We start from the raw sequence: 42629 nt of genomic DNA on the forward strand, positions 1-42629 counted from the left end.
CGCGCGACGGCACTCCGGCCGCGGAGTACCAGGCCATGATCGACTGGTTCCCGGCGAGCTGAGCGTACGACGCGGGCCGTCGCCGCAGCGCCGCGCCGGACGGTCCGGCGCCGCGGCGGGCTCTCATGACACCCGGTCAGCCACGGGCGGGGCGGTGGACTGGTGCACGACGCGGGAGAAGTGGCCCCAGGCGCTGAGTGCATCACGTGCGAAGTTCTCCTCGGATATCTCGGCTGACATGCTGTCCTGAAGCTCCTTGGCCAGCTGCTCGATCGTCAGATGGCCGGTGTGTATCCGCTCGACCGCATCCACCAGCGCGTTGATGGTGGGTGTGAAGCGGTGCTCAGCAGGAAAGAACCTGCGCGCTTCGACCGTTTCGGCGTCGGTCATCAGGGTGCAGACCCCGGAGAGCGCCGCCTCCAACGGGGTGATGCCCAGGGTTTCGTACCGTGAGGGGCAGACGAAGATGCCGTTCTTCCGCACCTGGCGGAACAGCGCGTGCAGTTGCGGCTTGGCGAGTTTCCCGACGGCCAGAAATTCCGCGCGGTGTCTGCCCGGAACCCGCGCCCGCAGCCCTTCCCGCATGGTGTGGTCGTCGTGGTCGTCGCCGACGACCAGAATGCGCAGCGGGATTCCCCGGTCGCGCGCCTGCACACCGGCGTCCACGAGGAGTTCGACGTTCTTGAAGTAGTCCAGTCGCGCCACCGCGGTGAACAACAACAGCTCGGCATCGTCGATGAATTCCTGCAACTGCGGGTCCTGGAGCAGCTCGGTCGCCTCCAGCAGCGGGATGGGCGGCCGCACCGCACGGATACGTGTTTCATCGACACCCCGTCCGACCAGGACTCTTCGCTGCAGGTGCGAGTGTTGCAGGACGAACATGCGGTCGCTGGTGCGCACCTTGTCCAGCCCCAGCTCCTGGTATTTCAGCAGGTGCAGTGCCTTGGTGGCGCTGCCGAAGGCCCGTTCGGTGGCGGGCGCGGTAAAGGTGCCGATGAAGTCGTAGACGAACGGCCCGTGGTGGGTCACGCAGCAGGCGAATTCCTCCGGGTGGAAGCCCAGGAGGGCATCGGTCTGGTAGTAGAGCATCGCCGGGCTGTCCACATTGTGCTCGGCCAGCAGGTGCTCGGCCGCTTCGGCGATGGCGCGGCTCACCGCACCCTCGGGCATGTCGAAGTGGAAGCGGAGGATCGCGCACAGGACGCCGGACCGGCGTTCGAAGTGCACTCGGGGCGCGGCCAGTTCCTCGTCGCGCTTGTAGAGGATGCCCCCTGCGGACAGTCCGGCCCGTTGCAGGCACCGCACTATGGAACGGGCGAACGAGGTCGCGCCGACATGTGCCGGAACGTGCTCGCTGTCAGGGAAGTATCGCTCGTTGACGACGATTATTCCGGCCAACTGTGGATCACGAGGAGTCACTGTCTCATACTCCGGATTCAGCGCTGCGGACGGTGGTCCTCTGCGGCCTCGGAATTGCGTATCACGCGTACGTTCTCCGTCAGGCCGACGTCGAAGCCGCGCTCCCGTTCGAGCCGGAGCATCTCGGCCGGCCGGAAGGCGAGGATGTAGGCACGGCGCACGGAGTCCGTGGCGTTGCCTCGGGAGTAGTGCGGCGTGGTGCCGGAGTGTGCGACACCCTGGCCGGCCGCGAGCGGTACGGGGGTCGCGCCGGGTTCGTCCTCGGCGCCATCGCACTGGATGTTCTTGCCGTCACTGGTCGGATAGTGCCTGCGCAGTGGCTGTTTGTGGGAGCCCTGGACATACCACATGCAGCCGTTGTCGAGGACGGCGTCGTCCAGCGCCACCCAGATCGAGACGGCGCGTGTATCGGGCAGGTCGATCCAGTAGGCCGCGTCCTGGTGCCACGGTGTCGGCACGTGGGTGTGCGCGGCCTTGTGAATCAGCATGTCGAAGTCGAGAACGGCGTCGTCACCGATCAGCGTCTTGGCCATGTCGAGCGCTCGGGCGTGCAACGGCATGTCCAGCAGCGGCTTGTGCAGGGCGGACGGCCACATGATCTGGGTGATGTTCTCCTGCGCCTCGTTCCGGCGCGGTACATGTGACCCGAGGTCGGAGCGCTTGTCACCGCTCTCGATCTCCCCGCTCAGAAAGCGGCCGTAGATGTCCCGGTAAGTGTCGACCTCCGACGGTGAGAGAAGACGACCCGTTTCGACAAACCCGTCCATGTCGAACTTCTGGGACAGCGTGAGGTCAGCGTGCGTTGCCATGAGAACCCTTTCCGTATGGCGTAGTCCTACGAACTCGGTCATGCGAAGGGAGTACCGGCCGACGACGGGAAGTTGCACACGCGAAGGTGCGCGTTGACTCCGCAGGGCGGACGGGCCAGGGCAGACCGCGGCACCCGGCGCCACATGAGTGACGGCCACGGGGGACGAGGTCCGGCGGCCAGGCCGTGACAAGAGCGCCGCTTCCGTCGCTGCACATCGGCGCGCAGTTGCGGGCATGCCAACTGAACGCCTGCAAGCGAGACGTCAGAGATCAGCGTGGATGATGACAGGAAGTCGGCATCCAGCAGGGGAAACAGGTCCGGTCGGACGCAGGCGGCGACGGCGGTTCCGCCCCGATGGGGCATGCGCACGGCACATCCGGCGCAACTTCTCCCAGGGCCACAACGATTCGTTCCGCGACGCCACTCGGCACCTGTAACACTACATATCCCCCCACTGGCCTTGACCACGCCGGCGATGCCACATGTTCATGGCTTTGCGTCCGCATCCGTGCTCCTGACTTACAGGAACCTAGCGATCACAGCGAGTCGACGTCAAGAGGTCCAGACCAAATTCCCTTCGACGCAGCGTGGAACACCACGGCTCCCCGGCCCGGAACACATGGGGCCGCCCGGCTCGGAGGGGGGTTCGGGCCACACCGCGCGGCATGCTCCGGCGCCTTGAGATGCCCTACTCTGGGCTCGGCGCAGCCGTGACCCCAGGCTCTCTGCGGGCCGGGGGCCGGGCGGCGCACAGCCGCCACCGCTGGTGTGCGGCACGTCCGTGGTGTCGTACAGCGAAGCGAGTGGCGTGAACGAACAAGAATACGCGGACGTGCGAGGCGGGCCAGGCGACGCCGTGCGCCTCGTCGTGCGGACGCTCGTCTACGTCGTCCTCGGCGGCCTCGCGTTCACCGCGATCGTCACGGTCGCAAGCGTGCTCGGGCCGATGCTCGCGCTCGACTTCTACACCCCGCCCGTCGCCGCCTGGTGGACGGTCTTCACGGCCGTCACCGTCCAGGGCGTCCCGTTCCTGCTGCTCGGCACGCTCGTCTCCGCGGCCATCGGCGCCTTTGTGCCCGCGCGCGTCTTCAGCCGCCTGCTGCCGCGCAACCCGGCGCTCGCCGTCCCCGTCGCGGGCGCGGCCGGCGTCGTCCTGCCGGGTTGCGAGTGCGCGTCCGTGCCGGTGGCCGGCAGTCTGATGCGGCGGGGGGTGGCCCCCGCCGCCGCGCTCGCCTTCCTGCTCTCCGCGCCCGCCATCAACCCGGTGGTCCTGGTCGCCACGTCGATCGCGTTCCCCGGGCAACCGTTGATGGTGGCCGCCCGGCTCGTGGCCTCTCTCGCTACGGCCGTGGTGATGGGCTGGCTGTGGGCACGCTTCGGTCGCCAAGAGTGGTTGCACCTGCCGAAGCCGCGTACGACCGAACCCGGATCATCCGGCGCGGCTGCCTTCATGAGGGGGCTGCAGCACGACTTCCTGCATGCCGGAGGGTTCCTCGTGCTCGGCTCGGCGGCCGCTGCGAGTTTCAACATCGCGGTGCCGCGCTCGGTCCTCGACCTCTTCACGGGATCGGCCTGGGTGTCCGTCCTGCTGCTGGCGCTGCTCGCCGTGGTGCTGTGCGTGTGCAGTGAGGCCGACGCATTCGTGGCCGCCTCGCTCAGCGGGTTCTCCCCCACCGCACGGCTGGCTTTCATGGTCGTCGGACCGATGGTCGACCTGAAGCTGATGGCGCTTCAGGCGGGCACGTTCGGCCGGGCCTTCGCCGTCCGGTTCTCGACGGTGACCTGGGTGATCGCACTCGCGAGCAGTGTGCTCGTGGGGTGGTGGCTGCTGTGAGGCGGTACGGGCCGGCCGTGCTGTTGCTGCTGGTGGGTGCCGCGGTGCTGAGGATCTCCCTGTTCAGCGTCCTGTATCTGCGGTACGTGCAGCCCGGGCTGCGGCCGTATCTGATCGCGTCCGGGGCGCTGCTGGCACTGCTGGGGGTGGTCGCGGGAGTGAGAGCCGCACGGGAGGTCCCGGACGACGACCCGCACGACCATGTGACCGATCACGCCCATACGTCCGGCCCTCGCCTCGCCTGGCTGCTCGCCCTCCCCGCCACCGCCCTGCTGCTTTTCCCGCCGCCCGCTCTCGGCTCCTACAGCGCGGCCCGGGAGGACGCCCAGCGCGCGGCGCAGGGCGTCGGCACCTTCCCGGCGCTGCCCGCCGTGGATCCGGTGGCCCTCAGCGTGGCCGAGTTCAGCTCCCGCGCCATCTACGACAGGGAGCACTCTCTGACGGGCCGTACGGTCCGGTTGACCGGCTTCGTCAGCCGCGGGGACGACGCCGCCTGGTACGTCACCCGGCTGCTGGTGTCGTGCTGCGCGGCCGACGCGACCACGAGCAAGGTGCGGGTCCGCGGCGCGGGCGCCCCGGCGACAGACACGTGGGTGACGGTCACGGGCACCTGGCACCCCAAGGGCCGGCTGGGCTCGCCGGCGGCCTGGCCCCCGGAGCTGGACGCGATGACGGTCAAACAGGTCGACGAACCGTCCGACCCGTATGAAAAACGCTGACCGGCCGACCGAGCGGACGCGACAGTGTCGGCCCGCTGCCTTCGGGCGGCCGGGGGCCCTGTGGCCGTGCCCGTGATCGCAGTCGCGATACCGACCGATCACGGCGATCCTGGCAGGGAGGCGTGGCCCGCTCAGTGTGACCACGGTGCGTCGCCGGCCGCGCTGCCGCGCAAGGAGGCGATGGCCATGGCAACGATACCCAGCAGGACACAGCGAGGTCAGAGCGCCACAGCAGTCAGCGGCGCCTCCTTGGCCGCCGGGGCCATGATGACGCTCAGCGGGGCGCTCAGCATCCTCATGGGCGTATCCGGCGTCGCGCAGGACACCCTGTTCGCCACCTCGGCCGGGTACACCTACTGGTTCGACCTGACCACCTGGGGCGTGATCCACCTCGTCATCGGTGTGGTGCTCCTCGTAGCCGGCCTGGGGGTCCTGGCGGACAAGAGCTGGGGGCGCGGGGTCGGCGCAGCGATGGCGGCGACAAGCCTGATCACCCAGTTCATGCTCGTGCCGCATTATCCGGCGTGGGCGATCCCCATGATGACACTTGATCTCCTGATCCTGTTTGCACTGACGAGGTTCCTTGTCGAAACCAGCGGTGCGGCGCCGTAGACGACGTCATGGACACTCGCATCCTTGCAGGTTCACGGTGCCTTTCTGCTGCCGGGGCGTCAGGTCACCCAACTCCCCTGAACACCCCGGGGTCAATGAAACATTCAGGCTGCACTCGTCCGGGTCGGAGACGATCAACTCCCCGATTCGGAGGTGCGTGTGACCACGCGAAGATCGACCGGCCGTGTGGCCCCCGTCCTGTCCATCGTGGTGGCTGTGTTCGTCGGCCTGATATCCCCGGTGGCAGCGGACGACCGAGGGGTCAGCGAGGATTTCGTCCTCACCCTCAAGGCCACCGACCTTGGCATAGATCCCGACGTCATGCGGGACATCGTGCCGGAGATACAGCAGGACATCGAGGAGCACGGCGGACTGGGCAACGCCCTCAAGGCGGCCCTCAAAGAAGAAGTGAGCAGCGCAGTCGTCGACACCTCGAAGTGGTCGGACTTCGACGGCTCCGTGGCGATGACCTCTGACGACGCCGGGCTGGCCTTCACCATCCAGGCGGGGGAGGTCACCACGACCAGTTGGTGGTCGGGGATCGCCGCCGGGCTGATCGGCTGGACCTCGGGGTACGGGCTCAGGATGCTGTGCATCGGCGCCATGACGGCCACCGGGGTGGGCGCCGCGACCGTTCCGGTGATCTGCACCCCCTCCAGGGTGTCGTCACCGGCATAGTGACGCCGCTCGTGGCGCACGCGTTCAACGGAACCCTGGGTACCCCCAAGGCAACCAGGGACATCATCATCGGCGGGGTGCTCGGGCTGTCGGGTGGCTTCCTGTGGGAGAAGTACCTCAGCCCGTGGGCGAAGGCCAATCTCGCCCTGCACATCAAGGATCTCGGTACCTGGATCAGGGGCAGGGTGCCCTGGATCAACAGATGGCTCGGTGCCCCGGCCGCCGAGGGGACCGATGCGATCGGCCACCAGCTTGAGGATCTGACGGACCTGCTCGACGAGGCGATGAGGGACTGGGGCGGGCTGCGCCCCTCGTCGGTGCGCCTGCTGCCGGTGGGCGACTCGATCACGTACGGCGACGGGTCGACCGAAGCCTGGCTCAACAAGAGCGTGGCCGGGGACCTGCGCGAGGGCTGGAAGTCGATCGGGAAGATCGCGACGGGCACCGGCACGGGCGGTGCGGCCGTGCAGTTCGCCGACGCCGACACCGACCGTGACGCCGACTACTTCGTGATCGGCTCGGCCGGCACCGCGACCTGGTGGCAGAACGACGACGTCGCCACCCGCACGGACAACGAGAACGGCTTCAAGAAAGGTGGGCGTCTACGGCGACCACAAGCTCGACGCCTCGAACAACGCGCGGAGCGTGACCTTCGCGGACCTCGACGGTGACGGCGACGACGACTATCTCCTCGTCGGCCCCAAGGGCGAGGTCGAGGCCTGGCGCAACGACTACCTCGTCGTGGACCACACCGACGGCCGCGCGCGGGGCTGGCGCAACGACGGCCCCTTCACCAAGGGCATCACCGCCTGGACCGGCCTCGGCGTCATCGCCCAGGGGCCCGCGGGAGCCGGTGAGAGTGAAGTGCAGTTCGCCGGCATCGACGGTGACGGCGACGACGACTACCTCGTCGTCGACCCCACGGCGGGCGTCAGGCATCGCTGCCTCAGGATGCCTGACGCCCGCTCAGTCATGGATGTTCCGCATGCCGTCCGTTCCGTTCTTACCCGGTCACCGGGCGGCGACGGCCTCGGTGGCCTGGGCGTCGTCGTCCGCGGCGGGGGCGTCGTTCCTCGGCCCGCGCAGGGCGATGTACACGAACAGGGCGCCCATGACGGCAACACCGGCCCACATGGCCTGCTGCCATCCGTCGACGAAGGACTGCTGGGCGGCGTGGATGAGGTCATGCGCATGCGAGCCGGTGCCGCCCGCGACCTCGACGGCGTTGGCGATGCCTTCGCGGGCGGTGTCCGCGGGCCCCTGGGGGATGCCGTGCAGTCGGTCGTCGATGGCGTTGCGGTATCCGGCGGACAGCAGCGCACCGAGCAGGGCGACGCCGAGGGCGGTGCCGAACTCGCGGGTGACGTCGTTCAGCGCGGAGGCGACGCCCTGCTGCTCACGCGGCAGTGAGCCGGTGATGGCCTCGGTGGAAGGCGTCATGGACAGGCCCATGCCGACGCCCATGGCGAGCATGCCGGGCAGGATGGTCGGATAGCCGCCGTCGACGGAGACGAACAAGGCCATGAGGGCCAGTCCGGCGCCGGCCAGCGCGATGCCCACGGCCATGGTCGAGCGGGATCCGACGCCCGCGGCCAGCTTGGGGGCCAGGCCGGAGGTCATCATCATCATGACGGCCATGGGCATCAGTGCCACCGTGGACAGCAGGCCCGACCAGCCGAGCACAGCCTGGAAGAACGGGAAGAGGACCACGGCGATGCCCGCCTGGACACCGAAGACCACCAGCAGCGTGATCGAGCCGCCGGCCAGGCCCCGCTCCCGGAACAGCCGCACGTCCAGCAGCGCGGCGTCGCGGCGGTGCAGTTCCCAGGCCACGAAGCCGAGAGCGGCGACGAGGCCGACGGCGAGGCCGATCAGCGTCGCGGGTGCCGTCCAGCCGCGCTCGGGGCCCTCCTGCAGGACGAAGATGAGGCCTACCACGGCGACGGTGGAGACCAGCGCGCCGACGGTGTCGAAACTGTGCGCGGAGTGCTCGCGGGAGTTGGGAACCGACTTCAGGGTCATGGCCAGGGCGACGACGACCAGGGCGACGGGCAGGACGAACAGCCAGCGCCAGTCGGCGACATCGACCAGGAGCGCGGAGAGGAACATGCCCAGGATGCCGCCGCCCCCGGCGACGCCGGTCCACACGCCGATCCCCTTGCCGCGCTGTTCCTCGGGAAAGGTGGAGGTGATGACGGCGAGGGTGATCGGCATGATCATCGCTGCGCCGACACCGCAGGCCACGCGCGCGGCCAGCATGACCTCGGCGGTCGGGGCCAGGCCGGCCGCGACGCTTGCGGCGCCGAAGACGACCAGTCCGGCGATCAGCATGGGCTTGCGGCCCAGCCGGTCACCGATGGCGCCGAGCGGCAGCAGCAGCGCGGCCAGAGCCAGGGTGTAGATGTTGATGATCCACAGGATGGTGCCCTGCGATGCGCCGAACTCGACGGCCATGTGGGTCTGGGCGACGTTCAGCCCGGACACCGACGCGATGACGGCCATCAGCGCGACGGAGACGGCGATCAGGATCGAGTTCAGCTGACGCGTATCCGGTACGCCGCCGCTTGCCTGTGCGGATGCCTCCGGTGCGGGCTGGTTCGTACTCATGACTTCCTCTCAAAAAGGGCATGCTGAGCCGGCGCCGGAACAGGACCGGTCGCCGAAGCAGTGGTGTGGGGCCCGACCACCGTGCACCGCCGAGTGCGGTCGCCCGGCGGTGTCCGGGCGTCAGTCGATGGTGATCTCGCCCTGCGCGGCCACCAGCGCCGCGTCGGTGTCCGCGGTGGCCGGCGGGGCATTGATGTGGGAGCCCACCAGGGCTCAGGCCGCGGCGGAGGCGCCGACCTGGCCGTGAGGTCGGTGGCGTTGCCGGCCGCCCACACGCCCGCCGCCTCTGTCTCGCACCTTTCCTTGTGCCTGGGCCCCAGACGCTCCGGAGCGGTTGCACACGAAGCTAACCCCGTTTTGCATGTGGGGCATACAGTGTTGCCCATGACGCAAGAAGACGGCGGTCTTGACGGCCTCGTACGCAAACGGATCCGCGCACTGCGGGTCGCACAGGGCTGGTCCCTGGACGAGCTGGCCACCCGCGCCAACCTCAGCCAGTCGTCATTGAGCCGCATCGAGAACGGCCGGCGCCGCCTTGCGCTGGATCAGCTCGTCACCCTCGCCCGCGCCCTGGACACCACCCTCGACCAGCTCGTCGAGACCGCCGCCGACGATGTCGTCACGAGTCCGATGATCGACGCCGCCCACAGGAGCATGCGCTGGCCCATCAAGGGCGACCCCGGCATGACCGTCATGCGCCGGCGCATGACCGAACCGCCGCCCGACAACCCCGCTCGCATGCGCGCCCACCCCGGCCGCGAGTGGCTCGTCGTCCTGTCCGGCACCGCGATCCTCATGCTCGGCCACCGCCGCTTCCGCGTCGAGACCAACCAGGCCGCCGAGTTCCCCACGATGATGCCGCACGCCATCGGCACCGAAGGCGGTCCGTGCGAGATCCTGGGCATCTTCGACCGCGACGCCCGCCGCGGCCACCAGCGTGAGGGCGGCGAAAGTGACACCCAAGGCGCCGGCGAGTGATGTCGCGGGCCACGCCAGGGCCTTCGGGAACGGGGTGGCTTGCGTGTCCGGCAGTACAGAAGCGCAATGTCTTGCGTGAACCGAAAGCGGCCGTGCCGCACGCGCATGACCGCCCTAGTGTGACGGCATGACCCAAGCGCACCAGCACACACCCCACCGCGGCGCTCAGCACGGCCACCCCCAGGATCACGGCGCCGGCGGCCAGGCGGAGATCCTCGACCTGGACGCCGAGGTGCTTGCCGAACACCTGGCCTCCATCACCGCTTGGCTCCCGCTGAAGAGCGCCCCGCGCCACATCGTGGATCTGGGCTGCGGTACGGGGGCGGGCACCTTCGCACTGCTGGACCGCTTCCCCGATGCGCACGTCACCGCGGTCGACACGGCGGCCGGACACCTCCAGCACCTGCGTGAGAAGGCATGCGCCCGCGGCATGGCGGAGCGCGTGCGCACCGTACAGGCCGACCTCGACGACACCGCCTGGCCCGGCCTGGGCCTTCCTGGCCTGGTGTGGGCCTCGGCCTCGTTGCATCACATGGCCCACCCCGACCGCGCCCTGCGCAAGGTCCACGAGACGCTCGCGCCCGGCGGTCTGTTCGCCCTCGTCGAGCTGGCCGGCCTCCCCCGCTTCCTGCCCGAAAGCGCGCCCGAGGACCGCCCCGGCCTGGAAGAGCGGTGCCACGCCGCGACCGACCGCTTCCACGCCGAGCACGTGTCCCATCGCCGCGCCGACTGGGGGCCGATGCTGACCGCCGCCGGGTTCACGGTCGAGGGCGAACGCACCGTCGCCGTGCATATCGAGGGCTCCCGCAGCGAAGCAATCGGCCGCTACGCGCTCGGCATCCTGCGGCGCATACGCGGCACCGCCGCCGGAATGCTCTGCGCCGAGGACCTCGCCGCGCTCGACCGGCTCCTCGACACCGACGGCCCGCACAGCATCCTGCGCCGCGACGACCTGGCAGTACGCACCGAACGCACCGTCTGGGCCGCACGCCGCACCTGATTCCCAGCCCGCCCAGTCGCCCACCGGGCAGCCCCGACACCCGACGTCCTGCCTTGGACGGCATGGTCACAGGGCGGCTCGGCCGTGTCTCCGGTAGCCGCGGAAGGAGATGTCGGAGCGGGAGACGCCGCGTTCGCCGACGAGGTGCCGGCGAACGCCGGTGGCCAGCGCGGCCTCCCCCGCCACCCAGGTGTAGAAGGACCCTTGCGGGAGCCGGGCGTTCTTCACGGCCCGCAGAGCGAGCGAGCCCGGCTTCGTCGAGGCGTTGGCGTCGCTGCCGCGGGGCAGCCAGTGGATGGTGGTCGCCGGTGGCGCGGTGACACCGCGGCGGACATCGTCATCGGCGGGCACTTCAAGGAAGACCTCGGCGGGCAGCGAGTCGGCGGAGTCCTCCCTGCGATAGGCGGCTTGCTGCCGCGAAGCAGAGCGTTGCGCGTGACGACGGCAGGGTGCGCGGTCGCCGCCCTCTGCACGGCGACCACGGCTCCGGCGGTGGCGGACAGCTCCGCGAACGCCGTCAAGCCCACGATCGTCCTGGTACACGGCGCCTTCGCGGACGGCTCCAGCTGGAACGGGGTGATCGAGCGGCTGAAGCGCCGCGGTTACCCCGTGATGGCCCCGGCCAACCCGCTGCGCGGCCTGTACAGCGATTCCGCGTACATCGCCTCCGTCCTGAAGACGATCAAGGGGCCGATCGTGCTGGCCGGGCACTCCTACGGCGGTGCCGTCATCAGTACCGGCGCGGCGGGAAACCCCGAGGTCAAGTCCCTGGTGTACATCAACGCGCTGATGCCCGACATCGGTGAGAGCGGTATGTCGCTGTCCGCCCGCTTCCCCAGCGCCCTGGGCACCGCCACGGACTCCGTGCCGTACGGACCACCGGCACCAGCGGCACCGACCTGTATCTCAAGCGGGACAAGGTGCATCCGGTCTTCGCCAACTGCCTGCCGGAGAGCCAGGCGAACCTGTTGGGCGTCACCCAGCGCCCGGCCGCCTCGACCGCGTTCTCCGAGACGGCCAAGGCCGCGGCATGGAAGGAGATCCCGTCCTGGGCGCTGGTCGGACGGCAGGACATGACCATCAGCCCCCAGCAGGAGCGCTTCGAGGCCGAACGGGCCCACTCCCACACGCAGGAGATCGACTCCTGCCATGTGTCCCTCATCGCCCACCCCGACGCAGTGGCCGACCTGATCCTCCAGGGCGCCGCCGCGGCCGCGGGCGCCGCCGCCCCGCGGCTGGCGACCACCGGCACCGGCGGGCCCGATGAGCAGGCCATCGTGCTCGGCGGGATCGCCGCCGCCTTCCTCACCGTCGGCACAGCACTGCTGCTTCCCGGCCGGCGCCCGCGGCGCACCACGCGCTGACGAACCCGACCGACGACGGCCGCGCGTGCGCGCGCCGCGCGGGCCGCCGGTCGCATACCGCCCGCGCATACGCCGGCCTGGACGTGGTGTTCACCATGCGGCTCCGGCACGGACGCCGGCGGAGCAAGTGAGCTGCTCGACACGTGAAGCAGCAGCGTCGAGGGGCGCGTCCTGGGCGACGAGGCGGCGGCATTCGAGCTGGGCGCGCGGCCAATTGACGGTGACCGCCGCTGTCAGCCGGCGCTGTCCGTCGCCATAGAGCACGGCGTGTCGGTGCCGTTGAGCCGCATGAACCGGACCGATCTGCGCCGCATGAGCGACCTGCTGCGCCAGATGGTGGAAGAGGCCGCGGAAGTGCTGCACCGACAGGAAAAGCGCACTGCCCCTGACCGATCTGAACGCGGGATACGCCGCGTGCAAGTCCTGGCGGAATCCTGCCCGCGGTCGACAAGTACCCCTGTTTCTTTCTGCTGCGCGCGAGGGTCGAGACGTCCGCCGGCGCGCTCAGGTCCGCCGGGGTGGGCGCCCTGAACGCCGGGGCCGAGTGATGTTGAACACGTTCCGGCCGGCCGCCCCGGCCCTGGAGACCCCGGCCGCTGCGGTCCGGACCTGTCAACGCACCCGGCGATCAAGGAAACTGACGGGACGTCGGAGGAACCGCGCCCCATGACACCGGCACGGGTGAGCCGCCCGAGTGGACCCGCGGCTCCTGACCACGGGTATCTTCTCGCACATGAAAACCATTCCCATGCGGGGATTGTTGGGCGCATGCCTGCTGCTCCCCGGCCTCGCCGCCTGCGGCGCAAGCGGAACAGCCGCCTCGGGACCCTCGGGTGCGGCACGGCCGTCCGACGTGGTCACGACCAGCTGCGGCCTGGAGACGAAGGTGTCCACTCCCCCGGAGCGGGCGATCTCCCTGGAGCAGAACGCGACGGAGATCATGCTCAGCCTGGGACTGGCCGACCGGATGGCCGGCACCTCCTACCAGACGGATCCCGTACTCCCCTCACTGGCCGCGGAGTACAAGAAGGTTCCGGTGCTCGCCGAGCAGTACCCCCACCACGAGGCCGTCCTCGCCGAAGAGCCGGACTTCCTCTACTCCACGCTCTCCTCGGCATACGCCGACGAGGCGGCGGGCCCCCGCGCCGGCTGGAAGAAGCTAGGCGTGCCGGCCCACCTCTCCGCCCACGACTGCGAGAACCCCGAACTGACGCCGGACGAAGTGCGTTTCGACGCCGTCTTCAACGAGATCAAGGACATCGCCGCAGTCTTCGGTGTCGAGCAGCGCGGGGAGAAGACCGTCAAGGAGCTGCGGGTCCGGCTCGACCGGGCGGTGCGCGAGGCACCGAAGGACACCGGCGCGAAGCTGATGTGGTACTACTCCGGCACCACCACGCCCTACATCGCCGGACACGGCGGGCTCCCCTCGACGGTCAGCGAGCTGGTCGGGGTGGACAACGCCTTCGACGACATCCGCCAGAAGTGGCCGGCGGGCAACTGGGAGCAGATCGCCGAGCGCAACCCTGACGTCATCGTCCTGGCGGATCTGACCCGCGGAGGGGACGGGGACAGCGCCGAGGCGAAGAAGCGGTTCCTCCGCGCCAACCCCGTCGCCTCACGGCTCGACGCCGTGCGCAACAACCGCTTCATCGTGGTTCCCGGTTCGGCCATGGACCCCTCCATCCGCAGCGTCAGCCTGGCGGAGGCGCTCAGCAAGGGACTGACCGCGCTCTACGGCTGACGCCCCACCCCCCGTTCGAAGGACACCCGCATGACCGACACCACCACTCTGCCCCCGCGCGTTCTCCTGGAGCGCTGGGACGCCCAGCAAGCCGCCTACGTCGCCCACCGGGAGCTGCGCTTCCAGTCGATGCTGGACGTACTGCGCCTGCACCTGCCCGAGTCGTGCCACGTGCTCGACCTCGCCTGTGGCCCCGGCTCCCTGGCCGACCGCGTCCTGCGGGCCTTCCCCCGGGCGCGGGTCACGGCCGTCGACTACGACCCCGTGCTGCTACGGCTGGCCGGTGATGTGCTCGCGGAGTACGGCGACCGGGCCACCGTCGTGGACACCGACCTCGTACGCGCCGACTGGGCCGAGCCGCTGGCCGCAGAGAGGATCGACGCCGTCGTCTCCTCGACAGCCCTGCACTGGCTCTCCCCCTCCCAACTGCTGCGTGTCTACACCGCACTTGCCGACCTGCTGCCGCCCGGTGCGGTCTTCCTCAACGCCGACCACCTGCGCTACGGGCCCGGGAACGCGACCCTGCGTGCCCTGTCCGAGCGGCACGACGCTGAGGTGCAGCGCGCGGCGTTCGCCGCCGGTGCCGACACCTGGGACGCCTGGTTCGAACTCGCGGTGGCCCAGCCGGGGATGACCCCGCTGGCCGCCGAACGCGAGCAGCGGTTCGCGGACCGCCCGCCGCAGCCGGCGGCGCCGCTCCACTTCCATCTGTCGGCTCTGCGCACCGCAGGCTTCGCCGAGGCAGGGACGGTCTGGCAGTACCTCGACGACTACGTGGTCTTCGCCCGCCGATGACAACCGCCACCACGAGGGCGGGCGGCCGACGGGGCATGCTCTCCCGGAGCACGCTCGTCCTCGTCTGCTGCGGCGCTCTGCTGCCCCTGTCGGTGCTCGTCGCCGTCGGTACGGGCAGCGCCGACATACCGCCGCTGGACGTAGCCCGCACCATAGGCGCCCATCTGGGAGCGCCATGGGAGGCGCTGCCGCCGCTGCGCGACAGCATCGTGTGGAACCTGAGGCTGCCGCGCGTCCTGCTGGCCGCGCTGGTGGGGGCGGGACTCGCGGTGTGCGGCACGGTCCTCCAGGCCGTGACCCGCAACCCGCTGGCCGACCCCTACCTCCTCGGTGTGTCGGCCGGAGCGTCCACCGGAGCGGTTCTGGTCCTGGTGCTCGGCTTCGGCACTCTCGGTCTGCCCGCCGGAGCCTTCGCCGGCGCGATGGCGGCCTTCGGCTGTGTCCTGCTCCTGCTCGGCCGCTCGCTCGGCTCGGCCACGCGGGTGGTGCTGTCGGGCGTCGTCGCGTCGCAGTTGTTCAGCGCGCTGACCAGCCTCGTCGTCGTCCGCTCCGGCGACGCCGAACGCACCAGGGCGGTGACCTTCTGGCTGCTCGGCTCGCTCGCCGCGGCCGACTGGACCTCGGTGGGCGTGTGCACCGCCACCACGGCGGCCGGTCTGCTGGTCTGTCTGCTGTACGCCCGTGATCTCGACGCACTCGCCTTCGGCCGGGAGACCGCCGCGACCCTGGGCCTCTCACCGCACCGCACCGAGATGGTGCTGTACGGCACGACGGCCGTCGTCACCGGCGCACTCGTCGCGGCGAGCGGCGCCATCGGCTTCGTCGGCCTGCTGGTCCCGCACGCGGCACGGATGCTCACCCGTGCGCCCCACCGGGTACTGCTGCCGTCCTCGGCCCTGCTCGGCGCGGTCTTCCTGATCTGGGCGGACACGGCCGCCCGCAGCGCGTTCGGCGCCCAGGAGATGCCGGTCGGCGTGCTCACCGCGCTCATCGGCGTTCCGGCCTTCGCGGCGCTGCTGCGCAGGCGAAGGGCCGCGCCGTGAGGGCCCCCGCAACCACGCTCGCGGCTCGCTCGCTGGAGTGGACGGCGAGCGGCCGCGCGATCGTCGACGGCGTCACCTTCGCCGTGCCGCCGGGGTGCTTCACCGCTCTGATCGGGCCGAACGGCTCGGGCAAGTCCACCGTGCTGCGCCTCCTCGCCGGCCTGCGCCGCCCCTCGTCCGGGCACGCCCTGCTGGACGGTTTTGACGTCACGGCGCTGAAAAGGCGCGACGTCGCCCGCCGACTGGCCTTCGTCACCCAGGAGACCGCCTCCGACCTCGACACGACCGCCTTGGAGGTCGTCATGCTGGGCCGGGCCCCGCACAGCGGACGCTCGGCCACGACCGAGGAGGACGTCCGGGCGGTCGCACAGGCCATGGCGGCGATGGATGTGACGGCGCTCGCCGACCGGCCCTGGGCCGGCCTGTCCGGCGGCGAACGGCAACGGGTGAACATCGCACGGGCGTTGGCCCAGCGGACTCCCGCCCTGCTGCTCGACGAACCCACCAACCACCTGGACATCAGCCACCGGCTGGACCTCATGGAGATGCTCTCGCGCACCGACGCCACGGTCGTCGCGGCGCTCCACGAACTCGATCTGGCCGCCCGCTACTGCGACCATCTGGTGCTCCTCGACGCCGGCCGGGTGGTCGCGGCCGGCCCTCCCACCGCGGTGCTCACCCCGCGCCTCCTGAAACAGGTCTACCGGGTCCACGCCACCGTGAGCCAGGGGCCCGACGGCAGGCCGGACATCCGTCTGGCCCCGCTGCCCCGGCGGTGAACGCCACCAGCCCGGCGTACTGGCCACGGCCGCCACCCGCGGACGGGTCGGCCGGTAGGCCGGGTACGCCAATGCTCCGGCGTACGCGGATCGCCCGGCGCGCCGTGCCGGCTCCGGGACGCCCTCAAGCCGTGCCGTAACCTGACGTGCCCTCACTTCCGGTTTGCTGAGCGGCGGTTACCGGCGGCGCGGGGATCGCCCTCCCGGTTCCCACCGTTCGCGAGGGGCCGGGCCGCGTAGCTGATGCGGATGACACCGTCGGTGTGCCGTTCGGTGGTCGCGCGGACGCCGAAGACGTCGGCTAGGAGGCCCGGGGTGAGCACGTCCAGGACCGGCCCCGCCGCGGCCACGGCTCCGTCACGCAGGACGACCAGACGGTCGCAGAGGCGGGCGGCGAGGTCGAGGTCGTGCAGGACGGCGAGGGTGGTGACGCCGGTGGCACGGATCAGGTCCAGGAGTTCGAACCGGGCCCGGATGTCGAGGTGGTTGGTGAGTTCGTCCAGGACGAGGAGCCGGGGGTTCTGGGCCAGTGCGCGTGCCAGCAGGACGCGTTGACGTTCGCCGCCGGACAGGGAGGCGTAGCCGCGGTCGGCGAAGGGCCGTACCCCGCAGCGGTCGATGGCGTCGGAGACGGCCTCGTGATCCTCGGATCCGTCGCGGCCGAGCAGACCGTGGTGAGGAGCGCGGCCGAGGGCCACGATCTCGGTGACGGTCAGGCCGGTGGTGTTGCCGCCGGCGTCCTGGAGGACGGCCGCGGTACGGCGGGCCGCGACGCGGGGGGACAGTTCCCACACGTCGTCCTCGCCCACCCTGACGGCACCGTCCGCCGGGCGCAATGAGCGGTAGACGGCGCGCAGCAGGGTGGATTTGCCGCTGCCGTTGGGCCCGACGAGGCCGACGATGTGGCCTTCACGGGCCTCAAGGCTCACGTCGCGGAGAATCAGGTTGCGGTCCAGGGTGATCCGGAGCCGGTCGACGATGAGTTTCATGCTTCAGTCCAGGCCCTTGTTGCGGCGCAGCAGCCACAGGAAGAAGGGGGCGCCGAGGAGGGCGGTGAGAATGCCAAGCGGCAGTTCGTCGGGGCGGTTGAGGGTGCGGGAGAGCAGGTCCACGAGGACCAGGTAGACGGCGCCCAACAGGGCGGTCAGGGGCAGCAGCCGACGGTGGTCGGCGCCGATGGTGAGCCGCACCAGGTGCGGGATCATCAGGCCGACGAAGCCGATGCTGCCGGCGACGGCGATGACCGTCCCGGTCAGCAGCGCGCTGAGGACCAGCAGGACGGCCCGCAACCGGTTGACGTCGACACCGAGCGCGGTCGCCGATTCGTCACCGGCCAGCAGCACATTGAGGCGACGGCCGAACAAGGACAGCAGCGTGGTGGTGACGAGTACCACGACGGTGACCGTGGGGAGTTGGTCCCACTGGGCGCCCGCGACGCTGCCCAGCATCCAGAACATGACCGTCCGCAGTTCGGTGGAGGTCGCCTGGAGTTGGACGAAGCTGGTCGCCGAGAGGAAGACATAGCCGACGGCGACGCCCGCAAGCACCAGCCGGGTCGGGGCCAGCCGCCCCCGGCGCTGTCCGAGTGTGAAGACCAGCGCGCCGGCGGCCACGGCGCCGGCGAAGGCCGCCGCCGACACCCCGAGCCCGGCGAGTGCCACTCCGCCGCCGAGCGTGATGACGAGGACCGCGCCGAGCGTGGCTCCGTAGGAGAAGCCCAGCACGATGGGGTCGGCCAGCGGGTTGGACACCACGGTCTGCAGCACCGCGCCGGACACGGCCAGGCCCGCGCCCACCAGGGCCGCCAGAACGACCCGCGGAGTACGGAAGTTCCAGACGATCTGGTCGAGGGCGGGGTCGGAGGGTGCCGCCCCGGCGCCGGTGACGTGGTGCAGGACGATGCTCCACACGTCACCGACGGGCACGCTGACGGCACCGATACTGATCGCCACGATCATGGTGGCAGGCAACGCGACGAGCAGGAAGGTGAGCGCCGGCGGAAGCGTGAGCCGGCTCAGACGGCGCCCGGGTGCAGCACTTCGGTGATCTTCTCCACGGCCAGGTCGTTGCTGGGGCCCGGGTACATCAAGTCGGACGGCGTCATGTACGTGTGGTTCTCGGTGGCCGGCCACTGGGGGAACTCCTTGAGCAGTTTCTTGGCGTAGGCCGCCGGGTCGGGGCCGTTGAAGGCGATGACGACGAGGGCGTCGACGTCGGTGGCGGCCGGCTTCTCCTTGCGGCGGCGACCGGCCGGTTCATCGGTATGCGGGCTCCTTGCGTCAGGGATGTGCTCGTGGCCTGAAGGGCTCTGTTGCAGTAGTCGGGGCGAAGTGGCCGCGAGTTCCCGGCACTTGCGGACTATCCGCGGGCACCCCGGACCGGTGCCCGTGCCGTCGGCCGGGGGCGGGCAGCAGGTCCCGGGTCACACAGTGGTCCAGGTGGTGGAAGACCAGGTCGCGGTCGACGGGCGGGCAGGTGATGCCGCTGTCTTCCAGGCCGACGCGGACGTGGTCGGCGCGGACGTGCCCGAGGCGCAGGTCGGTCGCGGCGGCCTGTTCGGCGGCGTCGAAGAAGGCGAGCGTCGTCGCGGCAGCGTCGGCCGAGCGGGGCAGCAGCTCCCGCCGCGCCCGTCGCCCCGCCCAGGCCGCGGTCAGCTCTTCCTTGATCGCTGGATGGGCGGCCTCGAACCCCTCGACGACGGGGCCAGTTCGGGACGGCCGTGGGGGTCGTGCCAGGGAGTCGGGGACAGCCCCGGCAAGATCCATCTGGCTTCCTTCTGCAGAGGGTGACGCGGCTCCCCTCCCCCGGGCTCCAGCATCCGTTCCACACGCCTGAGGGAGTCCGCGCCATGCTCGCCTCTGATCGCCGCTCCGTGTCGGTGTCGCAGTAGTAGTCGGGCGCGGAAGCCAGTGAGTTCGCTCGGCGATCCGTCAGGTCTTCGGATCCCCGCCGGGTTCCCGGTGGCGCGGCCCCTTCTGAGGAGCGCGCCACCGGGACCGTCGGCGCCGGTGTCCCGGCGCGGGGAGGCGCCCGGGTCAGGCCGCCTGGGCGCTCTGCGCGTCGGCTTCCTGGAGCAGCCGTCCGAGGGTGGCACGGGCGCGGGAGACCCGGGAGCGGACCGTGCCGACGGGACAGCCGACGTGGCCTGCCGTCTCCTCGTACGACAGCCCGACCACCTGGGTCAGCACGAACGCCTCACGGCGTTGTTCGGGCAGCGTCTCCAGGAGGTCGAGCAGGGCCACGCCGTCGTCGAAGCCCGGCAGGCCGCACGGCTGGGTGCGTTCCACCACCGTCTGCCAGTCGGTGGCGTCCGCGATCCGGGGCCGGACCGCGGCGCGGCGCAGGCTGTCGGCGACCGTGCGACGGGCGATCGACAGCAGCCAGGTACGCGCCGAGGCGCGGCCTTCGTAGCGGTGCAGGCTGCCGAACGCCCGCGCGAAGGTGTCTTGGGCGAGGTCGTGGGCGGTCTGGGGATCGCCGCTGAGACGGGCGACGTAGCGCAGCACGTCGCCGTGCAGGGCACGGACGAAGTGGTCGGCCGCGTCGGGGTCTCCGCCACGGGCGGCCAGCGCCCAGGCGGTCGCCGACGCGTCGGCGGCGGCACGATCCGCCCGGGGAACGGGCAGGACAGAAATCATCAGTGATGTCCTTCTCGGGTCTTCCGGGGCCCGGCCCGCACGGGGGCATGGCTCACCGGCACATGGGGTGCGGCCGTACGCGAGAGGTACGGCGATGCCCGGGGCCGTCAGAAACGTTCTGCTCGCCTCGGCGCGTGGCCAGGCCGAGGCGAGGAGCCTGCTGGAAGACCTGCGCGCGAGCGCCCGCAGGACGTACGGCGGAGCGGGCCCCGGTGGATCCGGCTGTCTCAGCTGACAGCGGCACCCGCGGGCGGCCCCCGGAAGGTGAGGGAACAGCACAGAAGCAGAAGCACCGAAGCCGGACAGGCGGCATCGCGGCACCTGTGCACGGACGGGCGAAGGAACGGCGTGGGCAGAGCCAGCAGCAGCCGCAGGGGCGCCGCCAGCCAGGCTGCCGCCGCCCGCAGGACACGGAAGACGGCCCGCTCGCCGTAGGCCAGCCACAGCCCGCACAGGGCTGCGGCCAGGAGGTGCGCGGCGAACATGCCGGCCGAGGCGGCACCGTTCATGCCGGCCATGTCGTGCCCGTGCCCGATGCCGGCCATGCCATGGCCCATGTGCGCGGTGGACCCCAGGTCCGTCCCGGCCATGGAGCCCATGTCCATGGACCCCATGGAGCCCATGTCCATGGCGCTCATACGGGTCGAGCCGCCGGCGCGGGGCATGGCGGCGGGGGCCTGCACGGGTGCGGACGCGAGGCTCTGCGCCAGGGAGAAGGTCTCGTGGAGCACTGCCTGCGCGGCGGTCACGACCGCGACGATCACCGTGCGTCCGCGCTCCCGGCCGGCCAGCAGCCAGCCGGCCGCGCCGGTCCCGGCCGCACCCGCGGCCATGGCCCACCAGGGGACGGCGGTTGCCGACATGGTGGCGTGACCGAGGGCGGCGAGCAGCACGCAGGCGGCGGCGAACACGCCGGCCCGCGCTGCGCGGCACCACCCTCGGACAGTCATAGCCCGCCCATCCTCGCACCCGGCGTCCGGTCGTCGTCAGGGGATACGTATGAGCCCCCGCCTTGCCACTCACCGACCGGGACGTGACTCAACTCACCCCGGACACAGGGGAACTCGGGGACCGCGGGGAACGACTACGGCACCGGACCGAACCCGGCCGCCCCACAACGGCCAGGACCTTCACGGCTGAACTCCGGACCCGGGACTCCGGGACCCGGCACTCCGGCGGACGGCAGCGGGATGCGCTCGGCGCTGACGTGGATGCGCGCCGGGCTGCCGCCCGCCACAGGGGGGAGGACGGACACCGTTGCCGGACACCGCCACACCCGCACCCGACGCCGGGGAGCCCGGCTTGAGCGTGTAAGCCTGCGGGCACGGCTGCGGTCCGGCGCCCGAGGCAGGCGACCATGTGCAGGTGCCGCCGGTGCCGGGCGAGGTGAACAGCGGGTCACCCCACACCGCGCCCGACTCCAGCCCCGCCGCCGCCCACGCGGCGAAGTCGCTGTAGGTCGTGCCGCCCCAGCGCCATCCGGCGGAGGACGAGGGTGTCGGTGTCGGCGAGGGAGCCGAGCAGCGCGCGGCGTGAGATCTCGGACTGCTGCGGGTCGATGTCGACGCAGGCGCCGATGGCGGGGTGCGCGAACTGGACGGGACGGTGGATGCAGTCGCCGGTGATCAGCGCCGTCTCCCCCTGGCCGGTGAGTTCGACGGCGACATGGCCGCGGGTGTGGCCGGGCGTGGGGAGCAGGCGCAGGCCCGGGACGACAGCGACGCCTTCGGCGGGGACGTCGATGAGGTCGAGGTGAGGATCACCAGGTCGACCGAGTCCGGGGGGAATCCGGCGGAGCCCAGGCGCTGAAGGCAGTCGGTGTTCAGCTTGTGCCAGGCGGGGTCGGCCCGCTCCGTGCCGTTGCCGATACCGGTGTCCACGACAACGCGCAGCCCGCCGACGGTGAACGCGAAGCTGTGGCCGTCGATGCGCAGGATGCCCTTGTCGTCGGCGAAGCGGGGGCGCAGCCAGTCCTGTCCTGCGACGAGAGCGGGGGTGGCGCCGGGCAGCAGCCACCGTCCGGTGGCGGGTGGCAGGAGGGCCTCGTCGATGGGTCGAGCGCCTGCGGCCCGGGACCGCCCCCGGGGACCACGGTGCCCTGCCGTCCGACCTGACGGCCTGGGCCGAGCAGTTCCTCCACGAGATGGCCTCCCCCGCCGGCCGCGCACATCCGCGACGCCCTGCTCGGCGACCCGGACGGCGGCAACGCCGGCCAGTGTTCCGCGTACGCCCGCCGGCTCGTGACTGGGGTGCTCGGCCCGACCGGCAGGTGACCCGGGAGCAGCTGCGCATCGGCGGAGGTCAGGAACGCGCTGTCACCGTGGGGCCCGGCGGAGGTGTCACTTCGATTCCAGTCGTCCCAGCGGGTGGGAGTCACCGCTGAGGGCCGCCTGCGCCGCTTCCCAGTCGGTGTGGTCGGTGCCGGTGACGTGGCGCAGGTAGGCGAGGGTGACCTGCCGGACCAGGGCGACGCGCTCGGGGTTCTCGTCGGTGGTTTCCGCTGCCTCGTAGCCGGAGATGCCGCCGAGGGAGTGCTGGCCGCCGTAGACCGTCAAAAGGCTCTTGCTGCCGCGGCTGAGGGTGTACGGATCGGTCGTCCAGGACGGCCCCCGGGTGGAGAGCGGGAGTTCGTCCTTGTCGCCGGCGACGACGAGTCCGGGTGCGCTGATGTGGGAGAAGTCCTGGTCGCGCAGCCAGGGAGCGTTCTTGAGGGCGAAAGGTGTCAGTTCGTCGCCGCCCTTGCCTGCGGTGGCCAGCTGGATGCTGGCCATGACCCGGGGGTCGGACATGTCCTGCGCGACGCCGGTCTGCGGGTCCCCGACGCGCAGACCCACGAGGATGCCCGCGGTCTGGCCGCCGAAGGAGTGTCCGGCCGCGACGGTGCGACTGTGGTCCACCCGGCCGGCCAGGCCGGGCACGGACGCCTCCAGCGTGTCGAGTTCGTCGAGGATGCGCTTCATGTCCTGCACGCGGTAGCGCCACATGTGGGGCTTGCGGGGATCGTCCGCATCCAGGTGCAGCCTCTTGGAGTCGAGGTGGGTGGCCTGGATGACCACGAAGCCGTGGGAGGCCCAGTGGTCGACCAGCGGTGCGTAGCCGTCCAGGTTCGAGCCAAAGCCGTGCGCGAACAGCACGATCGGCAGATCGGTGCCGGCGACCGGTGCGGAGATGCGTACGTTCAGGTCCTCGCCGCGCTGCGGTGCGGGCAGTACGACCGGCTTGACCGACACGATCGGGGTGGGCTCGGGGCCGCCGAGGTCGCTCGCCCTGTAGGTGGTCATGTGTGTGCTTCTTTCAGGTGTGGCGGGCATGCCGTGCACCAGGAGACGAACCGGGAGGAAGTTCCCCGGAGAGGCGCACGTCCGTTACGCTAAAACCTCACGTTGACGTGAGAGGCAAGGCGTAGGGCGTACGTCATCAGGGAGAGCACATGCGCATCGGGGAACTCGCCGCCCGGACCGGTGTCAGTGTCCGGGCCCTGCGCTACTACGAGGAGCAGGACCTGCTCGTCGCCGAGCGCAGCACCAGCGGCCAGCGCCACTACCCCAAGAGCGCGATCGACCAGGTCCAGCTGATCCAGCAGCTGTACGCCGCCGGGCTGTCCAGCAGGACAATCGTGGAGCTCATGCCGTGCGTCATCGACGGCCGGGCCACTCCCGCCCTGCTCAAGCGGTTGGCGGCGGAGCGCGAGCAGGCCGACCGGCGCATCAGCGATCTCACCCGTACCCGGGACCGGCTCGACTCGATCATCACCGCCGCCACCGGCAGCATGCTCACCGGCGTCTCCTGCCGGCAGGAGACCACCGCCTAGGAACACCGGGTGGCCGGGGCAGTGGCCGCAGCGTGGGGCCCGGCCGGCGCGCCGGGCCCACGCCGGTGGTCGGTGTCAGTCGTCGCCGTTGAGCATGGCCGCGGTCAGGACGTTGCCGCCGACACCCCAGCCGCCGTCGACGACCTCGTCGATGAGCACGACGGTGGTGGGACGGGCACGCTCACCGTAGATCTCCGCGTCCTGCGTTCGCGGCGTGAACGCATCCGCCCGGCCGACGTCGGGCTGCCGACCGGGCCCCGGCGCCGGGTTCCCGGGCTGCGCCGCGACGAGGTCGCCCAGCTCGCCGGGGCATCGGTGGACTACTACAACGAGCTGGAACGCGGAGCGGGGTCCCAGCCGTCCGAGCAAATGATCGCCGCGCTGGCGAGGGCGCTGCGCCTGAGCGCCGACGAACGCGACTATCTCTACCATCTGGCGGACCGCCCGGTGCCCGTACAGGGTGGCGCGGCCTCGCACGTGCACCCCGGCATGCTCGATCTCCTCGATCGTCTGACATCGACACCGGCACAGATCATCACCGACCTGCACGTCACTCTCGTACAGAACCCGGTCGCGGTGGCCCTGCTCGGGGACCAATCCGGTTTCCGCGGGGCTCGGGCCGGCTTCGTCCACCGGTGGTTCACGGAGCCCGACGCCCGACGTCTGTACCCCGAAGCCGATCGCGAAGCCCAGTCCCGTGCCTTTGTCGCGGATCTGCGGGCTGCCGCCGCGCGCAGGAACGCGAAGGACACCGAAGCCACCTCGATGATTCAGTCGCTGCTCGGCGCCTCCTCCGAATTTCGCCACGCTGTGGGCCGACCACGACGTGGCGTTCCGACGGGACGACCGCAAGCGCCTCAGCCACCCCACGCTCGGTCTGATCGAGGTCAACTGCCTCACTCTGTTCAGGGAGGACGGCCGCCAGCGCCTGCTGTGGTTCACCCCCGCAGCCGGTACGGACGGTTCCGGCCTGCTCGACCTGCTCGCGGTCATCGGCACTCAAGAGATCCCCATGCGTCATGCCCAGGAAAGGTGACGCTCTTTATGGGTGACCCTATTCACCGATGAATGAGCGGGTAAGTGAACATACGAATACGTTTCTCGCGTCGGTTTCTTCCGATCGTGCGGTGGGTGCTCGCGGTCGCGGTCATCGCCGTCGGGGCGTCGTTGACGCCTCCGGTGCAGGCGGCAGCGGCGCATGCGGCCGAGCCGACCGGGTGCGAGACGGTCGACGAGCTCTCCGGATATCTCCCCCTGTACGAGCTGAACGTGCCCCGGGCGGCGTACTGGCGGGGCGGTGCCGGTGTTCCCTACGCGGTGAACAGGTCCGTCGGACCGGACAACAAGCCGAGCACCTCGTACCTGGACCGGGTCGCGTACTGCCTCGACACGGTGACGGCAGCGGGCGGCCATGAATGGGCCTACGCCTCGTTCGACGCCTTCACCAACAACCCCCGCCTGCTGGGCGTACCGAGCACCACGATCGCTCGGCGGGTCACCGGCCTGACGACGTGGGGCAGCAATGTGAAACACGTCGAGCGGGCGGAGGGCGGGTACATCGAGTTCTGGCCCGGCACCTACCGCGCGACCGCCTCGCCGTCCGTTCCGTCCGGTGGCAGCTCCGCCTACGACTTCTCCGACACACCGAGCGGTGCCGGTACCGGATACGGGTCGATGCAGGTGCACAACACCGCCGCCCGGGAGACGGTGCTGGCGCTCAACGGATGGAGCCACAGCCGCGGCCGGTACCTGGACGTCGGCACGGGCAACCAGAAGACCGGTCAGCCGGACTGGACCTTCTCCCAGTCGGGCCGGAGGCTGTCCTCGGCCACACTGAAGGTGTACGTCAAACCGGCCACGCCGAACGCGACCCGGTGCGAGCAGACGGTGGGCGAGCTGGCCGACTACCAGCTGCTGTACGACGCGGAGGTCCCCCGGACCGCGGCGGCCTGGGCCCATGGTGTGCCGTACGCGGTGGACAATTCGGCGTCGCTCCGGACCCCGTTCTCCCGTGTCGCCTACTGCCTTGACGGCATGTACGGCACCACACCGGCTTGGTCCTACGCGTCCATGAACGCCTGGACGCAGGATCCGAAGGCACTGGGCGTGCCGATGTCCGCGACGGTCCGGCGCACGGTCGCCGAGCTGACCGTACGGGGGTCCCATGTGCGTCCGTCGGACCACAGCGCCGGTTACCTGGAGCTGTGGCCGAACCGGTACGGCCGGGAACTGCCGCCCAGCGCACCGCCGGGTGGCAGCGCCACCGCCTGGGACATCGTCGACAATCCCCGTCCGGCCACCGGGCAGATTCCGGGTACGGGCGGCTACGGATCGTTCCAGGTCCACGACCTGACGCACCGGCAGACCGTGCTCGCGGTCAACGGCTGGGCGCACACACCGCAGACACGTGTGTCCGCGGGTGTCGGTACCGCGCCCGTCGGCCAGCCGGACTGGACCTTCGCCGAGAACGCGGGCAGGTGGACGGCACCGCATCTGCGGGTGTACGTGAAACCGGCCGGTGTGGACATCGTCACCGGGCCGACGAACGCCCAGCTGTACCCCCGGGACCGGGCCACGAACACGGCGACGGTCACGGTACGGAGCCATGTCACCGACCCGGACGTCACCGCCCTGCACATGAACGTCTACCGTGCGGGCGCGCTCGTCTCCACGCAGCAGGTGCCGGCCGAGGAATGGTGCACGATGAGCGCCCCGATCACCGCGGAGCGAGCCTCCTACACGGTCGAGGTGTGGGCGCAGCGGCCGTCGGGCACCACGCTCGTCCGCCGCGCCACCGACGTCGTCGCCGGCGACGTGTACGTCATCCAGGGCCAGTCCAACGCGGTGGCCGCGGGCGCCGGACACGCCGGCACCGCCAGCTCGATGGACCACTCGCCCTGGGTGCGGACCTTCGGGTACGACAGCCCGGATCCGGTGCGTTCCGTCCTCGACCGGAACTGGTACCGGGCCACCGGAGAGGGCTTCGAGGGGTCCCACACCTCGGTACGCGGCGCGATCGGTCAGCTCGGGATGCGGCTGGGGCAGGACCTGGCCGACCGGACCGGTGTTCCGGTCGCGATCCTCAACGGCGCGGACGGCGGGAAGCCGTCGACCTTCTTCCAGCGCTCCGACGGCAGGCCCAACGACCCGGCCACGAACTACGGCCGGCTGCTCGGCAGGCTGGTCGACGGCGGCCTGGCCGGTGCGGTGCGGGCTGTCATCTGGTACCAGGGCGAGTCGGACAACGGCCTGAACGGCAAACCGACGGCGGCGCAGCACAACGCGAACGTGCGGTCCCTCCTCGCCGACTGGCGGACCGACTTCACCGGCCTCGAACACGTCTACGTCGTCCAGATCCGCAAGCACTGCGGGGCGGTTCGCAACGCCGCCGTCCAGGAGGTGCAGCGCCGGCTCGCCGCTGTCGCCGGCACGTCGGTGATGACGACCATGGGGCTGGACGGCCACGACGGCTGCCACTACACCTACCGGTCCGGCTACCGTCAGCTCGCCGACTGGTTGAGCCTGGCGATCCGCCGCGACCTCCACGGCGTCCGGCCGGCCACGCCGGCGGACCCGCCGAACCCGCTGCGTGCGGTCTGGGAGGACCCGGCGCACAGCAGGATCCGGATCGACCTCACGGACGCCACGCAGACGCTTCGCTGCGACGCCGGAAGCAAGGCCGACTTCATCCTGAACGGCACGACCGTGAAGGTGGCGGGCGTCAGCTGCGGTACCGGCCGGGTGAGCCTCGCCCTGACGGGCCGGGTCACCGGTCCGGTGAGCCTCACCTACACCGGCCACCCCGGCCGGGCCACCGACTCGGCGACGCCGGCCACCGCGTGGCTCGTCAACGCTTCGGGGATGGGCCTGCTGGCGTTCGACCGGCTCCCGGTCGGCTGACCCGTCCACCGCTCGGGTGGCCGTCTGCCCTCAGGCATGACGACAGACGGCCACCGACTCGGTGTGCGTGCCCCGACCGAGACTCCCGCTCGACGTGTGACTCTCAGGGTCGGAATGCGAACAGTCCGTCACCGGCGCGGCCCGGGGGCACGTGAGGGGCCCTGGACATGTCGGAGGAAGGCTTGGGTTCTGTCATTGACGGGATCGGAGATGGTCTCCTCGGCGGGGCCGACTTCGACGATGGTTCCCTGGTCCATGAACGCGACCCTGTCGCCGACTTCGCGGGCGAACCGCATCTCGTGGGTGACGACCACCATCGTCATGCCCGCCTGGGCCACCTCCCTCATGACCGACAGCACTTCGCCCACCAGTTCGGGATCCAGCGCGCTCGTCGGTTCGTCGAAGAGCATCACCTTGGGGTCCATGGCGAGCGAGCGGGCGATCGCAACGCGTTGCTGCTGTCCTCCGGACAGTTGTCGCGGCAGCGAGTCCTCGTGCCGGGACATGCCGACCAACTGGAGCGCGGCGCGGGCTCTTGCGACCGACTCCGGTTCGGGCCTGCGCAGGACCGTTCGCTGCCCGATGGTGACGTTCTCCAGGGCGGTCAGGTGCTGGAAGAGGTTGAAGTGTTGGAAGACCATACCGACCTGACGGCGGAAGAGCGCGATGTCCCGCTCCGACGCCTCATGCAATCGCCCGTCCTTGACGACGCAGCCGACGTAGGTGCCGTCGACCTTGATGTACCCGCTGTCCGGCCGCTCCAGTAGGTTCACGCACCGAAGGAGCGTGCTCTTCCCCGATCCGGAAGGGCCGATCAGACACAGCACCTCACCACGGGCGACGTCCAGGTCGATCCCCTTGAGGACTTCGGTCTTACTGAAGGACTTGCGTACCGACCGCATTTCGATCAGCGAAGAAGACTCCGGCATCATGCGCTCCCTTCGGCGTCCGCCCCGCCCCGGGTGGACTCGGGACGCCACTTCGTGCGGCTCCGGCTCTTGTCGAAGGTGAACTTCCGCTCCAGAAGGTGTTGTCCCAGGGAGGCGGCCATCACGAGGATGAGGTACCAGACCGTGGCGACCATGAGCAGCGGGACGACGGCGAAGTTCGCGCCGTAGATCTGTTGCGTGCGTGTGAGCAGGTCGCCGCCGCCGATCACGGCGACGAGAGCGCTTGCCTTGAGCAGGCTGATGAGTTGGTTGCCGATCGGGGGGATGATGACCCGAGTCGCCTGTGGGACGACGATGGCACGCAGGGCCGTCGTGCGCCGCATACCCAGGCTGAGGGCGGCTTCCACCTGACCGTGAGAGACGGATACCAGCCCAGCCCGCATGATCTCCGCGGCGAAGGCGGCTTCATGCAGTGAGAGTCCGATGACCGCGGCGGTGAAACCGCTGACGAGCGCGTTCGTGTCCCAGCTCCATGCGAAGACCGATATCCGCGGGACGAAGAGCGCGAAGTTGAAAGAGACGAGGAGCAACACGATCAGGGGCAGCCCCCGGAAGAATCCGACATAGGCTCGGGCGACGAGTCGCAGCACGGGATTGCCTGCCTCGTTCATCAGAGCCACGACCATGCCGACGACCACCGCGATCGCTTCGGCCAGCACGGTCAACTCGACCGTGACAGCGAGGCCCTCCAGTATGGGGCGCGAGAAGAAGTACCTTCTGAAGACCGGCCATTGGAGCTGATCGTTGGCCATAGAGCCTTTCAGCGCCAGAACGATCAATGCGATGAGGACCGCTCCCGTCACCCAGTGGCCGGGGTGGCGGCGGGGCAGCGGGGGCGCATGCGGATCGTCCACTTCGGTGCGGCCGTCCTGCGCGGTTTTCCCCGTCGTCCCCGCTGCGGCTGGACGATGGTCGGATGAGGGAGGCATGGTCATGGCCGACCGCCTACTTCCCGCACGCGCCGCACAACTGCGGCAGCTCTAGGGGCTTGGTCGAAGCGAGGTTGATCCCGGGCGTGTCCAAAGCGATGTCGTCCAGACTCCAGGATTTCATGATCTTGCTGTAGGAGCCGTCCTCGACCATGGCCACCAGGGCGCTGCGGAGTGCCTCCGCGAGTTCGGTGTCACCCTTCTTCACGACGATGCCGACGTACGTCCTCGCCATGAGGGGGCTCGTGAAGACGGAGAAGGCGTTGCCGCTGACCTTCCTCTGCCATTCCCCGGTCGCAAGGTCCGTGAAGGCGAGGTCGATTCGGCCGGAGCGAAGGGCGGTGTTCTGGTCCGCGGCCGTGGGGAAGTTGGTGACGGTCAGTGGTTGTCTGCCGGATTTCGCGCAGTTCTTCGAGTACCGGGCCGCGTCGCCGACGAACTCGGTGCCCGTCTGTACGCCGGCCTTGAGGCCGCACAGGCTCAGTGGGTTCTCGGTGACTGCACCGGGGTTGGAGCTGGTCGTCATGACGCCCTTGACGGCGTAGGCGTAGTCGACGAACATCACCTGCTTCTCGCGTTCCTCGTTGTCGGTGATGCACTCCATGGCGGCCGAGAACCGGCCGGCCTGGACCCCCGGGAGAAGACCGTCGAAGGCGAGGGACCGCTGCTTGATCTCGATCCCGAGCCGGTCGGCCATCGCCATCAGGATGTCGTGGTTGAAGCCGTCGATCTTGTTCTGGTCGTTCATGTAATCGCACGGCGGGTACGAGGCGTCGGTCGCGACGGTCATCGTTCCTGCGTCACGGATGCTCGCCGGCAGCTTCGCGTGAAGCCCCGGGTCGGCGGAGGCGTTCGCGTCCGCGGTGTCGTCCGATGTCCCGCAGCCGCCGGCCGTGAGGAGACAGGCGGTGGCAAGGGCGAGACACCCGAGGAAGTGACGGCTTCTGATCATGGCTCTTCTCTCGTCGGGGTCCGGCGGCGTTGCGCGGCCGGGCCGATGTGACGTCGACGGACGGGTTCGGCTCCACTGTGGCGCTGGTCGGTCAGCGTGGCTTGCACATTTTGTAAACAGATTTTCAGATTGTAAATTCATGAATCCCGTTGATACAGAGGTGGTGCTGACACGTATCCGGGGCAGCACCACCACCGCGTCACGCGAGGGCGACGCCCGCGTCGCGTACCGCGGCAGCGACCGCGTCGCCGCGGACGAGTCCGACGACGGCATCGATCTCGGGCGCGAGATAGCGATCAGGCCCCGGCCCGTCGACGACCCGTCGTACGGCATCCCGCACCGCCTTGAGCACGGGCGACGGGGCGAGCGGGGCCCGCATGTCCTGGGCCCGTGTCGCGACGAGGAGTTCGACGGCGAGCACCCGTGTCAGGGCGTCCAGCGAGCGCAGGAGTTTCCGCCCCGCGTTCCACCCCATGGAGACGTGATCTTCCTGCATGGCACTCGTGGGGATCGAGTCGACCGACGCGGGGGAGGCGAGGCGCTTCATCTCCGAGACGAGGGATGCCTGGGTGTACTGCGCGATCATCAGCCCCGAGTCCACTCCCGGGTCCTCGGCGAGGAAGGCGTTGAGACCACCGCTGCGGGCCGGATCGAGCATGCGGTCGGTGCGCCGCTCGCTGATACCGGCCAGGTCCGCCACCGCGACGGCCAGGAAATCGAGGACGTAGCCGAGCGGTGCGCCGTGGAAGTTGCCGTTGGACTCGACCCGCCCGTCCCCGGTCACGACGGGGTTGTCGATCGCCGAGCGCAGCTCCCGTCCGGCGACCGACATGGCGTGGTCCAGTGTGTCGCGCACGGCGCCGTGCACCTGAGGAGCGCACCGCAACGAGTAGGCGTCCTGGACACGTGTCGAGCGGTCCGACCAGTGACTCGCAACGATCGGGGAGTCCGCGAGCATCGCGAACAGGTTGGCCGCCGACACTCTCTGCCCAGGATGCGGGCGCAGTTCCTGCAGGTCCGGGGCGAAGACGCTTCCGGTGCCGCCCAGAGCCTCGACGCTGACCGCGGCCGCCACGTCCGCCAGTTTCAGGAGGCGCGCCAGGTCCTCTCCGGCGAGGCAGAGCGTCGCGAGCATCCCGTCCGTTCCGTTGATGAGGGCCAAGCCCTCCTTCTCGGCGAGTTCGAGTGGCTCAAGTCCATGCTGCGCCAACGCATCCGCGGCCGCGCAAAGACGCCCGTCGGGCAGCCGAACCCGGCCCTCGCCCATCAGTGCAAGGGCGCAGTGCGCGAGGGGCGCGAGATCGCCGGAGCACCCAAGGCTCCCGAACTCGCCGACGACCGGTGTGATGCCCGAGTTGAGGAGCGCCTCGTACCGGCGCGCGGTGACCTCGCGCACCCCGGTCCGGCCCGTGGCCAGGGTCGCGAGCCTCAAGAGCATCAGCCCCCTGACGACTTCGGCCTCCACCTCGGCTCCGGTGCTCGCCGCATGACTGCGTACGAGTCCGTGCTGGAGCCGTACCCGCTGGGCGACCGGAATGTGCCGTGTCGCCAGAGCACCGAACCCGGTCGAGACGCCGTACGCCGGCCGTGGGCTGCGAGCCAGTTTGTCGATGACGTCCCGGCCCTCACGGATGGCCGCCAACGCCTCGGAGGTGAGCTGGACCCGGGCCCGCCCTCGGGCGACAGCGATCACGTCGGCCGGCCGTACGCCATGAACGCCTATCGGGACAAAGGGATGTGCTGGTTGATTCATGGCCCCAAGAAGAAGACGACCACTGTGCCCGGCGCGATACCCGTGGCGCGGTTCGAGTCTCACGGGTGGGACACGGGCCGCGCCTTGTAAACTTTATGAATCTCCTCCATTCATACCTTTGACATGTGAATGAAGCGCCCTTAGGTTGCAGCTGTCGACGCTCGGCACCGGGCTTCGGCAGACCTCGAACCATGCGAAGGAGCTGACCAGTGAGTCGACCCGCCCACATAAGCCTGGACTTCCCGGCGCTGAATACGGTCCTCAAGGCTCGCCTGCTCTGGGACGTGAACCCGGAGCTGTGCGAGAAGTTCCTGGAGACCCTCCCCTTCACCACGATCTACTCGCACACCACGGCTTCCGGCCAGGGGATGTACGCCCCGACCCGCGTCGTCGGAAGCGTTCCCGCGAAGCACATGCTCCTGACCGAGATGCCGCACGGGACGATCACTCTCAGTACGGACAACTACAAGACCCTCGGCTTCTTCTACGGGCCGATCACCGAGCCGCTTCCCGGCTTCCCCCCGATCGCCGAGGTCCTCGACGAGGACAAGCCGAAGATGGCCGGAGTCGGCCGCGAGGTCTGGCTGTCCAACACCGTCACCCATGAGCCGGTCGCCGTCACCGTCACCGCGGCCTGAGAAAGGAGAAGACCCCATGAACGACGTCCTCGCCCTCCAGAAGGAACTCCAGGACGAGACCGACCGGATCTGGCTGGACGAGCCGGAGGAGATCAAGGCCATGCGGCTCGGTGTCTTCACCTCCGACGCCGGCAGCTACGGTCAGTTCTTCTCCAACCTCGTGTTCGTGAACGGTGACATGCGGGCCCTGTCCACCTGGATCACGCCCGCCATCATCGTGCGGGCCGTGAGCGACGAACGCTTCAGTCTCCAGCAGTGCAAGGATCTCTTCGCCTGGACGAACCTGGTGAACGTCGACTTCCTCGCCTACTGCGGCTTCGTGAAGTTCGGCACCTTCGTCCACCGCATCGTCGAAGTCTTCGACCAGATCACGACGAAGGACGAACTCTCCGACCTGCTCGCGGCCTGGTACGCCTACGCGAACCGCGTGTACCTGTGGGTGCACCACACGTTCCCGTGGGGGCTCGGGACCGCCTACCCGAAGCTCACCGGCGCCGACCTCGCCTTCATCGGCGAGGCACGGCAGTCGACGGCCGTCCACGACTACTTCGACAAGTACGGCAACGGTCTCGTCACGTTCGCCGAGACCTCCGAAGCGGCCGGCTGACGACATGGGCACACTCGCGAGGCCGGCCGGTGAGGCTCCCGTCGCACTCGTGGCCGGCGCGAGCAGCGGCATAGGATCTGCCGTCGCGCATCGTCTGGCCGCCGACGGCTACCGATGCATCCTCCACTGCCGCCGCAACCGCGTGCACGCGGACGCGGTGGCGGCCGGCCTCCCGGGCACCGGGCACCTGGTGGCATCCGCCGATCTGACGCAGCCGCCGGACATCACCCGGCTGGTACAGACCGTACGCCGCCATGCGGCGAAGTGGCCCTCCGTCGTCGTCAACTGCGCGCATCCGACACCACACACGGGCGACCTGGTGGACGTCACTCCGGAGGCATGGACGACCGAGTCGGGTGCGATCGCGGTGCATCTGGCACTGATCTCGGCCTTCGTACCGCCCATGGTGGCCGCGCGCGGAGGCTGCCTCGTCGCGATCAGCGGCGGGCTGGCGCGACGTCACAGCGCCGGGCTCGGGTTGTACGGCGCCGCCAAGGCCGCGGTGGAGGTGCTCACCCGCACTCTCGCGCTGGAGGTGGGCCGATACGGCGTGCGGGCCAACGTCGTCGCCCCCGGCCGCCTGGCCGGCTGGACGGACGAACCCGGGCCCGAGACCGATCCCTTCGCCCGCCTGGACGCCGCCACGAAGGACCGCCGGGCCCTGCCCGACCTGCCGACGGCAGGGGACATCGCCGAGGTGGTCGGATTCCTCGTGTCGCCGTCGGCCGCCGGGCTCAGCGGACACATCATCGACGTCAACAGTGGAGAGCAAATTGGCTGAGAAGAAACTGGCCGGCACCGTCGCCCTGGTGACCGGCGGGGCCGAGCGTGTGGGCCGGATCATCAGTGAGTCGCTGGCCGGTGCCGGCGCCGTCGTGGCCATCAACCACCGCGGACAGCAAAGACATGCCGACGCCACGATGGAGGCGATCCGTGCGGCAGGCGGCCGAGCCTTTGCTCACGATGCCGACGTCTCCTCGCCCGAGGCCTGCCGCGGCCTCGTCGACACGGTGGTCGCCGAGCACGGCCGACTGGACTTCGTCGTGCACAACGCGAGCAGCTTTGTCGCGACACCCTTCGTCGAGACGACCACCGCGGACTTCGACAAGGCCTTCGACGTTCTCGTACGGGGCCCGTACTTCCTGTCCCAGGCGGCGGCGAAGCACATGCAGGAGCGCGGCAGCGGAAAGATCATCGCGATCGCCGGCAACTCCTACTTCGAGGGCTGGCCCCTCCTGACCGCTCACTCGATCGCGAAAGCCGCCGTGGTCAAGATGATGCAGATCCTGTCGGTGGCCCTTGCACCCCAGGTGCAGTGCCATGTGGTCTGCCCCGCGCACATCCTCGACAGTGCGGGTACGACCAATACCGATCTGCGGGCCCGGCGCCACGAGGTCTCCGACGGGAAGCTGCTCCGACTCGCGGACGACGTGTTGCTGCGAGAGGGCCGGCCGGAGGATGTTGCGGAGTTGATATCGTATCTCTGCGGTAGCACGCCTTACCTCAATGGCGCGCTCATCGCCATTGACGGCGGCAAGTCCAATTTCTGACGCCGGCACGCCGATCTGAAATCCGGTCAAGTGTGGAGACTCCCTACATGTCTCGGGAATTCGTCGAATTCTTCGCAAGCTACCGTCTGACTCCTGCTCAGCGCCGGATCAGCCAGACTCTTGTGGAGCACTCAAGCGACGTTCCCTCGCTGACCGCGTCGGAGGTTGCCGAACTCGCCAACGTGAGCCAGCCGTCGGTGACCCGGCTCGCCGTGGCCGTGGGTTATTCCGGCTATGCCGAACTCCGGCACGCACTGGTCCAACTGCTCAATGCTTCGCCCCCGGGTTCCGAACTGGAGGAGCCGAATGAATTCCAGCGTGCGCTCAACAGCGAGATCGAGAACCTCCGGTCCCTCGGTGTCCGCCTCTCCGACCGTACCGGCATCCGGCAGGCCGGTGCCCTCATCGTCGGTGCGCCCGTGGTCGTGGCGCTCGGGCATCGCTCGGCCGCGCACATCGCCGGATACTTCGGCCACTTCGCGTCCAAGGTTCACCGTGACGTCCGTGTCCTCACCTGCGCCGGTTCCGAATTGGCCGAGTCCTTGGTGGCTGACCGGTCGGTCGGTGCCGGTGTGCTGGTGGCCTTCCTCCACGCCCCGTACCCCGCCGACACCATCGACGCGCTCGAATTCGCCCAGCAACTCGGTTTCCGGCTCGTGCTGATCAGTGACTCCGACGTCGTCGCCGGGAGCGACTGGGCAGAAGTGCTGCTGCGCGCCGACATCTCCTCACGACTCATCTTTGACACCCATGCGGCCACGTTCATGGCGGCATCCCTCCTCGTCCAAGCGATCTGCGACGAGGACCCGGTCGGCGTCCAACGCCGCCTCGAAGAGCAAGAGCGCTCTCTACGAGGGCGCCGCGTCTGATGTGACGTGACAGCCAGGAGGAGGAAACACCGCCATGTCCTCGATGCCCTCGGCGCTACAGATACTGAACATCCTGCGGTACTTGGCAGAACACCCGTCCGGCGCACGGGCCTCCGTGATGTCGGTCAGACTCGGACTCCCACGCTCGACCACGTATCGGCTGCTGGGCCTGATGGTCGAAGAGGGTTTCGCCCTGCACCACCCGGCGGACCAGACCTTCGGTCTGGGAGCGGCAGCCTACGAGATCGCCAACTCGTACGACTGCGACACCACGATCCAGCGGCTCGGCAGGCCGACGCTCACCGACCTGGTCGTCGAGCGGTTCCCCGAGGCGGTCGCGCAACTCAGCGTGTTGCGCAACCGGGAGACGATGCACCTCCTGCGCATCTCCGGCAAGCGCGCTCCGGTCACCCTCGCCGACGTGGGCGTCCGCCTCCCGGCCCAGCTCACAGCCACTGGACGCGCGATGCTGGGCTATCACAGCCACGCACACACTCGCGCCCTGTTCAGCGATCCCGCATGCCTCACCCGCCGAACAGATCGCGGGCCGACGACCCTTCGGGAACTGCGCCACGTTCTGCAGTGCGTTCGTGCACTCGGATGGGCACGGGAAGACAGCGAGGTCGGCGAGGGCCTGGCTTCCGTCGCCGCACCGGTCCTCGACCCGACGGGCTTCCCGATCGCCGCGGTCGGCCTCACCTTCCGCCAGGATGAGCTGGACGACCTGTGTCGCGCCCGCGCCGCCGAGGCCTGTCAGATCGCCTGCCGTCAGATCGCCTACCAACTCCACGGGGCAAGGGTCAAGTTCCACCGCACCGCACGGCAGTCGGCTTCCTGAGGGCCGGCCCGGTCGTCGGACTCGGCCGGCCGTTTGCTCATCGCGACGTGCCCGGTGGCGAACGTCCACCCCCCCCGGCGGGTTTCGCCGTCGGTCCGGACCGGCCGACGGCGAGACCCGGGGGGACGGGCCGGCGGGGGTCAGCGGTAGAGGAGGTAGTGACGGCGGAGGTTGCGGAACGCCGCCAGCTCACTCGCCCAGGCCGCCGCCACTTCGTCCGCCCCGGCGCCCGCGTCGATCATCGTGCGGACCAGTGTGCTGCCCGTCAGCAGGTCGATGTTGTGGTCGGCTCGCCAGGAGAAGCCGCTCCACACACGCTTCGCGGTCACCAGGAGCGCCACTCCCGTGTGCACGGGGTCGTAGATGTCACGGTCGCGGACGTGGATCTGCACGCCGCCCACCGTCGTTCCCTGGAACTTCGAGAAGGTGGGCGCGAAGTACGCCTCACGGAACTCCACCCCCGGCAGGCCGAGGGCGCCTGCGGCCTCCGCCCACCGGGCGTCGATGCCTTCGGCCCCGAGCAACTCGAAGGGACGGGTCGTGCCGCGCCCCTCCGACAGGTTGGTGCCCTCGAAGAGACACGTCCCGGGGTACACGAGGGCGGTGTCGGGTGTCGGCATGTTCGGGCTCGGCGGCACCCAGGGCAGACCGGAGGTGTCGTAGAAGTCCGAGCGCCGCCATCCGGACATGAGAACCGTCTCCAGGTGCACCGGAGTCTGCAGGAACTCGCCGTTGAACAACCGGGCCAGCTCCGCGACCGTCATGCCGTGCGCCTGGGCGATGGGCTGCCGGCCGACGAACGACGCGAACTCCTTGTGCAGCACGGGGCCGAGCGCACCGCGTCCTGTCACCGGGTTGGGCCGGTCCAGGACCACGACGCGCTTGCCCGCGAGCTGCGCGGCCTCCATGCAGTCGTAGAGCGTCCAGATGTATGTGTAGAAGCGCGCGCCCACGTCCTGGATGTCGAACACCACGGTGTCGACTCCGGAGGCGGTGAAGATGTCGGCCAGCGGCCGGCCGTTCTTGAGGTAGGTGTCGTACACCGGCAGGCCCGTCGCCGGGTCGTCGTAGCGCCCCTCCGAGCCGCCCGCCTGCGCGGTTCCGCGGAAACCGTGCTCGGGTCCGAAGACGGCGACCAGGTTCACCCGGTCGTCCGCGTGCATCACGTCGACGATGTGGCGTACGTCGCGGGTCACGCCCGTCGGGTTGGTGACGATGCCGACGCGTTGGCCGTCCAGCAGTGCGTATCCGTCCTCTGCGAGGCGTTCGAAGCCGGTACGCAGTCGGCGCCCGTGGCCCTGCGCCGCGGCGGCCGGAGCGGTGGCCGCTCCCATGACAGTCAGGGCCCCCGCGGTGGAGCCGGCGGCCAGCAGATTCCTTCTGGACAGGTTCATGGTGTGACCTCCGTGCTCTTGGCGAACGCGGTGAACTCATGTGTGGGTCGAGTATCTGAAGAGCAAGCGCGGACGTCAATAAGTAACCGGCAGGCTTTAGTTGTGGTCATTTTTTGACCCCTGTCGTCGCTCGGTGGCTTCGTCGAGGAGTTCCAGCACGTGTCGGTAGGGGCGGCCGGTGGAACGGGTCATGCCCATCTCACAGGTGCGGTTGCAGGAGGCGTACGCGTCGTAGGTTCCGGCGGTGATCTCGGCGGCCTGGGCGGCGGTGGCGGCCGCTGTGACCTCCGGGTGGAGCAGACCTCGGTCGCCGGCGAATGCGCAGCAGCCCCAGGTGTCGGGGACGGTGACCTCGTCGCCGACGGCCGCCGCCAGGGTGCGCAACGCGCTCTCGCTGCCCAGGTGCACGGTGGAGCAGGTGGGGTGCAGGGCGAGGGTGCGCAGCCGGCGGGGTTCGGGCAGGGCGGGAAGCAGCTGCTCGGCGGCGAAGACGACGCTGTCGACGAACGTCAGCGACGCGAAACGGGCGCGGTCGGATTCCGGGAGGGCGTCGGGCAGTTGCTCCAGGCCGTGGGTGCAGGAGGAAGCGTCGCAGACCACGGGCAGCCGGCCGTGGTCGCTCGCCTCCCACAGCGCCTCAAGGGTGCGGGCGGCCATGGTCCGGTGTCCGGTGGTGTAGCCCTTGGACTGCCAGGGCGTGCCGCAGCACAGTCCGGCCAGTTCACCGGGCACGGTGACGGGAACGCCCGCCCGTTCGCACAGCCGCAGGAAGGCGGCCGCCGAGCCCGCCGCTCCACCTGGAGCGGCCTCGGGTGCGAAGACGCTGCCGATGCAGGCGGCGAAGAACACCGCCTGGGGCTCGGCCGGTCGCCGGGGCGCGGGACGGGCCGGGCCGCCGCGGGGGATGTCGTCCGCCCAGGCGGGGACCAGTTCCCCCGCGCCGAGCCGGCGGGCCGCGCCGGTGGCGGCGCGCAGTGCGGGGGCGGGCAGAGTGTGCGCGGTGTTCAGCGCGGCGCGCACGCCTTTGACCGCGGTCGCCCAGTGCCGGGCCGCCGTGTTCCCGGCGCGTTGTGCGGCGGCGCCGTGGCGTTCGGCGCGCAGGCGTTTCATGACCGCGCCGGTGTCGATGGCGACCGGGCAGGCGGTGACGCAGAGGCTGTCGGCCGCGCAGCTGTCGACGGCCGCGTAGGTGTAGTCGCTCTCCAGGGCGCGGCGGCGTTCCTCGTCGCCGGCCGCGGTGGCCAGCGCGATCTCCCGCTGGAGCGCGATGCGCTGACGGGGTGTCGTGGTGGTGTCCGCGGTGGGGCAGACGGGTTCGCAGTAGCCGCACTCGACGCAGGCGTCGAGTGCGGGATCGACCTGCGGGACGCTCTTGAGGCTGCGCAGGTGGGCGGCCGGATCGTCCTCCAGGATCACGCCCGGGTTGAGCACGCCGTGCGGGTCGCACAGCCGCTTCAGCTCGCGCATGACGTCGTACAGTTCGTCGCCGTACTGGCGGCGGACGAAGGGGGCCATGGCGCGGCCGGTGCCGTGCTCGGCCTTCAGCGTGCCCCCGGCGTCCAGGACGAGGTCGACCATGGCGTCGGTGAACCGGGCGTAGCGCTCGATCTCCCGGGCGGAGTCGAAGTCCTGGGTGAGCATGAAGTGGAGGTTGCCGTCGCGGGCGTGGCCGAAGATCACCGCGTCCTGGTAGCCGTGCCGGTCGAAGAGCGCGATGAGCCCCTCGCAGGTGCGGGTCAGCCGTTCCATCGGCACCGCGATGTCCTCCAGGAGCGCTGTGGTCCCGGGACGGCGGGCCCCCGCGACCGCGGTGTACAGGCCCTTGCGCAGGTGCCAGAGCCGGGCCCTGATGCGCGGGTCGCGGACGAGCGAGGTCCCGGTGACGGCGGGCAGGCGCTCCAGGACCGGCCGCGCGGCCCTGACCGTCTGCTCCAGCAGTTCGGCGCTGTCCTCGGCGAACTCGACCAGCAGGGCGGCGTGTTGCTCCACGCGCAGACCGTGCAGTTCGTCGACCGGGTCCGGGGAGTGCTGCGCCACCCGCAGTGAGGCGGCGTCGAGGAGTTCGGCGGTGCGGGCGCCCGCGGCGAGCAGTGCCGGCAGGGCGTCGGTGGCCTCGGCGAGGCCGGGCAGTACCAGCAGGCCGGTGGCGGTGTGCGGCAGCAGGGGGACGGTGCGGAAGACCGCCTCTCCCACGAAGCCGAGGGTGCCCTCGCTGCCGATCATGAGGTGGGCGAGGATGTCGACCGGATCGCTGTGGTCCAGGAACGAGTTGAGCCCGTAGCCCAGGGTGTTCTTCATCGAGAACAGTCGCTCGATGAGAGCACGGGAGGCGGCGGAGGCGCGGATGCGGTCGCGCAACCGCAGGAGACCGGCGTGCAGTTCGGGCTCGCGGGCGCGCAGTGCCGCGTCGGCGTCGGGGGCCGCGGTGTCGACCACGGTGCCGGAGGGCAGCACGAACTGCAGGGACTCCATGGTGCGGTAGGCGTTGTCCTGGGTGCCGCAGTTCATGCCGCTGGAGTTGTTGGCGACCAGGCCGCCGATGGTGCAGGCGGACTCGCTGGCCGGGTCGGGGCCGATCCGGCGCCCGTACCGGGCGAGCCGCGCATTGGCCTGACGCACCGTCAGTCCTGGTTGCAGCCGGATGCGCAGGCCCTCGTCGAGGATCTGCGCGCCGCGCCAGTGGCTGCGGACGTCCACGAGGATGCCGTCGCCGCTCGCCTGCCCCGCCAGGCTGGTGCCGCCCGAGCGCAGGGTGAGCGGCAGCCCGGCCGCGCCGGCCCCGGCCATCAGGGCGCCCACCTCGGCCGCGGACGCGGCGCGCACGACGGCGCGCGGTGTGAACAGGTACGGCGAGGCGTCGTGGGCGGCCGCGACCCTGCGCGGCACATCGGTCGTCACCCTGGACGGGTCGCTGACGCACGCGGCGAGGATCGTGGCCAGTCGGGCGTCGTCTTCCGGGCCGGGCGGCGCGGGGACGGTCGGGGTGGAGGGGGTCATGGGTCCTCGATGCCGGGATGGGGTCAGTGCGTGATGCGCAGCAGGCGCGGCGGTTGTGCGGCGGGTTCGCACAACCGCAGCGGCAGCAGGCCGGGGGTGATGCTGCCGAGGAGCGTGGCGCGGCGGGCTCCGGTGCCCGAGGGGAGCGTTCCGGGCAGGCCGTTGACGGTGAGGAAGCCGAGCACGGCGAAGGCCAGGGCCTCCTTGGCGTCGCAGGGCAGACCCAGGGCGTCACTGGGGCGGACCGGCACGCCCGGCAGCTCTTCGGTGATCATGCGCATCAGCACCGGGTTGCGGGCGCCGCCGCCGGAGACGATGAGTTCGGTGACGCCGTGCGTGCGGCAGGCGTCCGCGACGGTGACGGCGGTGAGCCGGGTCAGGGTGGCCAGGACGTCGTCGGGATGTGGCGTGGGCACGGCGTCGAGGGCCCGTTGCAGATAGGGCAGGTGGAAGTGTTCCTTGCCGGTGCTCTTGGGCGCGGGCCTGCGGTAGTAGGGGTCGTCCAGCAGGAAGGCGAGCAGGCCGGGGTCGGTGCGGCCGGCGGCGGCCCTGCGGCCGTCCTCGTCGTAGGCGGCGGCGCCCGCGGTGAAGTGCCGTACGGCGGCGTCCAGGAGGGCGTTCGCCGGTCCCGTGTCGAAGGCCAGGGGGTCGGTGCCGGGGGCGACGACGGTGACGTTGGCGATGCCGCCCAGGTTGAGTGCGGCGGGGGTGCCGGGCAGGGCGCGCAGGAGCAGTGTGTCGGTCATGGCGACCAGCGGGGCGCCCTGACCGCCGGCGGCGACGTCCCGGCTGCGCAGGTCGGAGACGACGGGGAGGCCGGTCGCTTCGGCGATCCAGGCCGGCTGGCCGAGTTGGAGGGTGCCGCGCACGATGCCGTCCTCCACCCAGTGGTGCATGGTCTGGCCGTGCGAGACGACCAGGTCGGCGGTGCCGTCGCACAGTTCGTGCAGGGCGCGTCGGGCGGCGTCGGCGAAGGCCTGGCCGATGCCGGTGTCCAGGGCGCACACGGCCTGGGTGGTGGTGGCGGCCGGCGGGAGGGTGGCGGCGATCAGGTCGCGCAGGTCGCCGGGGTAGGGCCGGGAGAGGTGGCCGAGGGGCCGCAGACACAGAACGTCGCCGTTCAGGGTGAGGTCGGCGGCGGCCGCTTCGATGGCGTCGTAGGAGGTGCCCGACATCAGGCCGATCACACGCACGGTGCCTCCTGGCCCATGTTCCGCCGCGCGGGCGGGGTCGGCTGCGGTTGCTGCATGGCTTCTCCCCAGGGGTGCTGTCGCTGGACGGGGGTGGGGGGGGCGCGGGGGGCCCCCCCCCCCCGGGGGGGGGGGGGGCGCCCCCCGGGGCCGGCCGCCCCCCCCCCCCCGCCCGCGCCCCCCCCCCCCCCCCGCCCCCGACGAAGCGCCCCCGGTAGCCCGGACCCCCAAGA

The 42629-nt window shown here is 70.4% G+C and carries 39 protein-coding genes and 6 pseudogenes (1 of these 45 cut by a window edge); 23 read left to right on the plus strand and 22 right to left on the minus strand.

Annotated elements, in window-relative coordinates; genetic code table 11:
• On the plus strand, nt 1-62 hold the 3' portion of the coding sequence (locus ACFYTE_RS19420; protein ID WP_388711511.1) for a hypothetical protein. 568 nt of this gene lie to the left of the window's left edge; the window shows 62 of its 630 coding nt (coding positions 569-630); its start codon lies off the left edge, out of view; it ends in the stop codon at nt 60-62.
• 61 nt (nt 63-123) lie between these two features.
• On the opposite strand, the gene ACFYTE_RS19425 is transcribed toward ACFYTE_RS19420, so the two are convergent.
• Together ACFYTE_RS19425 and ACFYTE_RS19430 are read right to left on the minus strand one after the other, a co-directional pair.
• Complete coding sequence (locus ACFYTE_RS19425; RefSeq protein ID WP_388711514.1) at nt 124-1419, minus strand: glycosyltransferase; 1296 nt, start codon at nt 1417-1419, stop codon at nt 124-126.
• 17 nt (nt 1420-1436) lie between these two features.
• The gene (locus ACFYTE_RS19430) at nt 1437-2228 is read right to left on the minus strand and encodes a phytanoyl-CoA dioxygenase family protein (protein ID WP_388711517.1); all 792 of its coding nucleotides are present in this window, start codon (nt 2226-2228) and stop codon (nt 1437-1439) included.
• A gap of 810 nt (nt 2229-3038) precedes the next feature.
• On the opposite strand from ACFYTE_RS19430, the gene ACFYTE_RS19435 reads away from it, so the two are divergent.
• The 5 genes from ACFYTE_RS19435 to ACFYTE_RS19455 all read left to right on the plus strand — a co-directional run bounded on the left by ACFYTE_RS19435 (nt 3039) and on the right by ACFYTE_RS19455 (nt 6744).
• A complete protein-coding gene (locus tag ACFYTE_RS19435; protein WP_388711520.1) occupies nt 3039-4064 on the plus strand; it encodes a permease in 1026 nt (341 codons plus the stop codon).
• Nucleotides 4061-4783: a TIGR03943 family putative permease subunit gene (locus ACFYTE_RS19440; protein ID WP_388711632.1), complete on the plus strand. Its 723-nt coding sequence runs from the start codon at nt 4061-4063 to the stop codon at nt 4781-4783. Before ACFYTE_RS19435 ends, ACFYTE_RS19440 begins: the two co-directional genes overlap by 4 nt.
• A 186-nt stretch (nt 4784-4969) precedes the next feature.
• Complete coding sequence (locus tag ACFYTE_RS19445) at nt 4970-5395, plus strand: hypothetical protein (protein WP_388711523.1); 426 nt, start codon at nt 4970-4972, stop codon at nt 5393-5395.
• Between the two features lie 159 nt (nt 5396-5554).
• Nucleotides 5555-6073 carry a hypothetical protein gene (locus ACFYTE_RS19450; RefSeq protein ID WP_388711526.1) on the plus strand — a complete coding sequence of 173 codons (519 nt, stop codon included), beginning with the start codon at nt 5555-5557 and terminating at the stop codon, nt 6071-6073.
• A gap of 11 nt (nt 6074-6084) precedes the next feature.
• A complete protein-coding gene (locus ACFYTE_RS19455; RefSeq protein WP_388711528.1) occupies nt 6085-6744 on the plus strand; it encodes a hypothetical protein in 660 nt (219 codons plus the stop codon).
• On the opposite strand, the gene ACFYTE_RS19460 is transcribed toward ACFYTE_RS19455, so the two are convergent.
• Entirely contained in the window at nt 6659-7012 is a 354-nt protein-coding gene (locus tag ACFYTE_RS19460; protein ID WP_388711531.1) for a hypothetical protein, read from the minus strand. The two genes, ACFYTE_RS19455 and ACFYTE_RS19460, sit on opposite strands and share 86 nt — an antisense overlap.
• Before the next feature lie 72 nt (nt 7013-7084).
• Nucleotides 7085-8680, minus strand: a complete 1596-nt coding sequence (locus tag ACFYTE_RS19465) for an MFS transporter (protein ID WP_388711534.1) — start codon at nt 8678-8680, stop codon at nt 7085-7087.
• Nucleotides 8681-9064: 384 nt separating this feature from the next.
• Here ACFYTE_RS19465 and ACFYTE_RS19470 point away from each other — a divergent pair, with 384 nt between their 5' ends.
• Together ACFYTE_RS19470 and ACFYTE_RS19475 are read left to right on the plus strand one after the other, a co-directional pair.
• Nucleotides 9065-9658, plus strand: a complete 594-nt coding sequence (locus ACFYTE_RS19470) for a helix-turn-helix domain-containing protein (RefSeq protein WP_388711537.1) — start codon at nt 9065-9067, stop codon at nt 9656-9658.
• Between the two features lie 127 nt (nt 9659-9785).
• Nucleotides 9786-10658, plus strand: a complete 873-nt coding sequence (locus ACFYTE_RS19475; RefSeq protein WP_388711539.1) for a class I SAM-dependent methyltransferase — start codon at nt 9786-9788, stop codon at nt 10656-10658.
• Nucleotides 10659-10724: 66 nt separating this feature from the next.
• Here ACFYTE_RS19475 and ACFYTE_RS19480 read toward each other — a convergent pair whose 3' ends face one another.
• Nucleotides 10725-11201: a siderophore-interacting protein gene (locus tag ACFYTE_RS19480; protein ID WP_388711542.1), complete on the minus strand. Its 477-nt coding sequence runs from the start codon at nt 11199-11201 to the stop codon at nt 10725-10727.
• A 33-nt stretch (nt 11202-11234) separates the two neighbouring features.
• On the opposite strand from ACFYTE_RS19480, the pseudogene ACFYTE_RS19485 reads away from it, so the two are divergent.
• A pseudogene (locus ACFYTE_RS19485) lies at nt 11235-12022 on the plus strand (alpha/beta hydrolase).
• A 90-nt stretch (nt 12023-12112) separates the two neighbouring features.
• Here the strand turns inward: ACFYTE_RS19485 and ACFYTE_RS19490 are convergent.
• Nucleotides 12113-12442: a hypothetical protein gene (locus tag ACFYTE_RS19490; protein WP_388711544.1), complete on the minus strand. Its 330-nt coding sequence runs from the start codon at nt 12440-12442 to the stop codon at nt 12113-12115.
• Nucleotides 12443-12755: 313 nt separating this feature from the next.
• Between ACFYTE_RS19490 and ACFYTE_RS19495 the strand changes: the two genes are divergently transcribed.
• The 4 genes from ACFYTE_RS19495 to ACFYTE_RS19510 are packed head-to-tail and all read left to right on the plus strand — an operon-like array spanning nt 12756 to nt 16380.
• Nucleotides 12756-13763: an ABC transporter substrate-binding protein gene (locus tag ACFYTE_RS19495; RefSeq protein ID WP_388711547.1), complete on the plus strand. Its 1008-nt coding sequence runs from the start codon at nt 12756-12758 to the stop codon at nt 13761-13763.
• A 30-nt stretch (nt 13764-13793) separates the two neighbouring features.
• On the plus strand, nt 13794-14558 hold the full coding sequence (locus tag ACFYTE_RS19500; protein ID WP_388711550.1) for a class I SAM-dependent methyltransferase: 765 nt from the start codon (nt 13794-13796) through the stop codon (nt 14556-14558).
• Complete coding sequence (locus tag ACFYTE_RS19505) at nt 14555-15601, plus strand: FecCD family ABC transporter permease (RefSeq protein WP_388711552.1); 1047 nt, start codon at nt 14555-14557, stop codon at nt 15599-15601. The genes ACFYTE_RS19500 and ACFYTE_RS19505 overlap by 4 nt, the downstream gene beginning before the upstream one ends.
• Nucleotides 15598-16380: an ABC transporter ATP-binding protein gene (locus ACFYTE_RS19510; RefSeq protein WP_388711555.1), complete on the plus strand. Its 783-nt coding sequence runs from the start codon at nt 15598-15600 to the stop codon at nt 16378-16380. Before ACFYTE_RS19505 ends, ACFYTE_RS19510 begins: the two co-directional genes overlap by 4 nt.
• A 152-nt stretch (nt 16381-16532) precedes the next feature.
• Here ACFYTE_RS19510 and ACFYTE_RS19515 read toward each other — a convergent pair whose 3' ends face one another.
• From ACFYTE_RS19515 to ACFYTE_RS19545, 7 genes and pseudogenes are all read right to left on the minus strand, one after another.
• Nucleotides 16533-17369 (minus strand): ABC transporter ATP-binding protein, encoded by an 837-nt coding sequence (locus ACFYTE_RS19515; protein ID WP_388711557.1) that lies wholly within the window; start codon nt 17367-17369, stop codon nt 16533-16535.
• Nucleotides 17370-17372: 3 nt separating this feature from the next.
• Nucleotides 17373-18338: a FecCD family ABC transporter permease gene (locus ACFYTE_RS19520; protein WP_388711560.1), complete on the minus strand. Its 966-nt coding sequence runs from the start codon at nt 18336-18338 to the stop codon at nt 17373-17375.
• A 56-nt stretch (nt 18339-18394) separates the two neighbouring features.
• Nucleotides 18395-18616 (minus strand): annotated as a pseudogene (locus tag ACFYTE_RS19525) (iron ABC transporter substrate-binding protein); the annotation flags it as partial.
• A 43-nt stretch (nt 18617-18659) separates the two neighbouring features.
• A complete protein-coding gene (locus ACFYTE_RS19530) occupies nt 18660-19145 on the minus strand; it encodes a hypothetical protein (protein ID WP_388711562.1) in 486 nt (161 codons plus the stop codon).
• A 270-nt stretch (nt 19146-19415) separates the two neighbouring features.
• Nucleotides 19416-20018 (minus strand): RNA polymerase sigma factor, encoded by a 603-nt coding sequence (locus ACFYTE_RS19535; RefSeq protein ID WP_388711564.1) that lies wholly within the window; start codon nt 20016-20018, stop codon nt 19416-19418.
• Between the two features lie 227 nt (nt 20019-20245).
• Nucleotides 20246-20968, minus strand: coding sequence for a hypothetical protein (locus ACFYTE_RS19540; protein WP_388711567.1), 723 nt, complete (start codon nt 20966-20968; stop codon nt 20246-20248).
• A gap of 535 nt (nt 20969-21503) precedes the next feature.
• A pseudogene (locus ACFYTE_RS19545) lies at nt 21504-22069 on the minus strand (MBL fold metallo-hydrolase); the annotation flags it as partial.
• A 2-nt stretch (nt 22070-22071) separates the two neighbouring features.
• Here ACFYTE_RS19545 and ACFYTE_RS19550 point away from each other — a divergent pair.
• Nucleotides 22072-22273, plus strand: a pseudogene (locus tag ACFYTE_RS19550) (TetR family transcriptional regulator); the annotation flags it as partial.
• Between the two features lie 84 nt (nt 22274-22357).
• On the opposite strand, the gene ACFYTE_RS19555 reads toward ACFYTE_RS19550, so the two are convergent.
• Nucleotides 22358-23299: an alpha/beta hydrolase family protein gene (locus ACFYTE_RS19555; protein ID WP_388711570.1), complete on the minus strand. Its 942-nt coding sequence runs from the start codon at nt 23297-23299 to the stop codon at nt 22358-22360.
• A gap of 149 nt (nt 23300-23448) precedes the next feature.
• Between ACFYTE_RS19555 and ACFYTE_RS19560 the strand changes: the two genes are divergently transcribed.
• A complete protein-coding gene (locus ACFYTE_RS19560) occupies nt 23449-23829 on the plus strand; it encodes a MerR family transcriptional regulator (protein ID WP_388711573.1) in 381 nt (126 codons plus the stop codon).
• Between the two features lie 75 nt (nt 23830-23904).
• Here the strand turns inward: ACFYTE_RS19560 and ACFYTE_RS19565 are convergent.
• Nucleotides 23905-24039: pseudogene (locus tag ACFYTE_RS19565) on the minus strand (tautomerase family protein); the annotation flags it as partial.
• Here ACFYTE_RS19565 and ACFYTE_RS19570 point away from each other — a divergent pair.
• Both ACFYTE_RS19570 and ACFYTE_RS19575 read left to right on the plus strand, forming a co-directional pair.
• Nucleotides 24031-24865 (plus strand): annotated as a pseudogene (locus ACFYTE_RS19570) (helix-turn-helix transcriptional regulator). The pseudogenes ACFYTE_RS19565 and ACFYTE_RS19570 overlap by 9 nt on opposite strands.
• 95 nt (nt 24866-24960) lie before the next feature.
• Nucleotides 24961-27729 (plus strand): sialate O-acetylesterase, encoded by a 2769-nt coding sequence (locus ACFYTE_RS19575; protein WP_388711576.1) that lies wholly within the window; start codon nt 24961-24963, stop codon nt 27727-27729.
• Between the two features lie 128 nt (nt 27730-27857).
• Here the strand turns inward: ACFYTE_RS19575 and ACFYTE_RS19580 are convergent, their stop codons facing one another.
• The 4 genes from ACFYTE_RS19580 to hutH form a co-directional block, all read right to left on the minus strand.
• Nucleotides 27858-28658 carry an amino acid ABC transporter ATP-binding protein gene (locus ACFYTE_RS19580; RefSeq protein WP_388711579.1) on the minus strand — a complete coding sequence of 267 codons (801 nt, stop codon included), beginning with the start codon at nt 28656-28658 and terminating at the stop codon, nt 27858-27860.
• Nucleotides 28658-29614 (minus strand): amino acid ABC transporter permease, encoded by a 957-nt coding sequence (locus tag ACFYTE_RS19585; protein ID WP_388711582.1) that lies wholly within the window; start codon nt 29612-29614, stop codon nt 28658-28660. Before ACFYTE_RS19585 ends, ACFYTE_RS19580 begins: the two co-directional genes overlap by 1 nt.
• 10 nt (nt 29615-29624) lie before the next feature.
• Nucleotides 29625-30560, minus strand: a complete 936-nt coding sequence (locus ACFYTE_RS19590; RefSeq protein WP_388711585.1) for an ABC transporter substrate-binding protein — start codon at nt 30558-30560, stop codon at nt 29625-29627.
• A gap of 199 nt (nt 30561-30759) precedes the next feature.
• A complete protein-coding gene (hutH, locus tag ACFYTE_RS19595) occupies nt 30760-32313 on the minus strand; it encodes a histidine ammonia-lyase (RefSeq protein ID WP_388711588.1) in 1554 nt (517 codons plus the stop codon).
• Nucleotides 32314-32522: 209 nt separating this feature from the next.
• Here hutH and ACFYTE_RS19600 point away from each other — a divergent pair, with 209 nt between their 5' ends.
• The 6 genes from ACFYTE_RS19600 to ACFYTE_RS19625 are packed head-to-tail and all read left to right on the plus strand — an operon-like array spanning nt 32523 to nt 36815.
• Nucleotides 32523-32951 carry a hypothetical protein gene (locus ACFYTE_RS19600; RefSeq protein ID WP_388711591.1) on the plus strand — a complete coding sequence of 143 codons (429 nt, stop codon included), beginning with the start codon at nt 32523-32525 and terminating at the stop codon, nt 32949-32951.
• A gap of 16 nt (nt 32952-32967) precedes the next feature.
• Nucleotides 32968-33558 carry a hypothetical protein gene (locus ACFYTE_RS19605; protein WP_388711593.1) on the plus strand — a complete coding sequence of 197 codons (591 nt, stop codon included), beginning with the start codon at nt 32968-32970 and terminating at the stop codon, nt 33556-33558.
• A 4-nt stretch (nt 33559-33562) separates the two neighbouring features.
• Complete coding sequence (locus tag ACFYTE_RS19610) at nt 33563-34339, plus strand: SDR family NAD(P)-dependent oxidoreductase (protein ID WP_388711596.1); 777 nt, start codon at nt 33563-33565, stop codon at nt 34337-34339.
• Complete coding sequence (locus ACFYTE_RS19615) at nt 34320-35108, plus strand: SDR family NAD(P)-dependent oxidoreductase (RefSeq protein ID WP_388711599.1); 789 nt, start codon at nt 34320-34322, stop codon at nt 35106-35108. The genes ACFYTE_RS19610 and ACFYTE_RS19615 overlap by 20 nt, the downstream gene beginning before the upstream one ends.
• A 47-nt stretch (nt 35109-35155) precedes the next feature.
• Nucleotides 35156-35977, plus strand: a complete 822-nt coding sequence (locus ACFYTE_RS19620; RefSeq protein WP_388711602.1) for a MurR/RpiR family transcriptional regulator — start codon at nt 35156-35158, stop codon at nt 35975-35977.
• A gap of 34 nt (nt 35978-36011) precedes the next feature.
• Nucleotides 36012-36815, plus strand: a complete 804-nt coding sequence (locus ACFYTE_RS19625; RefSeq protein WP_388711605.1) for an IclR family transcriptional regulator — start codon at nt 36012-36014, stop codon at nt 36813-36815.
• A 140-nt stretch (nt 36816-36955) separates the two neighbouring features.
• On the opposite strand, the gene ACFYTE_RS19630 is transcribed toward ACFYTE_RS19625, so the two are convergent.
• From ACFYTE_RS19630 to ACFYTE_RS19640, 3 genes are all read right to left on the minus strand, one after another.
• Nucleotides 36956-38209 (minus strand): exo-beta-N-acetylmuramidase NamZ domain-containing protein, encoded by a 1254-nt coding sequence (locus ACFYTE_RS19630; RefSeq protein ID WP_388711608.1) that lies wholly within the window; start codon nt 38207-38209, stop codon nt 36956-36958.
• Nucleotides 38210-38305: 96 nt separating this feature from the next.
• The gene (locus ACFYTE_RS19635; protein WP_388711611.1) at nt 38306-41206 is read right to left on the minus strand and encodes an FAD-binding and (Fe-S)-binding domain-containing protein; all 2901 of its coding nucleotides are present in this window, start codon (nt 41204-41206) and stop codon (nt 38306-38308) included.
• 23 nt (nt 41207-41229) lie between these two features.
• Entirely contained in the window at nt 41230-42399 is a 1170-nt protein-coding gene (locus ACFYTE_RS19640; RefSeq protein WP_388711614.1) for an anhydro-N-acetylmuramic acid kinase, read from the minus strand.
• Between the last annotated feature and the right edge of the window lie 230 nt (nt 42400-42629).

This window comes from Streptomyces sp. NPDC004629 (genome assembly GCF_042873595.1).
In the GTDB taxonomy this organism is placed as follows: domain Bacteria; phylum Actinomycetota; class Actinomycetes; order Streptomycetales; family Streptomycetaceae; genus Streptomyces.

What these genes read in the sequence shown, in the direction of transcription:
- ACFYTE_RS19495 (WP_388711547.1), top strand. Translation starts at nt 12,756, where the DNA reads ATGAAAACCATTCCCATGCGGGGATTGTTGGGCGCATGCCTGCTGCTC.
- ACFYTE_RS19520 (WP_388711560.1), bottom strand. Translation starts at nt 18,338, where the DNA reads ATGATCGTGGCGATCAGTATCGGTGCCGTCAGCGTGCCCGTCGGTGAC.
- ACFYTE_RS19470 (WP_388711537.1), top strand. Translation starts at nt 9,065, where the DNA reads ATGACGCAAGAAGACGGCGGTCTTGACGGCCTCGTACGCAAACGGATC.
- ACFYTE_RS19610 (WP_388711596.1), top strand. Translation starts at nt 33,563, where the DNA reads ATGGGCACACTCGCGAGGCCGGCCGGTGAGGCTCCCGTCGCACTCGTG.
- ACFYTE_RS19555 (WP_388711570.1), bottom strand. Translation starts at nt 23,299, where the DNA reads ATGACCACCTACAGGGCGAGCGACCTCGGCGGCCCCGAGCCCACCCCG.
- ACFYTE_RS19505 (WP_388711552.1), top strand. Translation starts at nt 14,555, where the DNA reads ATGACAACCGCCACCACGAGGGCGGGCGGCCGACGGGGCATGCTCTCC.
- ACFYTE_RS19535 (WP_388711564.1), bottom strand. Translation starts at nt 20,018, where the DNA reads ATGATTTCTGTCCTGCCCGTTCCCCGGGCGGATCGTGCCGCCGCCGAC.
- ACFYTE_RS19560 (WP_388711573.1), top strand. Translation starts at nt 23,449, where the DNA reads ATGCGCATCGGGGAACTCGCCGCCCGGACCGGTGTCAGTGTCCGGGCC.
- ACFYTE_RS19620 (WP_388711602.1), top strand. Translation starts at nt 35,156, where the DNA reads ATGTCTCGGGAATTCGTCGAATTCTTCGCAAGCTACCGTCTGACTCCT.
- ACFYTE_RS19530 (WP_388711562.1), bottom strand. Translation starts at nt 19,145, where the DNA reads ATGGATCTTGCCGGGGCTGTCCCCGACTCCCTGGCACGACCCCCACGG.
- ACFYTE_RS19590 (WP_388711585.1), bottom strand. Translation starts at nt 30,560, where the DNA reads ATGATCAGAAGCCGTCACTTCCTCGGGTGTCTCGCCCTTGCCACCGCC.
- ACFYTE_RS19500 (WP_388711550.1), top strand. Translation starts at nt 13,794, where the DNA reads ATGACCGACACCACCACTCTGCCCCCGCGCGTTCTCCTGGAGCGCTGG.
- ACFYTE_RS19430 (WP_388711517.1), bottom strand. Translation starts at nt 2,228, where the DNA reads ATGGCAACGCACGCTGACCTCACGCTGTCCCAGAAGTTCGACATGGAC.
- ACFYTE_RS19460 (WP_388711531.1), bottom strand. Translation starts at nt 7,012, where the DNA reads ATGCCTGACGCCCGCCGTGGGGTCGACGACGAGGTAGTCGTCGTCGCC.
- ACFYTE_RS19630 (WP_388711608.1), bottom strand. Translation starts at nt 38,209, where the DNA reads ATGAACCTGTCCAGAAGGAATCTGCTGGCCGCCGGCTCCACCGCGGGG.
- hutH (WP_388711588.1), bottom strand. Translation starts at nt 32,313, where the DNA reads ATGAATCAACCAGCACATCCCTTTGTCCCGATAGGCGTTCATGGCGTA.
- ACFYTE_RS19540 (WP_388711567.1), bottom strand. Translation starts at nt 20,968, where the DNA reads ATGACTGTCCGAGGGTGGTGCCGCGCAGCGCGGGCCGGCGTGTTCGCC.
- ACFYTE_RS19465 (WP_388711534.1), bottom strand. Translation starts at nt 8,680, where the DNA reads ATGAGTACGAACCAGCCCGCACCGGAGGCATCCGCACAGGCAAGCGGC.
- ACFYTE_RS19445 (WP_388711523.1), top strand. Translation starts at nt 4,970, where the DNA reads ATGGCAACGATACCCAGCAGGACACAGCGAGGTCAGAGCGCCACAGCA.
- ACFYTE_RS19515 (WP_388711557.1), bottom strand. Translation starts at nt 17,369, where the DNA reads ATGAAACTCATCGTCGACCGGCTCCGGATCACCCTGGACCGCAACCTG.
- ACFYTE_RS19475 (WP_388711539.1), top strand. Translation starts at nt 9,786, where the DNA reads ATGACCCAAGCGCACCAGCACACACCCCACCGCGGCGCTCAGCACGGC.
- ACFYTE_RS19635 (WP_388711611.1), bottom strand. Translation starts at nt 41,206, where the DNA reads ATGACCCCCTCCACCCCGACCGTCCCCGCGCCGCCCGGCCCGGAAGAC.
- ACFYTE_RS19585 (WP_388711582.1), bottom strand. Translation starts at nt 29,614, where the DNA reads ATGACCATGCCTCCCTCATCCGACCATCGTCCAGCCGCAGCGGGGACG.
- ACFYTE_RS19580 (WP_388711579.1), bottom strand. Translation starts at nt 28,658, where the DNA reads ATGCCGGAGTCTTCTTCGCTGATCGAAATGCGGTCGGTACGCAAGTCC.
- ACFYTE_RS19625 (WP_388711605.1), top strand. Translation starts at nt 36,012, where the DNA reads ATGTCCTCGATGCCCTCGGCGCTACAGATACTGAACATCCTGCGGTAC.
- ACFYTE_RS19605 (WP_388711593.1), top strand. Translation starts at nt 32,968, where the DNA reads ATGAACGACGTCCTCGCCCTCCAGAAGGAACTCCAGGACGAGACCGAC.